The 55,383-nt window shown below is 43.5% G+C and carries 53 protein-coding genes and 3 pseudogenes; 41 read left to right on the top strand and 15 right to left on the bottom strand.

Annotated features, from left to right (window positions below; genetic code table 11):
* Positions 1-303: 303 nt before the first annotated feature.
* The 4 genes from AC0YN7_RS28405 (at position 304) to AC0YN7_RS28390 (ending at position 3,209) form a co-directional block, all read left to right on the top strand.
* Entirely contained in the window at positions 304-744 is a 441-nt protein-coding gene (locus AC0YN7_RS28405) for a GyrI-like domain-containing protein (protein ID WP_475813375.1), read from the top strand.
* 166 nt (positions 745-910) lie between these two features.
* Positions 911-1,411, top strand: coding sequence for a GNAT family N-acetyltransferase (locus tag AC0YN7_RS28400; protein ID WP_475813374.1), 501 nt, complete (start codon positions 911-913; stop codon positions 1,409-1,411).
* Positions 1,412-1,453: 42 nt separating this feature from the next.
* Positions 1,454-2,548: a DUF3626 domain-containing protein gene (locus AC0YN7_RS28395; protein WP_475813373.1), complete on the top strand. Its 1,095-nt coding sequence runs from the start codon at positions 1,454-1,456 to the stop codon at positions 2,546-2,548.
* 154 nt (positions 2,549-2,702) lie between these two features.
* The gene (locus AC0YN7_RS28390; RefSeq protein WP_475813372.1) at positions 2,703-3,209 is read left to right on the top strand and encodes a hypothetical protein; all 507 of its coding nucleotides are present in this window, start codon (positions 2,703-2,705) and stop codon (positions 3,207-3,209) included.
* 120 nt (positions 3,210-3,329) lie between these two features.
* Here the strand turns inward: AC0YN7_RS28390 and AC0YN7_RS28385 are convergent, their stop codons facing one another.
* From AC0YN7_RS28385 to AC0YN7_RS28370, 4 genes and pseudogenes are all read right to left on the bottom strand, one after another.
* On the bottom strand, positions 3,330-3,542 hold the full coding sequence (locus tag AC0YN7_RS28385; RefSeq protein ID WP_475812162.1) for a small, acid-soluble spore protein, alpha/beta type: 213 nt from the start codon (positions 3,540-3,542) through the stop codon (positions 3,330-3,332).
* A gap of 310 nt (positions 3,543-3,852) precedes the next feature.
* Positions 3,853-5,205 carry a D-serine ammonia-lyase gene (locus AC0YN7_RS28380; RefSeq protein WP_475813371.1) on the bottom strand — a complete coding sequence of 451 codons (1,353 nt, stop codon included), beginning with the start codon at positions 5,203-5,205 and terminating at the stop codon, positions 3,853-3,855.
* Between the two features lie 2 nt (positions 5,206-5,207).
* A pseudogene (locus AC0YN7_RS28375) lies at positions 5,208-5,534 on the bottom strand (Rid family detoxifying hydrolase).
* A gap of 338 nt (positions 5,535-5,872) precedes the next feature.
* A complete protein-coding gene (locus tag AC0YN7_RS28370; RefSeq protein WP_475813370.1) occupies positions 5,873-6,427 on the bottom strand; it encodes a helix-turn-helix domain-containing protein in 555 nt (184 codons plus the stop codon).
* A 204-nt stretch (positions 6,428-6,631) separates the two neighbouring features.
* Between AC0YN7_RS28370 and AC0YN7_RS28365 the strand changes: the two genes are divergently transcribed.
* The gene (locus AC0YN7_RS28365) at positions 6,632-6,859 is read left to right on the top strand and encodes a hypothetical protein (protein WP_475813369.1); all 228 of its coding nucleotides are present in this window, start codon (positions 6,632-6,634) and stop codon (positions 6,857-6,859) included.
* Between the two features lie 340 nt (positions 6,860-7,199).
* The gene (locus AC0YN7_RS28360) at positions 7,200-7,670 is read left to right on the top strand and encodes a hypothetical protein (RefSeq protein ID WP_475813368.1); all 471 of its coding nucleotides are present in this window, start codon (positions 7,200-7,202) and stop codon (positions 7,668-7,670) included.
* Between the two features lie 491 nt (positions 7,671-8,161).
* Here the strand turns inward: AC0YN7_RS28360 and AC0YN7_RS28355 are convergent, their stop codons facing one another.
* The gene (locus tag AC0YN7_RS28355) at positions 8,162-8,887 is read right to left on the bottom strand and encodes an alpha/beta fold hydrolase (RefSeq protein ID WP_475813367.1); all 726 of its coding nucleotides are present in this window, start codon (positions 8,885-8,887) and stop codon (positions 8,162-8,164) included.
* A 382-nt stretch (positions 8,888-9,269) separates the two neighbouring features.
* Here AC0YN7_RS28355 and AC0YN7_RS28350 point away from each other — a divergent pair, with 382 nt between their 5' ends.
* The 14 genes and pseudogenes from AC0YN7_RS28350 to AC0YN7_RS28285 all read left to right on the top strand — a co-directional run bounded on the left by AC0YN7_RS28350 (position 9,270) and on the right by AC0YN7_RS28285 (position 23,314).
* Positions 9,270-9,653 carry a helix-turn-helix transcriptional regulator gene (locus AC0YN7_RS28350; protein ID WP_475813366.1) on the top strand — a complete coding sequence of 128 codons (384 nt, stop codon included), beginning with the start codon at positions 9,270-9,272 and terminating at the stop codon, positions 9,651-9,653.
* Positions 9,654-9,667: 14 nt separating this feature from the next.
* Positions 9,668-9,952, top strand: coding sequence for a WCX domain-containing protein (locus AC0YN7_RS28345; RefSeq protein ID WP_475813365.1), 285 nt, complete (start codon positions 9,668-9,670; stop codon positions 9,950-9,952).
* A 462-nt stretch (positions 9,953-10,414) separates the two neighbouring features.
* The gene (locus tag AC0YN7_RS28340; RefSeq protein ID WP_047685110.1) at positions 10,415-10,762 is read left to right on the top strand and encodes a VOC family protein; all 348 of its coding nucleotides are present in this window, start codon (positions 10,415-10,417) and stop codon (positions 10,760-10,762) included.
* A 125-nt stretch (positions 10,763-10,887) separates the two neighbouring features.
* On the top strand, positions 10,888-11,058 hold the full coding sequence (locus AC0YN7_RS28335; RefSeq protein ID WP_475813364.1) for a VOC family protein: 171 nt from the start codon (positions 10,888-10,890) through the stop codon (positions 11,056-11,058).
* A gap of 235 nt (positions 11,059-11,293) precedes the next feature.
* Positions 11,294-11,428, top strand: a complete 135-nt coding sequence (locus tag AC0YN7_RS28330; protein WP_475813363.1) for a hypothetical protein — start codon at positions 11,294-11,296, stop codon at positions 11,426-11,428.
* Positions 11,429-11,629: 201 nt separating this feature from the next.
* Positions 11,630-12,550, top strand: coding sequence for an SIR2 family protein (locus AC0YN7_RS28325; RefSeq protein WP_475813362.1), 921 nt, complete (start codon positions 11,630-11,632; stop codon positions 12,548-12,550).
* A 167-nt stretch (positions 12,551-12,717) separates the two neighbouring features.
* Positions 12,718-13,017 (top strand): hypothetical protein, encoded by a 300-nt coding sequence (locus AC0YN7_RS28320; RefSeq protein WP_475813361.1) that lies wholly within the window; start codon positions 12,718-12,720, stop codon positions 13,015-13,017.
* A 450-nt stretch (positions 13,018-13,467) separates the two neighbouring features.
* Positions 13,468-13,920, top strand: a complete 453-nt coding sequence (locus AC0YN7_RS28315; RefSeq protein WP_475813360.1) for a VOC family protein — start codon at positions 13,468-13,470, stop codon at positions 13,918-13,920.
* 667 nt (positions 13,921-14,587) lie between these two features.
* Positions 14,588-14,718 (top strand): annotated as a pseudogene (locus AC0YN7_RS28310) (carbohydrate ABC transporter permease); the annotation flags it as partial.
* Positions 14,719-14,879: 161 nt separating this feature from the next.
* Positions 14,880-17,177 carry a helix-turn-helix domain-containing protein gene (locus AC0YN7_RS28305; protein WP_475813359.1) on the top strand — a complete coding sequence of 766 codons (2,298 nt, stop codon included), beginning with the start codon at positions 14,880-14,882 and terminating at the stop codon, positions 17,175-17,177.
* A 316-nt stretch (positions 17,178-17,493) separates the two neighbouring features.
* Positions 17,494-18,378 carry an ABC transporter permease gene (locus AC0YN7_RS28300; RefSeq protein ID WP_475813358.1) on the top strand — a complete coding sequence of 295 codons (885 nt, stop codon included), beginning with the start codon at positions 17,494-17,496 and terminating at the stop codon, positions 18,376-18,378.
* Between the two features lie 19 nt (positions 18,379-18,397).
* Positions 18,398-19,282, top strand: coding sequence for a carbohydrate ABC transporter permease (locus AC0YN7_RS28295; protein WP_475813357.1), 885 nt, complete (start codon positions 18,398-18,400; stop codon positions 19,280-19,282).
* A 20-nt stretch (positions 19,283-19,302) separates the two neighbouring features.
* Complete coding sequence (locus AC0YN7_RS28290) at positions 19,303-20,856, top strand: extracellular solute-binding protein (RefSeq protein WP_475813356.1); 1,554 nt, start codon at positions 19,303-19,305, stop codon at positions 20,854-20,856.
* Between the two features lie 184 nt (positions 20,857-21,040).
* The gene (locus AC0YN7_RS28285) at positions 21,041-23,314 is read left to right on the top strand and encodes a right-handed parallel beta-helix repeat-containing protein (RefSeq protein ID WP_475813355.1); all 2,274 of its coding nucleotides are present in this window, start codon (positions 21,041-21,043) and stop codon (positions 23,312-23,314) included.
* A 547-nt stretch (positions 23,315-23,861) separates the two neighbouring features.
* Here AC0YN7_RS28285 and AC0YN7_RS28280 read toward each other — a convergent pair.
* The 5 genes from AC0YN7_RS28280 to AC0YN7_RS28260 form a co-directional block, all read right to left on the bottom strand.
* Entirely contained in the window at positions 23,862-24,884 is a 1,023-nt protein-coding gene (locus AC0YN7_RS28280; protein ID WP_475813354.1) for a Gfo/Idh/MocA family protein, read from the bottom strand.
* A complete protein-coding gene (locus AC0YN7_RS28275; protein ID WP_475813353.1) occupies positions 24,881-25,681 on the bottom strand; it encodes a sugar phosphate isomerase/epimerase family protein in 801 nt (266 codons plus the stop codon). The genes AC0YN7_RS28280 and AC0YN7_RS28275 overlap by 4 nt, the downstream gene beginning before the upstream one ends.
* Positions 25,682-25,884: 203 nt before the next feature.
* Entirely contained in the window at positions 25,885-26,844 is a 960-nt protein-coding gene (locus tag AC0YN7_RS28270; RefSeq protein ID WP_475813352.1) for a hypothetical protein, read from the bottom strand.
* Positions 26,845-26,850: 6 nt separating this feature from the next.
* Positions 26,851-29,016: a DUF6259 domain-containing protein gene (locus tag AC0YN7_RS28265; protein WP_475813351.1), complete on the bottom strand. Its 2,166-nt coding sequence runs from the start codon at positions 29,014-29,016 to the stop codon at positions 26,851-26,853.
* Positions 29,017-29,249: 233 nt separating this feature from the next.
* Complete coding sequence (locus AC0YN7_RS28260) at positions 29,250-30,083, bottom strand: AraC family transcriptional regulator (protein WP_475813350.1); 834 nt, start codon at positions 30,081-30,083, stop codon at positions 29,250-29,252.
* Positions 30,084-30,323: 240 nt separating this feature from the next.
* On the opposite strand from AC0YN7_RS28260, the gene AC0YN7_RS28255 reads away from it, so the two are divergent.
* From AC0YN7_RS28255 to AC0YN7_RS28240, 4 genes are read left to right on the top strand one after another with little or no spacing between them, the layout of a single operon-like run.
* Entirely contained in the window at positions 30,324-30,602 is a 279-nt protein-coding gene (locus AC0YN7_RS28255; RefSeq protein WP_475813349.1) for a hypothetical protein, read from the top strand.
* Between the two features lie 19 nt (positions 30,603-30,621).
* Entirely contained in the window at positions 30,622-30,819 is a 198-nt protein-coding gene (locus AC0YN7_RS28250) for a hypothetical protein (protein ID WP_475813348.1), read from the top strand.
* On the top strand, positions 30,816-31,247 hold the full coding sequence (locus AC0YN7_RS28245; protein ID WP_475813347.1) for a right-handed parallel beta-helix repeat-containing protein: 432 nt from the start codon (positions 30,816-30,818) through the stop codon (positions 31,245-31,247). Before AC0YN7_RS28250 ends, AC0YN7_RS28245 begins: the two co-directional genes overlap by 4 nt.
* A complete protein-coding gene (locus AC0YN7_RS28240) occupies positions 31,225-31,434 on the top strand; it encodes a hypothetical protein (RefSeq protein ID WP_475813346.1) in 210 nt (69 codons plus the stop codon). The genes AC0YN7_RS28245 and AC0YN7_RS28240 overlap by 23 nt, the downstream gene beginning before the upstream one ends.
* Positions 31,435-31,468: 34 nt before the next feature.
* Here the strand turns inward: AC0YN7_RS28240 and AC0YN7_RS28235 are convergent, their stop codons facing one another.
* Complete coding sequence (locus tag AC0YN7_RS28235; RefSeq protein ID WP_475813345.1) at positions 31,469-31,657, bottom strand: helix-turn-helix transcriptional regulator; 189 nt, start codon at positions 31,655-31,657, stop codon at positions 31,469-31,471.
* 100 nt (positions 31,658-31,757) lie between these two features.
* Positions 31,758-34,010 carry a helix-turn-helix transcriptional regulator gene (locus AC0YN7_RS28230; protein WP_475813344.1) on the bottom strand — a complete coding sequence of 751 codons (2,253 nt, stop codon included), beginning with the start codon at positions 34,008-34,010 and terminating at the stop codon, positions 31,758-31,760.
* A 228-nt stretch (positions 34,011-34,238) separates the two neighbouring features.
* On the opposite strand from AC0YN7_RS28230, the gene AC0YN7_RS28225 reads away from it, so the two are divergent.
* From AC0YN7_RS28225 to AC0YN7_RS28175, 11 genes are all read left to right on the top strand, one after another.
* Positions 34,239-35,147, top strand: coding sequence for an ABC transporter permease (locus tag AC0YN7_RS28225; protein WP_475813343.1), 909 nt, complete (start codon positions 34,239-34,241; stop codon positions 35,145-35,147).
* A 12-nt stretch (positions 35,148-35,159) separates the two neighbouring features.
* Positions 35,160-36,026 carry a carbohydrate ABC transporter permease gene (locus tag AC0YN7_RS28220; protein WP_475813342.1) on the top strand — a complete coding sequence of 289 codons (867 nt, stop codon included), beginning with the start codon at positions 35,160-35,162 and terminating at the stop codon, positions 36,024-36,026.
* 57 nt (positions 36,027-36,083) lie between these two features.
* Positions 36,084-37,601: an extracellular solute-binding protein gene (locus tag AC0YN7_RS28215; RefSeq protein WP_475813341.1), complete on the top strand. Its 1,518-nt coding sequence runs from the start codon at positions 36,084-36,086 to the stop codon at positions 37,599-37,601.
* 42 nt (positions 37,602-37,643) lie between these two features.
* Positions 37,644-39,842 (top strand): DUF4838 domain-containing protein, encoded by a 2,199-nt coding sequence (locus AC0YN7_RS28210; protein ID WP_475813340.1) that lies wholly within the window; start codon positions 37,644-37,646, stop codon positions 39,840-39,842.
* Between the two features lie 55 nt (positions 39,843-39,897).
* Positions 39,898-43,878: a hypothetical protein gene (locus AC0YN7_RS28205; RefSeq protein ID WP_475813339.1), complete on the top strand. Its 3,981-nt coding sequence runs from the start codon at positions 39,898-39,900 to the stop codon at positions 43,876-43,878.
* A gap of 117 nt (positions 43,879-43,995) precedes the next feature.
* Positions 43,996-44,751, top strand: coding sequence for a glucosamine-6-phosphate deaminase (locus AC0YN7_RS28200; protein WP_475813338.1), 756 nt, complete (start codon positions 43,996-43,998; stop codon positions 44,749-44,751).
* A 1,080-nt stretch (positions 44,752-45,831) separates the two neighbouring features.
* Positions 45,832-46,260 carry a GNAT family N-acetyltransferase gene (locus AC0YN7_RS28195; RefSeq protein ID WP_475813337.1) on the top strand — a complete coding sequence of 143 codons (429 nt, stop codon included), beginning with the start codon at positions 45,832-45,834 and terminating at the stop codon, positions 46,258-46,260.
* 757 nt (positions 46,261-47,017) lie between these two features.
* On the top strand, positions 47,018-47,419 hold the full coding sequence (locus AC0YN7_RS28190; protein ID WP_475813336.1) for a DUF6547 family protein: 402 nt from the start codon (positions 47,018-47,020) through the stop codon (positions 47,417-47,419).
* A gap of 120 nt (positions 47,420-47,539) precedes the next feature.
* On the top strand, positions 47,540-47,920 hold the full coding sequence (locus AC0YN7_RS28185; RefSeq protein WP_475813335.1) for a hypothetical protein: 381 nt from the start codon (positions 47,540-47,542) through the stop codon (positions 47,918-47,920).
* A gap of 172 nt (positions 47,921-48,092) precedes the next feature.
* Complete coding sequence (locus AC0YN7_RS28180) at positions 48,093-48,431, top strand: VOC family protein (protein WP_475813334.1); 339 nt, start codon at positions 48,093-48,095, stop codon at positions 48,429-48,431.
* 170 nt (positions 48,432-48,601) lie between these two features.
* Complete coding sequence (locus tag AC0YN7_RS28175; protein WP_475813333.1) at positions 48,602-49,102, top strand: hypothetical protein; 501 nt, start codon at positions 48,602-48,604, stop codon at positions 49,100-49,102.
* Positions 49,103-49,358: 256 nt separating this feature from the next.
* Here AC0YN7_RS28175 and AC0YN7_RS28170 read toward each other — a convergent pair whose 3' ends face one another.
* Positions 49,359-49,832 (bottom strand): GNAT family N-acetyltransferase, encoded by a 474-nt coding sequence (locus AC0YN7_RS28170; protein ID WP_475813332.1) that lies wholly within the window; start codon positions 49,830-49,832, stop codon positions 49,359-49,361.
* A gap of 439 nt (positions 49,833-50,271) precedes the next feature.
* Here AC0YN7_RS28170 and AC0YN7_RS28165 point away from each other — a divergent pair, with 439 nt between their 5' ends.
* From AC0YN7_RS28165 to AC0YN7_RS28145, 5 genes are all read left to right on the top strand, one after another.
* On the top strand, positions 50,272-50,868 hold the full coding sequence (locus tag AC0YN7_RS28165) for a hypothetical protein (RefSeq protein ID WP_475813331.1): 597 nt from the start codon (positions 50,272-50,274) through the stop codon (positions 50,866-50,868).
* 199 nt (positions 50,869-51,067) lie between these two features.
* The gene (locus AC0YN7_RS28160) at positions 51,068-51,538 is read left to right on the top strand and encodes an N-acetyltransferase family protein (protein WP_475813330.1); all 471 of its coding nucleotides are present in this window, start codon (positions 51,068-51,070) and stop codon (positions 51,536-51,538) included.
* Between the two features lie 156 nt (positions 51,539-51,694).
* The gene (locus AC0YN7_RS28155) at positions 51,695-52,411 is read left to right on the top strand and encodes an SDR family NAD(P)-dependent oxidoreductase (RefSeq protein ID WP_475813329.1); all 717 of its coding nucleotides are present in this window, start codon (positions 51,695-51,697) and stop codon (positions 52,409-52,411) included.
* A gap of 171 nt (positions 52,412-52,582) precedes the next feature.
* Complete coding sequence (gene lepB / locus AC0YN7_RS28150) at positions 52,583-53,272, top strand: signal peptidase I (RefSeq protein ID WP_475813328.1); 690 nt, start codon at positions 52,583-52,585, stop codon at positions 53,270-53,272.
* Positions 53,273-53,428: 156 nt separating this feature from the next.
* Complete coding sequence (locus tag AC0YN7_RS28145; RefSeq protein WP_475813327.1) at positions 53,429-53,815, top strand: hypothetical protein; 387 nt, start codon at positions 53,429-53,431, stop codon at positions 53,813-53,815.
* 315 nt (positions 53,816-54,130) lie between these two features.
* Here the strand turns inward: AC0YN7_RS28145 and AC0YN7_RS28140 are convergent, their stop codons facing one another.
* The gene (locus AC0YN7_RS28140; protein WP_475813326.1) at positions 54,131-54,340 is read right to left on the bottom strand and encodes an H-type small acid-soluble spore protein; all 210 of its coding nucleotides are present in this window, start codon (positions 54,338-54,340) and stop codon (positions 54,131-54,133) included.
* 514 nt (positions 54,341-54,854) lie between these two features.
* Here AC0YN7_RS28140 and AC0YN7_RS28135 point away from each other — a divergent pair.
* On the top strand, positions 54,855-55,085 hold the full coding sequence (locus tag AC0YN7_RS28135) for a hypothetical protein (protein WP_475813325.1): 231 nt from the start codon (positions 54,855-54,857) through the stop codon (positions 55,083-55,085).
* A 112-nt stretch (positions 55,086-55,197) separates the two neighbouring features.
* Here AC0YN7_RS28135 and AC0YN7_RS28130 read toward each other — a convergent pair.
* Positions 55,198-55,383: pseudogene (locus tag AC0YN7_RS28130) on the bottom strand (hypothetical protein); the annotation flags it as partial.

Here is a 55,383-nt window from a genome sequence, read left to right as displayed (position 1 = left end):
TAAAAGAATAAAAAGAAAGGCGATATTCCGTTCCAATGTGAACGAAATATCGCCTTTTTGATTTAAAACAAATCTTTAACAAATTAAAAACGTAAGTTTTTCAGTGGCCTCGATGAATACAGAAGCCATCTTCTTACTGCTTAGCACCTTTTTATTAAGTGTCTACAAATAGGGTTACAGTTCAGCTGCGGCAGCTGCTCTCTTTCTTTATTAAGCTAACGGGCAGGATAGATAAATGCAAGAAGGGATTTTATTCCAGTCTAACGAATAGGAATTCATACCCATTTATAGAGGAGTGGAAAAATGCAACCTATTTTAGTTGATTTTCCTGAATGTAAGATTATTGGTATTGGAAATATTGGTAAACCGACCAATCCTGGGGATGTCTGGCCAGCTTTGTTCACCCGAATAAACGAAGTAACAGATCGAATAAATCATCATGAGACAATTGGATTAATCAAACGAAATGAAGACGGCTATTTAGCAGGTGTGAAAACCGATTCTTTAAGCGAAGTGCCAGAAGGAATGTTTATGTATAAAATTCCCGCTGGCCAATATGCAGGAGTAACTCATAGAGGACCCATAAGTAAGATAAACGAAACGTTTGAAAAACTTATTTACTGGCTCAGCACTAATAATTATGAGCAATTCGATGTTGTCTGTTTCGAAGTATATGATGAAAGATTTAAGGGTGGAGAAGACGGAAGTGAGCTCGATATGTTCATTCAGGTAAAACCAGCATAAATATTTGTCATTGCGCTAACGGGGTACGATAGCTGAATAAACACTAAGAAACGGCTGCCGTTTTCTCAACTAACGGGCAGGATAGCGTGATAAATCGTTGAATAATATTTCATGGGAGTTGTGGAGTGACCATGAAAGGCAAATTGATTAGGAAGAAGGTTTACTAATGGAGATAAGAAAACTTATGTCGGATGATGCACCATTTTATAGAGAAATAAGATTGGAAGCGCTGAAGGACCATCCTGAAGCATTCAGTTCAAGTTACGAAGAGGAAAAGAATAATACTTTAGAAAGTTACGAAAACAGGTTGAGTTTCGCCCATTTCAATATTTTTGGTGCATTTATAGATAGCAAATTAATTGGAGTAGTTACTCTTATTAATGAAACCAGTATGAAGACCAAGCATAAAGCTCATATTGTTGCGATGTATGTCAAACCTGAAAGCCGTAAACTCGGGGTGGGAAAAAGCTTGATGTTAGCGGCAATAAATAAGGCTCAATCCATTGAAGATATTGAACAAATATACCTAACAGTAACTTCGACCAATATTACAGCAAAATCACTATATCAAACTTTAGGATTTATTACATATGGTATCGATAAGAATGGACTCAAAGTTGAAAATACCTATTACAATGAAGAGCTTATGGTTTTATGGTTCAATTAACGAAAAAATTGAACAACGACTATCGCGATGGGAGGTGAAGATATGTCACTTCAAAGTCACCTTACGGAATCACAGAACAAGGCAATTCAGAATATCAGTCAATATACTGGTACTCGGAGGGAAGCAGCACAAGCATCTATCCGAGAAGTTCTGCAATTATCAAATATTCCTTTAAGAGTTTTTAATGATTATGTCGAGAAGTTGTATTCGCATGCCAGAGTAGCGTTACATTTCCATCCCGATCGTCCTCTTGGAGATATGACAAGCGTTGCTCAATCTTTGTTTGAGGATGGGCTCTATAAGAGTCAGTTTGAAACATGGATTTCTAATGGCAGCGTTTCTGCATTCGCAGGCGGCGATCGGGATGTATGGGAGTCCAAGTTATTTGGAGGCGCATATCATTTTGATGGCGTCGTTCAAAGTCAAAGACCAAAATATGGAGCGTTGGATTTAATGATGCACTCCGATGGTCCGTGTCCGAGGTTTGGATCGTGTTATTTCCTTTTGGCTCCACAAGTGTCCAATCGTTGCACATATTCTTATGGCGGTTCTCAGGATGATCCCATGGTAAGAGGCACTTATGAAGAATTTGATGATATCTTATCCGCTGTTCTTAAAGATGCATTCTTTCGAGAATATGCCCTTGGAGAGAAAGACATTTTTCCTCGAAAAGTGTTCGATCGACTTTTGTTAAACTTGAATTCCCCTATCATTAATCGCGTTAATCAAGCACCTAGTCGAAATCTTAATCATTTTATTGAAGCACAGGTTCATGGTGATATTACTCTACAAGAAGATGTGGACATACTCGTAGCTGACCCTTCGTTTCAAGGAACAGACGTGGGAAGAACTTTAGAAAAATTATGTGATAAATATTCAATCGCGCTTAATTGGCATAAGGGATCTGTTATCCAGGTTGAAGAAGTGCCATCAGATTTTAGAGGGCCCAGGATGCCTACGTTAGCCAGCAGAATAGCCAAGGGAAATCTTATTGATGCGAGTACGATTGGGATTGCGGTCAATGAATTAAAACGCAATTCGGAATCATGGAGCGATAGAGGTACTTATGAAGAAGTTCTTCAGGAGTTAAAATTCATGTGGCATGTATTAGTACGGTTTGGCAAACCGTTACGCTAACGGGACACGAGAGTTGAGGAGCTTACTTGTAGGTAGCTCCTTTTTGTTTTGTTGAACTAACAGGCAGGAATGTGGAATAAAGGACTCAATTAATCGGAGTTCTCATATGTATCTGTATTTTGGACATATTACTCTTGGGTGATGACACGTGCACATGAAAAAAACGGCAATTATGTTTTTTATGCTTGCTTGGTTGCTTTCCTTGATACAATCAGCAGAGGCATCTGAGGATAAGAAAGTTAAAGTCGAGAATGTTATTTCTATGCAAGTATTAGGTGGGCTAGCCAGTACAAAACCTTCGCCCCTGTATAAAAGCAATACAGTGATTGGAAAAGAAGTGATAACAAAAATTACAGCTTGGATTAACTCTTCGGTCCCTATAGGTGAACAGCCTGACTATGGCAGGCATGGATATCCAAGAGTATTAAAAATTCAACTGAATATGGAAGATCCTCTATACATCGAGGTTGGATATAAGTGTGTTACTTCAAAAAGCCCTCCGCCTGGATTATTCGTTCCTGAAGGGCAAAATGGCATTTTCAAAAGTTGTTTTGAAGTTAAAGACGAGATCGTTATAAGTAACACTGAATTATCTTTACGAGCAAAATCTCCCCAGCTTTATGAATGGTTGAAAATGTGGGAGAAGACTGAAAGTAAATAAGCATTGCTGTTAAGCTAACGGGACACTATAGCTCATTAAACAAGATGAACAGCAACTGAACTTCAAGTAGCCCTCCTAGTCTCATTATGAGATTGAGGAAGGCTATTTTTTAATTTTAAATTAGAATCTTCTTGTACCTGAGCCAAGAGATTGTTCTGCAATTTGAATTAACGCTCTTGTGATGTTTCCACCAATAGTACCTGCATCACGAGTAGTCATATTCCCATTGTAACCATCTGGAGACCATTGAATCCCAAACTGTTGTGCTACCTCATATTTCATTTGGTCAAGTGCTGCTTGTGCTTGTGGAACGACTAAACTTTTTCTGCTCATGTATGTTCACTCCTTAACTGGATGTGAAGTTATTTTGTGGATTGTTTTGCTTTTTATACATCAATTAAGAAATATGAGGTTTGAGAAACAAAAAGACTCCTTGGTATGATGTTTATGGGTCCCAGATGCTGGCCAGCGTTGGATCCAAAAACAAACCAAGGAGACTACAAGATTCATTCTACTCAAAATGTACGAAGTAATCGAATCACATCCTCAATCTTAATTGTCGGTATAGACATCGCCAAATTCAAACATGAGGCTCGTACCCAACACTATCGCGGAGTCGAATTCGGGAAGCCTATAAAGTAAATTAGCTGATTGCACCTTTACGGTAGAAATCATCCATTACATCTTTTGGAACCATGCCGCCGCCAGTAGCCCAAAGAATGTGAGTGGCATTTTCCATCTTCTGTTCAAGATGATTATATTTTAAATAATCTTGTCCCATGGAAGAAGCGTATAGTTGAACTGGTCCGATAAATCCTGCAACCGCCGATGGTTCTAAGAATATTCCTTCTGAATCAGCTAACTTTCTAAGGATTCGATAGAGACAGTCGTCTTGAATTGTAAAGACACCACTAATATCTTTCTCTAGTGCTTTGCCCACAAAGCCTGATGGTCTCCCTACGGCTAGCCCATCTGCTGCTGTAATATTATCAACGCCAAATTCCTGAGCTGATACCTCGCTATGCTTACGTGTCATTAAACCTAGCAACATTGCCGGTGAATGGGTTGGCTCTGCATAAAAGCAATGGACATTGTCTCCAAATACTGTCCGCAATCCGAAAGTAATTCCGCCAGGAGCGCCGCCTACACCGCAGGGTAGATATACGAAAAGCGGATGATCCTGATCGACAGGAATCTTCATGTCATTTAGTTGCTTTTGGAGCCGTTTAGCTGCTACGGCATAACCAAGGAATAACGTCGAAGAATTTTCATCATCTACGAAGTGGCTATTGGGATCTTCTTGGGATTGTTGTCTGCCAGCCTCTACTGCTTTCCCATAGTCGCTATTGTGCTCAACTACGATAGCACCTTTTTGCCGCAATAAATCTTTTTTCCATTGTTTAGCGTCAGTAGACATATGCACAATAACTTTGAAACCTAATTGGGCACTCATAATACCAATACTAAGACCTAGATTACCAGTTGATCCGACCACAATCGAATAATTCGAAAATAGAGTCCGAAAATTTTCATCTGCCAGAATTGAGTAGTCATCGGTTATTGACAGCATGCCATGTTTAAAGGCTATCTCTTCGGCCACTTTTAATATTTCGTAAATTCCTCCACGAGCCTTTACAGAACCAGAGATGGGCAGGTGACTGTCACATTTAAGATATAAATTTCCCGCTATTTTCTGATTGAACATTTCTGATAACTTCTGCTGCATTTTAGGGATGTTGACTAATTCAGATTCGATGATTCCGTTTTTTTCCTTGGTCTCCGGGAATACTTTTGCTAAATAGGGGGCGAAGCGAAGGAGTCGTTGTTCCGCATCTTCGATATCAGCTATCCCTAATTCCGTGTTAATAATTCGGTTGTTGCAACTCTCAAGCTGCGGGTTTACCCAGAAAACTTCCTGAGTATCAATGATTTTCTGCAGTTCTGGTAATTCATTTTTCCATTCTTCGACCGTTTTTCCAGCGATGTTGTTAGTCATTTTTACCTCCGTACTAAAATGGATAAATTAAAAATCCAATGTGTGGGTTTGCTAGACTTGAAATAAGAGCCGTAGATTTCATTCAGACAAGTAAAGTTGGCAAGATCGGTCATAAAAATAGTCGTTTTTACAATGTCCTCGAAAACGTATCCTGCTTCGTACAAAATTGAGGAGATGTTCTCCATCACTTATTTTGCCTGTAATGCAAAGTCATCATTCATTTTACCTGTCTGCGGATTAATTCCAAGTAGCCCAGATACATACAAACGTGAAGCGTTTACAATTTCTTGCGAATATGGTCCAATAGCAACGGGAGCCGTATCAGTCATAATTGTGAAGTAACATTCTCTTAGATATCCAATTGCAGTTTATTAATATATGTGCACCTCCATTTATGATGATATTCTAACGGAAACCCGAAAAGTTAAATCAGATTTAATAAATTAAATATAGATAAATGTTAGCACTTCACGTTTATTAATTCAAGCTTAATATTTATCGGTCTTTTGGTAAGGTAACTAATAATGATTTAATCTGGATAAAAAAACCGTTTCTGTATTTACTAGTGTGAAATACACTTGCAAATACAGAAACGGTCTTAACAAATCAGCCCATATTATTAGAGCATTTGCCCGCTTCATCTATTAATATGATTATAATTTGTTTTCTAAAATGTCGGAGGAGTAATAGCAAAAATAACGGTTGCTTCTTTATCCGATCTATTTTCCCACTTATGTTCTATCCCAGGTGGTATTTTTACACTGTCTCCATTAAATAAAGTCTCCACATCGTCCCCAATAAATAATACTACCTCACCCGCCAATACATAAGCGACTTCTTCACCAATGTGTCTCATAGTTTTTTCGGCAGACTGGGACTCAGGCGGTAATTTCATTAAAACCATCTCAATTGAGCCGCTTAAATCCGGAGACAATAATGAATATTCCCAATTGTTCGATGATGGAAATATGATTTTTTTTCTGGAATTTGCTCTGGTAATTAAATCTTTAGTTTGCACAAATTCAGTAAATAAACTAAATAAAGGAACTTCCAATGCGCCGGCAATCATACGTAGAGTATTCAGTGACGGACTGGAAAGTCCCCTTTCAATTTGACTTAACATTGATGAAGTTACATTCGTTATTTCTGATAACTGTTTAATCGTATAATTCTTATTTTTGCGAAATTTTGCGATTGTTTTACCTAATTCTAGATTATCCATTATTCATCATACCTCTTAAAAATACCTCAAATTTAATTAATATGCCGTTCGTGAGCTTAATAGCCTATAAATATAAAGATATCATAAATCTTAGCTGTTTTAAAGTTTGATTAGATTTTTTAGTTTCAGAGGCTTGATAGAAGTCGCAAGAACAACAAACATTAATATGATTATTGGACTGATGTTGAAAAGGAAAAATTCAAGTTGAATGATTACCTTAAGTATCTGGAAACAAAAAAAAGAGATGCTTTCCCAAAGAGCGAACTCTTTAAAATGATTACGGAACGCAATGATTTCGCATGGAGTTATGCTAGCGATACAGGAAAGCGTTTGTATGACGAAGTTTCAAAAAGTGGAAATAAGGTTTATAACGATATAACGGATGAAGAAAATAAGACTATCGATGAATTGACTAATAAGAAAAATAATTAGAGGATGCGACGTAATCCATCTAGATTTGAGACCAGTGACTTTTTCCACATTTTACAAGGATGTCAATAATACTAGTATCCCGAGAGTAATAGATTAGGTTCAATTTGCGGGTGTTTCTCTATAAACGTCCGCTCCAATCGATCGGTGACCCTGATATCATGAATTCATTTATTTACACATGACCGGACCAACATCAAGGGAGACATCCCGCTGGTTCCCAAGTGTACTAGAAGGTCCTAATGGAAAACTCAAGGTACTAACAACCTGGAAGATGGTTGATGGGAATCCATATTTATTAACGAAAAAGTTAATCCCAACAACAATTTAGTTATGGAGGTGTATGATGGGAAACGATAAGGAAATAGCAAAAGCAACAGCCTTGGATCGAATTGTTAATTATGAGATGTATATTTCCAGTATGAATAATGACCAATTAATTGCGATTGTAAACAGTTTAGAGGATTTTGAAGAAGTCGTTACTGCGTTAACGGAACTATCAATAAGGGATATGGAAAAAGCCACGCCATTCTGCGCTAAAATACTGGAAGAACACTTGGGGGATGAGTTTCTCCAAGCGGTTGTATTTAATTTGCTTTATGAAGGTGACCATGAACAAGCTATGGAGATCGTTAACAAAAATGTATTAAGTGCTCCTGCCGCATTATTAGGGGCAATAATGGACAACTTGTCCACGGATAGTTTACAACCATTTGGAAAGTCGCTTTCATCAGGGTTTCTACATTCAATTGTAGACAGATATTCAGAATTGAGTGATGCTGACAAGATACTTATTCTTGAGAAATATGAGTAGTTTCAGGAATCCTATGAAGACAAACTTTAGTAATGTTATGCATTCTACTAGGTTTGGGGTGCGGCTGAAGCATGGATTGAACGCACCATAAAAAAGAAATCGTTGAAAACCTTAGGATATTTATGGAAGAAGAAAAATAAGACAAATAGATGATTTTTAAAAAGAATACGCTTGCCAAAAGGGAATTCATCGTTTTTACCGGAGTCAGCGGCGAAGGATGTCAAGAATACGATTTGCACAAAACCTAAAGGACCGTCAGGGTGATCTTCCCTGACGGTTTATTAATTTATGGAATATGACTCCGTCCGCTCTAGCTTAAACAACCGGCCTACGATTACATAAAGGAACGGAACAGGAAACGAAAGTCTGTGGATGATCGTGCATGATTTATATATTCTCCATTAAAAGGTACGGATTTACCTCGGAAAATCGACGTGTCTTTTTGCCCCCAATTGATTAAAATCTCATAACCAGAACCGCAATCTTTAAAGTTACCTTAGTTCTTCCGTTATAAAATCTTCCAGTATCGATCTCAAACCTTCCGGATTGCTAATCATTGGTAAATGTCCGGTATCCAAACTTCGTATAGATTGCGGGGCAAGGTTTGAGATCATCTTATCTTGTAATGAAGGACTGAGCTCTTTATCCTTGGTTAGCTTCACAAATAGCTTTGGTACACCAGGAACGGGCACCTTGATTCGATCGGTATATACGCGAATAGCCTCGGGAATGAATCCTTTTACGATCTCCATAGCTTGGTCCGGTGAGAGATCGTTGCATAATCCTGAGCGGATGGAAGACTCCGGAGGTTTCGTACCTATGGTACGCAGGATAACAGACATTAGTATCCTCTGGGGAAACGGCAAAACGGATAAAAATGAACCGCCACGCATTGGAATTGCTGCCCCTACAGCGACAATCCCCGCCAATCGATCAGTCATTAAGGAAGCCAGTCTAAGAGCAAGAACGCCCCCAAGTGAATGTGCAACAATTACAATTTTGTGAGTCCCCCATTCATCCACTTGTTTTTTCATATGTGTCCCATAATCCTCCAAAGAAAGATCGCTTCTTGAATCAAAGGAACTTTCCCTCTGAGGAAACTCAGCAAGTAAACAAGGATGTTCGAAGCCCTCCACAACTTTACTCCAAACAAGGCCTTCCAGGCCTGCTCCATTGACGAAAACAAAGCCTATTTTTTCTGGTGATTGATTATCCACACTGATCAGCCCCCGTTGGTTGTAGGTTTAGATTACTTATAGGATAATGGTATCACTCAAACAAGACAATTCATGTCTTATTTACGCGGTAAAATGAAATAAAATATTTGAAATGAGGTGGGCCATTGCAAAAGTCACAGCGTCTCATCAAAATGATTATGAGGATCAACGCCAAACCATCTTTTACCGTTAGAGAACTGGCCGATGAATTCGGTCTGTCCACTCGAATACGAGGGATCTGCTAGAGTTAAGTGAACTCGGTGTTCCGGTATATTCCATTCAGGGAAGAGGAGGGGGCTTCAGGCTGCTCCAAGAGAGACTTCTGCCACCGATCAGCTTTACAGAGGGTGAAGCGCTCGCCATGTTTTTTGCATGTCACTCGATGGATAATTTTAGTTCCTTACCTTTTGGCGAGGGGGCAGACTCAGCACTTCATAAGTTTTATCATTATTTACCTGTTGATGTAAGAGAACAAATTGACCGGCTAAAGAACAGGATCATGTTCTGGAACCCTTATCGATTGATGTCAGCGGAGATTCTTCAAACTCTACTGAAAGCTATAATGATCGGTAGTGTAGTCAACATTGAGTACAGATCCAGCAGCGGAGTATCGGAGCGGAATATTCAGCCGATCGGTCTGTATGCCAGTTCTGGCTATTGGTATTGTCCCGCTTATTGCTTCACTAAGGAGGACATAAGGCAGTTCAGAGCTGATCGAATCCTTTCGCTGCACTCAACGAAACAATTTCTTGCCGGGCAGACGTAAGCCAGAAGACTTTATTGGATAAGCCTAATAAGAATGATCGGGAACAGACTACACTCGAACTTGATATGACGAATAAAGGAGTGTGGCTGCTGGAATCGAACCCTCGTTTTGGTCCATTCATACAGCAGAATGAAGACGGAAGCGGAGCCCTAACTATGAAAATAGCGGCAGAGGACATGAGATTCTACGTTGACTTGATCTGGCAATTCGGGGATGAAGTCAAAGTAGTGGCCCCTGCTGAGGCCACGGCATACATCCATCAAAAAATCGAGTCTATGCGATTGCTTTATCTTCGCTGAGCTTTACTGGCAGGAGCGAATCAGGCGGCACCGAAAGGAAAGGAACCTCAGAAGTATGGAGTAAGAGGGGCTCTAACTATTGCACTGAACCGTATCACAAGTATAGGAGCGGCTGTCTAGGACTTTATTTTCTCGTCCAAGGCTACCCTGATGAGACTACTGGCCGGTCATCAACGGCCTCACGGCGGCATGGTTCAAGTTATGTGCTCGGCACCTTACTGTAATTAGAGCTTGCTGAACGACATGAAAAGCAGTTAAAAACCGATCTTTATACTTTGAAAGGTTTTAATCAAGAACTGTTTTTAGAAATTACGAATTCGACTTGGAAAAAGTGGTAAAATAAGGGGGTGACATCGCTACGCTAACGGGCAGTATAGTTGAAAAAGGAACTTAAATTTAAATCTAGAATATTTAATGTAATCGGATAGCTAAAAATTTGATGACAGACAGGAGTTAGATACAATGATAAAAGGTTTCGGAGGAATATTTTGGAGAACTAAGAATCTTGAAGTTATAAAAAAATGGTACAGTGAGGTGTTGAAGATTGAAATAGAAAATTGGAATGGGACTGTGATAAAACCCCAATTAGGAAATGAGACTATCTTTTCTTTCTTTACCGAGAATGACAGTTATTTTCCAACAGAACAACAAGTGATGTTAAATTTCCAAGTACATAATCTAAACGAGACTATTAAGCATCTTGAACATATTGGTGTACCTCTTGCAAAGAAAAAAGAGATTAGTGAATTTGGAAAGTTTATTTGGATTGAAGATCCTGAAGGTCGACTGGTCGAGCTTTGGGAGAAATAACGAGTTGTAATTCGTTTGCTGTTGAGCTAACGGGCAGGCTAGTTCGATTGTATATCAGGAAAATAATGGGTGTATCTCGAATGAAATACAATCACGATTTATTTTTCTTGAAGGAGGGGTTTCAAATGAACACCACATCAAAGAGTAAAACACTTGTTCATACTGTAGTTCAGGTTAGACTGCCAGTTAGAAATATCGATGAATCCGTTGCATGGTATGAAAAGTATTTCGGCTTTACACATTGCTGGAAAACCGAAGAAGAATCAGACCTGAAGCCCCTTCAGGTAATATTATAAATTTAGCGAACTATCCCGATTTACATATTAATGGCTTTTGAGCTATCGGTCCGGGTTCACCGACAGCTGGAGTGATTGGACCAGTTTTCACGTAACTGATTCAGAGAGCTGTCTTACCTCATTAAAGAATGTTAATTTGGTATTCAGCTAACGGGTAACGCTAGTTTAATCAAGCAGTCTAAAACCTTCCATTAGAAGCAAACTAGAATTAATTGCTCTAATGGGAGGTTTTATTATGGTTTTAAGCGAGCTTTGGCGTCATTATGATGCGGATAAACGAATCCAGGGGTTTAGTCCGAATACATTGAAAGCCTATTTCTTGCAGCTCAAGATGCTGGTAACAGAACTCGGTGACTTGGATATTTCTTGAAGAATCAGGAGATCTACAAGGACTTCGAGTACACAGATCGTAAAGAACTCATTCTACTTGCCAAAATGAAATTGGCCGTTGGACCAACATACACGGTAGTTACAGGGAACAGATAGCGAGGATTTGCTCCCTTGTTTCATTAAGCTATTGGGCAGGATAGTCCCAATATGTGGTATTATTATGAGGTGAGGTGGTCTCAAAATGGAATTTATTTTTAGTCTAAATGAATTGGATGTGGGAGGTCATTTCGTTGAACGTGGTGCCTATCTTCATAAAGATGAAATCGGTCTTTATTTTGGAATTATCATTGATAAAGAACCCTCAGTATTTTTATCCGATTTAGTACCTGCATTGAGTAGCAGAAATATTCCCCTTAAGAAATCTAAAGATGAAAAAAAACTTTGGTATTTTCCGAATCACGAGGAAATTGCCAAAAGAATATTAAATTCGTATCACGAAAATTCAGAGAACAATCATCATTCCCAAGATGCATTCGAAATAATTACTAAAACTAATTCATCTTCAAACCCTCAGATTATCACCGTGAAAGAAGCTGCCCAATTAATGAGTGGCAATAAAGTTCTAATGTTTACGGGGGCGGGGATTTCTATTTCTACAGGGGTACCTGATATGGTTAGACTCGAAAAACTTATTGACGATATTTTTAATCCATCAAATGAGTTTATTACTGATATTATCGAGAATAAATTGGATAACCGACTTGTTAAAGCGAAAGATTTGCACGGGCTATTTGTACACTCTGAACCTACTGTTGCTCATTTGAGAATTGCTGAGTTATGCAATCTTTATAGATTCGGATTAGTCACAGGAAACATGGATGGACTACATGAGAAAACAGGTGTTGTTCCCAGTTATTACACGAATGAAAATGCTACGTTAGAAGATTTGGATGAATATGACTTGTTAGTGACAATTGGACTTGGAGACGAAGGAAATTTACGGCTAACAGATAAGTATCGGATGTCCAAACATCAAGGGAAAATAATTGCAATTAATGTTGAGTGTCCACAATATTTAAAGACGAATGATTATTTAATATTTGGTGATTGTAATGAGGTGCTAAAAGAGTTATGCATACATTTAAAAGAGGAAATCATTTAATGATTTGAGGAACTTAAATTCGTTCCGCAAACGGGGAACGATAGTCGAGCATGCTGCCGCGGTGCAGATGCTCCATTTTTCACTCAACTAACGGGCAGTATAGCGCAACTTTCCAATTTATTGGAACGTACAGGGTTAAGGTGGCTGGAGCATAAGGAGGAGATACGTTGAGGGTTATACTTGAATTGCTTCGTATTATTATTATAGTCGTACTCCTTGGGGGATTATTGGGATATTTAATCAGAAAAATATACTCAGAAATCGACATAAACATAGATGAACATGGCTGGATTGCAATGCTTGGTATTTACATTTTGATTTTCGTTTTATATAGAAATAAAATGCAATTCAGTGGATGGTATAAAGGAAATGGAAGAGAAAAACTTTCAAGAGGAGCAACCCAACTACTAGTTTCAGGCTCTATTTTGTTAATATTACTCCCTGCATTTCTTAGCTTATTGAACTAACGGGTACGATAGCTCAATAAAACAACAGAAAAATCCGCCGCGGTGGATCCTTTTTACATCGACACAAAATAGGGTAGTTGGTACACATGTACTGCAGCGAGTTCAGCTAACGGGCAGTTTAGTTAAATGATCAAAAATAATAAGCAGGAGATAATATCGTAACTCCGAATTGTTAAAGTATAAAAATATTAGGAGTTTAGAAAAGGGGTATCTACGTAATTTTATTACGTAAAACGATCTTATTACGGTAATTACGAATTGAATTTCGTAGAATAAAAGTTAATATGACATATCCGAAAACCAAATTTCACATTTTACTATACTGTGACTTATCTTTGTTATCATGAACTGTGACAAGATGTTAACCGTTTGGAAGGAATTAGTAATTCTTGATAGAATAAATATGAAGATGATCAGGTAATAAATTTGTACACATAAGGAGATAAAACTATGGCAAAAAACAAATTACTAAGAATGGACAATGTTGGCATCGTTGTAGAATCCCTTGATGACGCAATCTCTTTCTTCGAGGAGATTGGCTTAAAGCTCGAAGGGCGAGCTACTGTCGAAGGTGAATGGGCTGGTCGCGTAACCGGGCTGGGTTCACAGTGTGTAGAGATTGCTATGATGGTTACCCCAGATGGCCACAGCCGACTTGAACTTTCGCGATTTCTCACCCCACCTACTATATCAGATCACCGAACTGCTCCTGTAAATGCCCTCGGTTATCTACGCGTCATGTTCACCGTTGAAGACATTGACGAAATGGTATCCAGACTCACTAAGTATGGTGCTCAGCTCGTTGGCGAAGTGGTTCAGTACGAGGACTCGTATCGGCTCTGCTACATTCGTGGAAAAGAAGGACTTCTAATCGGTTTGGCGGAACAACTCGGTAATAAATAAGTGATGTTTAAAAGAAGACTTAACTGAAATATACATTACTAGAGTAAAAATAGAAACAGTAAAGCAGTGTGAAAGTATCTCGAAGAAGTCGGGTGCATCATATAAACACCGTATTCACGCTCCGGGTCTGGGCGACCCTCGGTCCCGGAAACAAGGAACGAGGAAGTAATTGCCGGGCCACATCCGCACCGACTAACCGCATCGCGGCCGGCAGCAAGCTGTCTTAACTCGGTGGGACTTCGTGATGCATGAACTTTAGCGGAAATCAATGCTAAACCAAATTAAAAGGACTCAACTAACGGGTACGATAGCGGAGGAGCTTCCTTTGTGGTAGCTTCTCTTTTCTATTGAACTAACGGACAGGATAATTCCAATTATGGTAATATGAGGTTGTGTCTTAGAGAGAGGTAACTGTTCCCGATTATTAGTCATGTCTCACATAAATTTCGTTTTAAAGGTGGTGGAATATGGTTAGTTTTTCTACAATGTTACCGATGTTTTGGCCAATAATCCTTTTAATTGTTTACGGACTTTTCATTTTGCTTGGATTATATACACTGTATTTAATTATAAAGCTATTAATCAGAGCGATAGCAGCTCTTGATATATATTTAGATGAAAAGAGAAATAGACGACTTTAGATCGATTAAACTATTGAGCTAACGGGGGACTTGCGATATTTGCCCAGTCGTTCGAGATTGGCGCCCAGTGGACAGAGGCTAGTGCTACGACACTGCTAGTTATAGCGCCTCTGATGATCGGTTCATGAATAGCTTTATCCAATCTGGAATTAAATAGTCTTTAGGCAGCTTAAGTTAACACATAAGGCAAATCTAGTAGTCTTCTATACTTTTCTGAACAGGAGGAATAGAAGACTTTTTTTGAAAGAGTAAGCATGCAAGCGCTTTTATTGTAGCTATAATAAAGGAAATCATGACGGTAATGAATAGGGGAGAAGCATGCGTATGATTAGAGATGCCATCCAATCGGTTCTCGCAAGAGGGATATATTACAGGAGGCTGCTGGGCTTCGGAATTATTGTTCTATGCATCCCCATTCTTCTTGCCGCTTCTTTGACATATGCGATCGTCTCCAACCATTTGGAGCGGCAGATAAACATGGCTAACCTCGAAATGATCGAACAGATTCAGGAGCGCGTCGACAGCGCTTTGGAATCCATATCGAAGTCATCGCGCGGGATTACGCTTGACCCAGGCATGCAGCAATACTTGTACAGGACCGATCGCCGCGATTTTGTTGAAATGGTCGATGTGTTGGACAAGTTGACCGCAGCGTCAAGGTCAATCGAGTTTACGAATACGGTCAATCTTTTTTTGCCGGAGGAGAAATTCGTGCTGTCCAGTGAGAAGGGTTATCAGAAATTTGACGCTTTGCGGGACAGCTATCCGTTCCTCAATGCGGTAGGAGCCATGTCTAAGCCGAAATGGATGATGCTGAAAAAAGGCTCGATCGACGTCATTACCTTTGTGCAGCCGCTACCTATTTTTACGGATACGCCGCGCGCTTATTTGACCGTCGAGGTGGATGAAAGTTCTTTTCATTCGATCTTGCGTGCAACGGAGAGGTTCAATATGGGAAGCCTGATGCTTTTGGACGAAACGGGTACAATCGTCTCCCATAAAGATAAGTCTCAGCTTGGATCGATCTTTGGCGGTAATCTGGAGGGTTGGAAGCAAAAGCTGAACGCGAAGGCTCGATCGGGCTTTTTCAAGCATGAGGAAGCGGGCTTATACACGGTTTACGCAAAATTGGATATGAACGAATGGATGACGGTTCTCAATGTCCCGCTTTCGGTCATGGCTTCGCCAAAAAAGCAGGTTGCGCAGACGACTGTGCTCGTTTGTCTAGGTTCGCTCATCTTGGGCATGCTGCTCATCTACTTGAATTCGAGGAAACTTTACGCTCCAATCCGCAATTTGTTGAGGCAGGAAGCCGGAGTGCCATCTGCGCGGGGAGGAACGAAATTAGATGAATGGGCGCTCATACAAAATCATTGGGGCAACTTGAAGAACCAGATCGGCAAATATCATGATGTATCGAGCAAGCAGACGCTTTCTTTGCGCGAATCGTTCATGATGCAAACGATTTACGGGTATTATGATAACGAGCAGCCAGAGCGGATCAGGGAAATGGCCTTGCAATATGACATTCAAGCCGACGCATGGTGGGACGTCATCTTGGTAGAACCTGAAAACTACGAGCAATACAGCAGGTTTAAGAAGGATGACAAGCACCTGATTTTGTTGGCTATATCCAGTATCTTTCAGGACTTGATGAAGCAGCACAATGTGAACGGCTATTTCGTCTTTGGCCAGGATGCGGTCCGACTGATCGTTATCGTGCAAGTACCGATTGAGACGAAAGCGACGCAGTGCCGGACGGTCTTCATCCAGTTAGCCGAATCGGTCCGGCTTTCGGTAAACACGTATTTGAAATTCGATTGCTCGATAGGTATTGGCGCGGTATGCGACCGCATAGACGGAATTCGCCATTGTTATTTAGAAGCGGAGGAAGCACTCGCAACGAGAATCAAGGAGGGTGGAAACCGGACAATTGCATTTGCGGATTTGTCAGCCTTTCGGCATGAACTCATCTATCCCTACGAGATTGAACATTCGATGATACAGGAACTACAAAAAGGCAACAGGGAAGGCTTCGGGCACTATTTTGAACAGTTCGTGCAGGTTGTTACGAAAAGCAACTATCCGGTTTCGTCGGTTTATGAATCATTTCACGCCTTATTCGTACAGCTTTTGCGAAAGACACAAGAGCTTTCGCCCGAGCAGGCGAGGATGCTGTCCGGGATGGACGCGATGAAGCATATTGTATCCTGCCGGATGATCGGAGATATGGTGCGATGGTTTGAAGAAAAGGTGTTTCCGGTTCTGCTGCCCTTATTTGAAGATGCAATGGACGACCGAGGAAAAATCTTGATCGAAGCAGCCAAAGCATACGTTCAGGAACGGCTGGATCTGGATCATTCGCTTACTTCGATGGCGGAATATACGGGTGTCAGCGCCGCATACTTCAGCAGGTTATTCAACAAGCATACGGGCCATAACTTTATTCAGCATATTGCCGAGCTTAAGATACAACGCTCCAAGGAGCTTCTGCTGCACACGGATACGATGATCTCCGAAATCGCCGAGCAGGTTGGCTACAACGAACGAACGTTTCGTCGGGTTTTCAAGAAAATGACTGGTTATTCGCCAGCCAATTTCCGGAATCAGCAATAAAACGATGATGGAGGTTTCCATAAGCATGTAAAATACCGCCCGATTGGGCGGTCATTTTTTATCTGGACGAAGATTCAGCAGTGTCGAAACTGTCCGGCGATGCCGGAAAAGCCTGATAGAACGCGCAGTTTGGGCAGTGTCCAATACCGACAACAATTGCACCTATTCAGCCGCTCTACTCCCGGATTAAGCTGTTTGTAGTCGTAGTCGGCTAATCAGAACGAAGGGAGAGAGGACGATTCAAAACTCAGGTTCACTAGAAGCCGTTCCTATTGCTACCAGGCGAGATCAAAGCAACCGTCTGATGTGGAAGAGGATGAAACGGTACAAATACATCTACTTGCTGGCGTTTCCAGCGGCGCTGTATTTTCTAGTATTTAAGTACGTTCCAATGTGGGGCATTTTGCTTGCTTTTCAGGAGTACAGTCCATTCCGTGGATTTTGGAACAGCGAATGGGTCGGCTTCGAGCATTTTGCCAATCTATTCGCGAGCAATCAATTTTGGAACTTGTTCCGGAATACGCTGCTCATCAATTTGTTTGGACTTGTGTTTTTTTTCCCGCTGCCGATTGCGTTGTCGCTCATGCTTAACGAAGTAGGTCGAGAGTCCGTAAAGCGGGTTATTCAGTCTATTATTTATTTACCTCATTTCCTGTCGTGGGTCATCGTCGTCAGCTTTACTTATTTTTTTCTGTCCGTCGATTTTGGGCTGGTTAACAAAGTGTTCGCCGCCTTGGGGTGGGACAAAATCAGCTTCATGTCTGACCCGAACTACTTTTGGGGACTGCTGACCGCTCAAAGTATTTGGAAGGAAGTCGGCTGGGGGACGATCATCTTCTTGGCCGCGATCGCCGGGGTCGATCCGCAGTTGTATGAGGCCGCTTACGTAGACGGAGCAGGCAGGCTGCGGCGGATCTGGCATATTACACTGCCTGCGATCCGCAGTACCGCCGTTATTTTGCTCATTCTCCGGCTTGGCCATATGCTGGATGTCGGCTTTGAGCAGGTGCTGCTGATGCAAAGCCCGCTAGTGCTTCCTGTCGCCGAGGTATTCGACACGTATGTATACAAGCGCGGGGTGCTTTCTGGAGAGCTGAGCTACAGCATAGCGGTCGGTTTGTTTAAATCGGTGGTCGGGCTGCTGCTTGTTGTCTCGGCGAATCAGCTTGCCAAACGTTCAGGTGAAGAGGGACTTTACTGATCGGGAAAGGAAGAAACCAATGATTAGGTCAAAAACTACCGCCGTTTCGAAAGCCGCCGATGCTTTCAACTACATCATTCTTATTGCGATTGCACTTACGATGCTGTTTCCATTCGTTTATATTTTGGCGGTGTCGTTCACGGATGAAAGTGTCTACGTAAGCGGGGAGCTCGTACTGTTACCCCCCAAATGGTCGCTGGATGCCTATCGGTACGTCTTGTCGACAGACAGCTTCTATCATTCCTTTAAATCGACGGCATTCATCACGATTGTCGGAACGGTTCTGAATCTGCTCTTTACGACAACATTTGCGTATGCGGTGACGAAAAAGGAGTTGCCTGGACGCCGCTTCCTACTTCTGATGGCACTGTTCACCATGCTGTTCAGCGTGGGAATTGTGCCGAACTATTTGCTGGTTAAGGAGCTTGGGCTGATCAATTCGCTCTGGGCACTTATTTTGCCGGGGCTGACCGGTGCGTGGAGCATATTCGTACTCAAGTCATTCTTTCAGAGCTTGCCGCCCAGTCTGGAGGATGCCGCGCAAATCGATGGCTGTAACGACATTCAAGTGTTCGTGCGGATTATTTTTCCACTATCACTGCCTGCGATTGCCGCTTTCTCGCTTTTTTTCGCAGTGGGAATATGGAATACGTATTTCACCGGCTTGCTGTATATCCGTGATGTGACGAAATGGCCGCTTCAGGTGCTGCTGCAGCAAATTGTGCTCGAACCAAACAGCAGTATGGTGGGGGACGCTACGCAATTCGATTCCGAAGCCAAGCTGCCTCCAGAGACGATCAAGATGGCCGCCTTAATGGTTGTCATGCTGCCGATTTTATTGGTGTATCCGTTCCTGCAAAAATATTTTGCCAAAGGTGTACTGCTCGGCTCGGTTAAGGGTTAAAAAAAGGGGAGGAAATAAAAATGGTACAAAAAAAACGTGTGTTGGCCTTATCACTTGCAGGTTCGTTATCTCTCTCGCTGTTAGCTGGCTGCGGAGGGAACGTTACACCATCGGATAGTAAAGGAAGCTCGCCATCTCCTGCTGCGACAGGCGTGGTTACGAAGCAGGAGGAACCAGTTGCAATCAGCTTCACGACCCCACTCTATAACGAACCGCCTAATTTCCAGAGCGACTACTACAAGGAGCTGGATAAACGTGCTAACGTTAAGCTAACGATCAAAGCGATACCGGTTAACGCTTACAAAGAACAGTTGAACTTGGCGCTGTCCTCGAACGAACTGACTGATGCCGTCGTCAATCTGGATATGTTCGACCCCGTTACGATCGGCGCGGTACGCCAGGGAGCATTCCATGATTTGACGCCGTACCTCGGAGATTTGAAAAAGTATCCGAATCTGGCGGGAATTCCGAAGCGAATTTGGGATAATTCCAAAATTGACGGCAAGGTATTTGCGATACCGCGTCCACGCGGATTGACCGATCAATCGCTTCATATTCGTAAGGACTGGCTCGACAAGTTGAGTTTAAAGGCGCCGTCGACCGTGGAGGAACTGCGCGACGTGCTGAAAGCGTTCGTCGAGAAGGACCCCGATGGCAATGGGAAAAACGATACGTACGGGCTGGCGGTGTTCGGCGCTGCGCTCAATTCTGCGAGCGCGCCGCTTGGTTCGGCGTTCGGGGCAAATAAGCCGACGTTCGAGGGAGACAAGCTGCTCATTCCATGGATGACCAAAGGTTACCGTGATATGCTCGAATATTTCCGGGGATTGTACGCGGATAAAATCATTACCCAAGAGTATTCCGTGCAGAAATTTGGCCAGGATACGGAGATGTTTCAGAGTGGCAAAGCCGGAGTTGTAGGCAGCTCGATCAACGGGGCCTGGGACATTTGGACAAATGCGAAAAAGACGGACCCGAAGGCAGAAATTTTGACGCTGCCGCCACTCAAAGGACCGGGAGGAGACGGGAGCTTCCTGCCGTCGGGTTACTTGGGAGGTATCATGATTTCCTCCAAGGTGCCGAAGGATAAAGTCGAGAAAATATTGAAATACTTGGATCAGTCTGCTTCCAAGGAGTTCGTCGATTTCGAGAAATACGGCATTGAAGGCAAGCACCATACGAAGGAAAACGGCGTTCCGAAAGTGAACGACGAGATGTTCAAGAAGGAAATCGGCGGCGCCAGCCTGATGGTCGGCCTTTATGATCCTTACAATAAGGCACTGACTGCAAAAGCGACACCGGAGTTTAACGAGGTTCAGAAGAAAGTATCCGATCAATACGCGGCCAAAGGCGTGTCGAATCCGTTAGAGGGGCTCATCTCTGATACGAATGCGAAGCGTTCAGCCGATTTGTTCAAGGACCGCAATACGATCCTCACGAAGGTTGTCGTTGGCCAAAGCACAATGGAGGAGTGGGACGCTTACGTGAACCGTTTGAAGGCGGATCCTGACGTTCAAAAAATATTGAAGGAGTATGCAGATCAGTACAAGCTGAAATACGGGGATAATAAATAGCGTTGCAGGTATCGGGGAATAGGCTCGCATCGCATAGACGAGGATGACGGGCCATCATGAAAATCAGGATATGATGGGGGATCGCGATCGCGGGATTCGCCCCATGCGGAGCGTGTCCCGCCCTGACTGCAGGATTATATTCGATCGGTAAAGCGATTTCATTACGTAGTAGGAGGAATGTACAATGGACGATAACCATGTAAAGATGACCGGGCGAAGCGAGGAAGAGACACAAACTGGACGGAACAGCGTGATCAGCAGAAGAGCAGTGCTGGCTTCGCTTGGGATAGCAGGGGCTGCGGTCATCGGGCTCAGCTCCGCTCATGCCAACGCCACTTCCGTATTGGAATCGGTATACGGAGCGCCGAAAGATCCGAAGTTGAAGGACTACGGTAATACTGCGGTTCTGAAAAGCATGGTTGATCTTCTCACCGCACCGATGAAAGTTGACACCTTGTACATCTTGCAGGGATACCACGCGAATACGGATTATGGCGGCGGCCTGTTCTATTGGAACCCGGGCAAGCCAAAGAGCGAACATAACGGCGGGACCGTAATAAGCCCGACTGTTCCGTGGGACGGATCTCGTGCAGGTCATCCCAACTTTCTTCTTGATGTCGGCGAGTTTCAGCCAGGCGGGCTTGGATGCTTCTGTCGTCCTGAACTCGAAAGCTATCCGGTGCAAATGTTCGGAGCGATAGCCGATTGGGATGGGGCAACTGGGTTCGATAACCGGATGGTAATAGAAACAACCATCAAGTCTGTTTATAAGACTGTTATCCCGAAGGGGGATTATGGCGTCGCTGCCGAGGGATCCATTTTCATCCAAGGTTACAATAGCAAGCGAATCGAGGGTGAAGGAACACTTCACAAGATGGGCCTCAAAGGAATTTTTTCGTTTAACACTTGCACGGACATTACGATCAGCGGGATCGGTATGGATGGACAGATCGTCCGCGATGAGGCTAGTGGCGGCAACATATGGGATAGAACGCGTCCTGCCGTCAATTATGCGTTTGCAGTATCCTTCGCCAGTTGCCACCATTGCGAGGTAAGCGGTACCCGCATCTATGATTTTGCTTGGGATGGGCTGGTCGCACAGGGGAAAGTCGCGGTGGGCGGCGAGACGGCCACGCTCTCGACCGAGATTGTTTTCCGGAACAATAACATCAGCTCGATTCGCGGGAGCCAAATTTGGCTCAAGGCCGTTCACGGGGCGGATATTAGCCGGAACAAGCTGTATAACCCGACCGACTTCGCTCAGAAAGCCAATGCGGTATTTATCGTGGAGTGGTGCGAGGAAGTCACCGTCGCGCACAACCGAATGAACTTCATCGGGGACAACGCGGTCGGTATAGGCCAAATGCAGAACAGGATTGAGTTTGCCCGCAACAAGCGCATTACCGTCGATCATAACCTGATCAAGACAACCCGTTACCACTCCATCTTGATCGCTCAGGGCGAAGATATCGACGTTACGCATAACATCATTCACGAGGCCGGAGCCAAGTCCGTTATGCCGGGCAACAACTCGGTCGTTCTCACCGCCGCCATTACAATTTTGGCCGGAGGTGCAGAGCCCAGCAATGCGAGAGTTTTGGTCCAAAGCAACACGATCCGGCATCCGTATGAGTATGGAATTTTTGCATTTGATCGATCCGGTACTTCTTTCGCCAAAGCTTCCGAAGACATTTCTATAGAAGGCAATAAGATAACCGGGGCCGGAAAGCTGCCAACGGCAACCCGGCTGGCAAGTGGCGGTATAATGACCCAATACCAGAAGCCGGTCAAAATCAGTGACAACGTCATCGACAACATCACGGGCGACGGAATCCGCGTCTTCGGCGATGCGGTTATAGCCGGAAATGTGCTATCTCAGTTGATCGGATTCGGGATTAACGTGCCGGCCGACACGATATGGGGCAATACGGATCTCAGTTCGGCACTAACCGGCAACACGGTCAGAGATGCGACACGAACAGGGATCAGCGTAACAGGACGCGATCAAATAACGCTAACCGGCAACACGACTATCCGATGCGGCAGAGACGTCAATCCGGGAACGGAGAACATAACGACAGCAACTCATTACGCCGGTATTTCTACATACAACATCAGGCTCGTACAAACCGGCGGCAACCATATGCGCGAATGCGGCTCCAGCGGCTTCGTGTCCCGACTGTGCGATTATGTGCATGACACCGGCTCTACAATGTCGGAGAACGGCCAAGTGTTTACCGTAAACAACTTGAAGAGCGGAGCATATCTGGAAGGCAGCGCAACGCGACTGGTCAAGGCGGCATTCCTGCTGCCGCAAGGCGATGGCGGTACGACGCAGTATTACCCGCTCCGCATCTTGTACGCCGACCCATCGGCAGTCGCGGTTGACGGCCGGTTCATCAACCATGCTGCCGCCAGTCTCGGAGTCAAAACAAAATCTTTGGTCAACATTCCATAATCAAGCAGAAGAAGTATGCCTGCGCCAAAGGCCGTGGAGGCCCCCGCCCTATCATCAGCCATATCCTTCAAATGAATAGTGGACATTCTCCACACGTTTCCATCTGGAATTCATAAGAATGATTATGACAGCTCAGGCGTCAGATTGAACGCTATTCTTTGGATGTGGATGTGCAGGCCGTACTCGTCGAATAATAACATCAGCTTGCTCATGCTGAAGCCGCTGGGTCGAACAAAGTCGTTCAGCCAGCGTTTGCAGCTGGCTTGGAAACTGCTCTGGCACAGGCTGGGGCAGGGAACGAAAGCTTTTGCCGCTAAATATAAGTTATAGCACGGATCTGAAGCATTGCTTCGGGTCTTTTTGACTTTAAGAGTTTAACGTGTTCAGCGAAAAGAGTATTGGAGTTAAGATTCAATTCCTTCGAGCAACGCAAGCTGCAGCCGGTTCGCCGATGTGATCGTCAGCTGCAATGAAGCAGAAGTCATAGAAGCAAAACGCACACTTGCAATGCCGGCTACAGCTTGCAAAGTGTACGTTTTTGTGTTGTTTATTCCAAGTTGATGAAATTGCCGGTTGCTTTCGATTCGAACGCGGCCAAAATGACCTGAAGAGACCGCAGCCCTTCCTCGCCCGAAATTTCCGGCGGCGTCTTGGTAAGGATGCTGTTGACGAAGGCATCAATGACGCCACTGTACGTTTGTTTCTCGTTCGTTGCGATCGCGCCTACCTTGTACCGTTCGATCGTCCCGTCTCGCAGTTCCACGATCACTTGGTCTTCCGGGTGAGTTCCGATCTTCATCACTCCGTTCTCGCACCAAAGCACCGTGCTGTTGTCCTGACCTTTGTAATACGTCCAGCTGGCGGCAAGCGTGCCAATGGTTCCGCTCTTCATCCGCAACAAGCAGATGGAGTTGTCGTCAACATCCGTGCCTGCTTTATGCAACGTTTCGACAAAAGCGGCAACTTCGCTTACTTCGTCGTCCAGCAGCCAGCGGATCAGGTCGGACTTATGGACGCCCAGGTCACCCATAGCGCCCATTACGGCTTCGGCCTTGCGGAAAAACCAGCTGTTTCGGCCGTCCAAGCTCCAGCCTTCCGGGCCGGGATGGCCGAATGAGGTGCGGAATGTCAGCACTTTGCCGAGTCGTCCGGACACCAAAATTTCTTTCGCTTTCACATGAGGTGGCATCAGCCGCTGGTTTTGGCCGACCATCAGATAAACGCCGTTGCGGTGGGCAGCCTCGATCATGGCTAAACCTTCTGCGGCGGTTGTCGCCATCGGCTTTTCAACCAGTACATGAGCGCCGGCGTTTGCAGCGGCAATTGCGGCAGGAGCGTGCAGATCGTTCGGTGTACAAACGCTGACCGCATCAACCTTTACATTTTTCAGCATGGTTTCATAATCGGCAAAAGCTTGTGCTTTGTACGTTTCAGCCAGCTTTTCCGACCGCTCGGTGACAGGGTCGCTAAAAGCAACCAGCTCTACATTCGGGTTTTGCGCATACTCCGGGACATGGCGCCGGATGGCGATCGCACCGCAGCCGATGACGGCGATTCTCAATTTGCTCAAGGTTGCACGTCTCCTTCAGGTTTTGATAATGAAACAGGATAATGCTGCTTCAACCAGCGCAGGCTGTTTGCGACACATTCGAGCGGCGGCTTCTGGCAGCTGTCCTGCTCGATGATGAGCCATTTGACCCCGGCCGCGCCCGAAGCGGTGATGACAGCCGGCAAGTTTACTTCGCCTTGTCCCAGTTCAAGCGTGTGCATCCGATTGTCCGCACTGCGATTGAAGTCTTTCAGATGCAGCAGCGGCAGCCTTCCCGCATAACGGCCAATGTAATCAAGCAGATCATGCTTCGCGTACTGCACCCAGCAGACGTCCATCTCAGCCTGCACCTCATCCACGCCGGTGGAAGCGTACAAGGCATCAAAAACAACCTGCCCGCCGATCCTGCTCTCGAACTCAAATGCGTGGTTATGATAGCCGAACTGCAGACCGTGCTTGCGCACCTCTGCGCCAACCTCCTGAAAGTATGCGAACAAGCGGGTCCAGTCTTCCTCAGTCTTCCTTTCGCTATTAGGCACAATTGGGCAAATCAGATATTGTCCGCCGATGGTTTTCAGATACTCGATTTCGCCAAACAAATTATTGCGGATATTGGATAGACTTACGTGACTGCCGATCGCTTTCAGGCCGAGTTCATCGAGCAGCGCGCGCAGCTCTACAGCCGGCGTGCCGAAGTATCCGGCGAATTCGACGCCTTCATAACCGAGCTCCGCTACTTTGCTTAGCGTTCCAGCCGGATCGGCGGCCATATGATCCCGTAGGGTGTACAACTGTAATCCAATGCCCATACGTTGCAATGCCGTCACCTCTTTCGTAAAGTAAATTGCTAATAGACTTCTTTGTAACCGGAATAACGCCGCAAATTGGGAACGCCTTGCTGGCATGGCCGGCGCCGTTAGGGCTGTTTCGGAATTTTGCTAACAAGATGTTCCCTGAGATGGCAACTATGGCGACCATGCGCTGCATAACAGGAATCGTCGCTTAAATGGCATTGATCGCTTCAGTTTACCGTGTTAAGGACATATTTGGCTTTTTGCAACCAGACATCACCCGGACTGACGCTGCATTCTCCGGAGAAGTCGAAGTACAATTTGTTGTAGAGCTCCGCATTCGAGACGTGATGATTTTCATTCGGCAGCCATACGTTCCGTTCTTGAATCTCCAGTTCGGCGGAAATCCCAGACGATGTTCCCCATGCCATCACTTTCCTGATACCGGGACGTTTCCGATTCGCTTCATGGGTAAATCCATCCCTGGATATATCGTAAGCTTCAGGATCGGAATCGCAGCATAGGCGATCGGTTATTTGGTCGGCCGAAGCCCCGAGTAATTTCCGTTTGATCGGCAGCATGGCGAAATAGGAGCGGCTCAGCGCCGTGTCGACAAGCCATTCGATCTCTTGGTCCAGGCAAATCCGGCTGGAATGGATGCGAAACAATTTGCAATGTTTGGCTACGGGGATGCTTCTTGTCGGATCTACAATCCATTGTCCTGCCGATAGATGCTTGATATCCCGGAATAATCGGGAATGAGAAATAAAAGTGATGGATCTGCATGTAAATGTACCGGGAATGCTCGGATCCTGCTCCACATCGTCGAAGAAAAAACGGGCGTTTAACATAATCTCGTCCCCGTGGGCATTTCCTCCCATGAAATCCGAGGCGTCCTTTTCCATGATTGCGCATTCCCATTCGCCTCCGTGCACGATCGGACCTGATCTGACGCTCGCAAACGAATACGCGCCGGTTCGTTCGACCTCGTACACCTCATGCATTCGCCATACATCCAAGTTATGATTCGGTTTGACGGCATCTGCATCGAATGGAACCTGAAATCGCTTCAACTGATAATGAAGATAACGGTTGCTTTTCGGATTCGTTCCTTTGATATAAAAATGTATTGCGTTTGTCTGCTTAATGACAACAAGCTCAATAGGATCGCTGTTCATTTCCGGCATCATTGCCCCTTACATCTCGTCGTAAAGAATATGAATGAAAGCCAGTTTTGCCGATGCTGCGGTGATCTGCATAATCGGCTCTCCCTCGTGCGTCAACGGAGTGACACTGAGTATTTTGCAATTTGAAGCCGGCTCGCCTTCGTGAGAATCTGTCGCTAACTCATACAGAACAGCACTCTTCACAGTCCGTTCCTTCGGTTTGAAATCGATCGTCCATGCCGATTCCGGATTCCGGCTGCATACGGTTATGATCGTTTCCCGATTTTCAAAACGGAAGGTCTTTGCCGTTACTCCAGACGTCGAATGAACGATTTCGGTATCATCAAGAAATGTTCCTTGGCCGTAAAGATCCAGCCACTGCTTTCGCAGCCGAACAACCTTCATCACGTAGTTCAGCATGTCGGGATCGCTATGGAACGTATTGTCATTTTCAAGGTCATACATCCACAAGTAGCATCCGATCAAAAACGCCCGGTCGATCATGTCCCGGGAAACCTGGGAGACGTGTACTGGACGCATGGCCTGCTTTTTAGAAGGGTAAATCATATCGATCAGCCTCTGATCGGGGAACGTATACCGGTACAATTCCGGAAAAGCTCCGCTATGGTGATAAAAAAATGTCGAGATCAGCTGCCCGCATATTTTGTTTCCGTGAATGTCGGTAACACCCTCGTACATCGAGCCGATGGCGAACCGTTCATTGACCTGGTCTAGAAACTGTCCATATCCGATATTCCATCCGTCGTGGCGGTGGTTATGATCCGCGCGAAAGCAAAACGGCGGCGGTGACATTCCCAACTGATCGAAGTACATCGAGTCCGCCCCTATTTTGTCCACCAAAAAGCGAACCGTTTCGAACAAATAGTGCCGCCAGCCTTCCGATCCATTGCATAAGACGGCAAAAGAAAGGTTGTCGTCGCCGTAACGTTCGATCTTCATAAGTCCGGTACGGTTGTGCACGGCATAATCATCTCTTAATGATGCAAGCTCCTCATACTTCATATTCAATAATTTCGAATTGATGTAAAACGCCACATGACCGCCGTTCCGGCGAATCGCCTGAACATGTTCAGCCAGCTCCTCGGCGGTGCCCAGTTCCGGGTCGGGCCGATAAATCGGGAAGCCATGGTCGAAACCATCGACATGCCAGCCGGACAGGAGCAGATGATTGAGTCCCATTTGCTTTGCTTGCTCATAGAGTCGGGGCAAGTCCCGAAACTTATGAACAATTGTTCCATCCTGATATTTGAAGTCATAATGGGCTACGAGTCCGGCACTCTTTGCAAACCATTCCGGAACGGCGATCTCGCGTTCGCTGCCGACTCCCTTCCGCCATCCCCGGTACCGATCCGCCCCCCAATGCCAATCTCCCGGATGAATTGCAACGGCATATCGTCCCGAATTCCATGTTTCTTCATTTTCCAGGAATGGATACCGAATGGCATAGAAGCCCATGCCCGGCTCGGCGGGGCCGAACGTTTCGCAATGCAAGCCTGCCACATGAAATTGCTCATCGTAGGAGGCAAGATAGAGGCCATGGCTGTCACTGTAATAATCCAGCCACATCATGGAAAGAGGCCCGGAATATCGATGCTCCCGAACAAACGAACCGTCCTTTTCCCTTTTTGAATTGACTCCGTTTAAATAGTAGTTGTACTTGTAATCCTGCCACTTCCAATGGATGATGGAAGGGGGGGAGGCGTATGTTTCCACCGCATTCGTAATTTTTTCACCGGCATTGAACGGATAGACAAGTGTATCGTCTTGCCACGTCTCTCCCCAGTACACGCCGAATAAGCATGGAAAACGAACCTCTTCCACGACGATATCCGGTTCCTGGTGCTCCAACCGGATCGTCCAAACCGTCTCCGGATCGCCCGGAACAATCCGGACGCCGATCTCCACGGCAATGTGAAGATCCCCGACGGGGGAGTGAAGGTATTCGTACCGCATCCGAATGTCAGTGATGCCTTCCTCAGACGAGGCTAAACTGATGTACGGTTTCAGCTTGTTATTGACCGCCGCTTCGCGAGAAGCCGGGGCTCCGACACAAAACGGCTCTTCGCTGCCTTTTCTCAGCATCAGAGCGAACGGCATACTGCGATTGCGAAACCAATTTTTCAACAGATTTTCGCCGGTAATGTTGTTCACGAGCTCCACAAGTTCGCCTGTCACGCTGTCAAAGGCAAGACCGACGTATTGGTTTTCCAGGCGAATTTTCCGCTTATTCATCTGATTCCTCCTGTCCATCTTTTGTGTGATTTAATCATGATTATCTTGCCATTCGAAGGGGCTCATTCGTCTCCTTTATCCACAAATAATCAGATTAATTGATTCTACAGGGGACATTTTAATATATAATCGTGCGGTCATCCATGAGTGGAAAAATTGTTATTTGAACAATTCAATCAATAATAAATTTGCCTGGAGCGAAGAATCATCTCCCTGAGCGGCATGAATGCAACGGGGTGTCCTTTCTGAACGGCTGATGGTGCAAGTCCGGTACATGTTTTAAAGACGCGGTGGAAATGGGATTGTTCGCAAAACCCGAGATGATCGGATATTTCCGCTATCGTCATCCCGCTGTTCTTGAGCAGCTCACTGGCTACGGATACTTTGACTTGACGAATGTATTCAACCGGGGTTTGTCCAAGCGTTTCTTTGAACAATTTGGTTACATGATTTGGCGAACGCTCAATGTGATCGGCGAGATCGGACAGGCGGAGCGGTTTGCAATGGTTGTGAATAATGTAGGACTGCAGCCGATTCATCAGATCCTGCTTGACCGCGGACACGCCTTGTTTCCGGGAATGTTCCTGAATGACCCACCCGAGCAGCTCAGTCAAGATTCCTTCGCAAATCAGCTCGTTGCCGGACGTTTGGTTGAACCATTGCATTAAAAGGACGGAAAACCGCTGCTTAAAGTAGATTTCGTTTTGGATTTTGCAGGTAAAGAAGCCGTTTGCCCTCAAAGGAGCAAGAGCGGCATCCGCATTTCCTGTGGAAGTGAAGTGGGTGGAATATTTCTGGTGCAGCTCTTTGTCTTCGTTTTGACAGGAACGGCTCGTTCCGGCCGGAATGAACATCACGTCGCCTTGCTTCAGCTCGACGACTTGATCCAAAAGATGGTAGACTACCTTTCCGCTTGTTACGAAAATCAGAATATGATGCGGCACTTTTTTGTCGTTGATGCTCCATTTTTCGATGCGATCGTCATAAATGACAGATTTGATAGAAAGCATGTAACGGCCTCCTTGAGATTTTTTTTGAAGGTTAATGATTGAATTATATAAAAAGCTTTGTTATTGTTCATGGTCCCTGTGGTAATATTCATATTAAGATTTTAGCATATGATCGGATCGATAGGGGGGATTGGATGAGTGAATTGTTTAAATGATGAATATGGTTAATAACTCAAAAATGAGGTTTTCAAGGATAAATAAGGGTGAAAAGGGTATTCCGCTCTTCCCGTTTTACTGATTGTGTTTGCTCTGCTGCTAGCAGCTTACACAGGCCAGGATAACGGAAGCCGCAAGGAAGCGGAACGGGCAAAAAATGATGTGAATAGGAAGGAGCCTGTAGAGCTATCGATCTGGCAGACCGTATCGAATGTGAGCGAAGAACAGTTTATGAAGGATTACGGCATCAAGATCAAAGAACATTTCCCGGAAGTGATTTTGCGATATATCGCTTATACGGGAAAGGGCACGACAATTAACGACCTGATCACCGCCGGTCAAGTACCGGATCACCGGTATTAAAGCCCGATCGAACGTTACGTTGAAAGGAGAAAACGCAGGCGCTTCGATATTAATCAATACGGCAACGAACGGAATGAATGCGATCGAGTACAAACCAGCGCAGGAAACGCCATATAACCCGGACAATGTAGACATGCTCGCCAACTTTTGGATTGAGGATCTGGGCGTTCACGGCAATCCGCAATCCGGGGCCGAGTGTATCTGCTTTTTACGATGAAACGCGGTCGAGGGAAATCCGGTTTGAACCGGTGCGTCATCCGAAGTCACGGCGGGGTCGGAGTCTATTGGCGCTATGGCGACTCCTTGTCCTTGACCGATTGCGATATTGGAAAGAATGGATCTCATGGCGTGCACTGTTTTGAATTCAGTAATGTGATGACCGTGACCGGCGGTGTAATTCACGAGAATGGCGGCAACGGTATTTATTGGAACCATGTCGCGTCGAACTGTACCGTTTTCGGCTGCTCAATCCATGACAACGCCAAAGCCGGAGTGCTGGCGCAAAACGCCGAACAGCCGTCCATTCTGTTCTGCGCGTTCAACCGCAACGGCAAAATTCACGAATTTGCCGGGCGTACAGCTCACCGGGGCCGACCGAAAAAAGGTGGTGGCGGCTACGGTCATGGGCTGTTTATTCGGGGATAACGCACCGAACGAGTACGATATTTCCTGCAGCTACTTAGAAGGAGCCAATATATATAATAACTATTTCTATGGTGTGAACAGCGGCCAACCGGCCTATATCCGGTTGGCGATATGGGCCAAGGGGGCGAGCATCCGAGGCAATTACTGGTACACGACCAAAGGCGGTTCATATATTCCGTTGGGGTAAGACCCATTTGCTTCTTAAACAATCGGCAAAAATATTATTCATCTGGGTAACCCACTAGATGGGCGACCTCCATAATGGAGGTAGGAGTATGAGCTAATAAGCTCAACGATTTATTTAAGCGCAACATCGTAAGGTACTTATGAGGGGCTAATCCCGTATGCTTCCGAAACACCTGATATAACCGACTTGGACTTAAACCCGATAATCGTGCGAGCTTGTCCATAGAAGAGAAAGCTCACGGAACTGTAGCAGCGAATCCATACTTTTTCACGTCCTTGCAAATTAAAAAGACTGGAACTATTACCCCTCCTCTTCTTGACGAATTAGTTTCTTTTCCGATACTCACCCGGCGGATACCCCGTAAACTTCTTGAAGTTCCGGATAAAAGAATTCACACTGAGGTACCCTACTCGCTGCGCCACCTCGTGAACCTTCAAATCGGATGTCTCCAGCAGCTCGGCTGCTTTTTTCATTCGATAGGTTTGCACATAATCGCTAAAATTCATTCCCATCCTTTCTTTGAAATAAGTGGATAAATAGGAAGCCGTTATTTTCAAATGATCAGAGATGATATCTAATGAGATATCGTCGCCATAATGATTATCAATGTAGGTCAGAACGAAGTCACATATCGGATCTATTTGATCCTTTTTATGGTCGTATAGGATACAGGCCGCTGCCACAAGCTGCTCCAGATATCGATCAAACGCCTCTAAGGTATAACAATCATGGGGCTTCTCATCCTGTATGGTTTCTAACAGACGATCCCGTTCAGCAGGCGAGAAGCTTTTCAACAATTGCTGGGAAAAACTTTGGGCAAATCGAACGAAATACTCAACGGATGCTTCCTTTTTATCCAGTAAAGCAAGCATCTTTCTGCCTATTCGCAATAACTCCTTCTCGTTTCCGGCCTCCATATGTGCTTGGAGCTCGTTTCTTTCCCAATCCTCAGGTATATCTCCTGTTATTTTAGTGGAAAAAGGGATAATCTGGGCATCCTCTCCTAATTTCCTCGACTCCAGTAATCGTAAAATGTGTCCATAGGTTTCTGTAAAAGCGGTCGGGTCTGTTTGATGCGGACTGACTGCGATCGTGATCAAGCAGTATAGCTGATCCATATCGAATATTTTCCTCAACCGTTGCAGATGTTCTTCGATCTGATTCGCCTCGTCACCCTTCAAGAAAATAAGGGTAAGGATTAAATTCTGCTCGATTTGGAAGGTTAACGAGTCGTTAAACGATTGCGAAATATGGGTATGGATCAGCTCTCTGATAAAGAAAGAAGCCTTCGGTATATGAATGTCGATTTGCTTTAGGTTATGGCTTCTAAAGGTTAAATGAAAACCGATCAGAACAAACGGTGTGTCAAAAGCCATATGCATCTTCAAATCTTGCGTGTTAGTGTGAATTTGTTTGAGATGATTGATGTACGCGTAATTTTTCAGAAGCGAGTTCTTCCGAGTCAAGTCCTGTTGGATATCGTGATGAGCTTGCGAAATATCCTTAATCTTTTCGCTAATGAAATCGAATTCTCTGATGCTGCTGTTTATAGGCATGGATACATGATGGTGTTGAATGGAATCCAGTATTTTGCGGATCGGATTGTTCAAGCGTTTCGTGAAAAAAATCGAGGCTCCGAGACTAAGTGCTATAGACAATAGGAGAAATCCAGCTAGCAGCCAGTTCAAACGCACGATTTTTGCTTTGATTTGTGAAGTGGGAATAACACTGAAATATGTATATCCGGTTTCCTTGCCCACCTGATAGTACAAGTAATTTTTGCCTTGCTGGATATATCCGGTCTTCTGACCGGAGGCCAGTAGAGAAGAGGGAATTGCTGAATAATCCGAATCAGAGGCATAAATAGTCGTGCCCGTTTCATCGGAAATAAACAGCTTTCCGTCTTTGGCCGGCTGATAAAAAGAAGCGAACATACTCCTGCTATTCAACAGAAGGATTAAGGAAAATTGGGGATTGAATTGATTTTTGACCAACACTGGGATGAATTGACCTCTATGGATCTTCTGTCCGAAAGATTTCATGAAAAATGCAGATTCGGGAAACAGCTTGAAGCTATAAGGCTTTGCTAGCTCCTGAAGCCAAAAATCCTTGGTATACACCTCGTTCCCATAATAATTGACGAACATTTCCTCGAAAGTCCTTGTCCCTTCCTTTTCAATCACGATCGAATGATCACCCAGTAAATAAATAAGGTTATCGATCATTAAATAGGAGTCCGCTAACATGGATTGAAGCTCGTTTCGAATGCGGTATAGCAGCATAGAGCTGATCGGCCCCCCGGTCGAACCGTTCAATAGCTTCGCATTTTCATTGACGTGCAGGCTCATTCCGAATTTTTTGATCGATAATATATGATTTTCATAATCATTAACGGTGGTATTCAGGTTAGCTTGACTTGTGTTCACGATTTCATTTTGTATGTTGTTGAGAAAAAAAGAGTTGGACATATAATTGAACGAAACCAGTATGACCACAATGATCATAAAGCTCGTCATTAACTTTATAAATAAGCTGCTGTTTTTGTGTTTAAGATATGTTTGCTTGAACAGCATCATGTTCATCCCCTTTTTTTCCATAATCATAGCATATTTCTGTGAGTTTTAGAGTCACGGCAAGCTAGCCATTTTATCGAATGTTATCCGATCTTTAAGTTTTTCGGCTTACGGATAGCCTTCTATAATGTTGAGCATTGTGATTACAGCCGGACCAAGTAAGATATGGTTACAAGGTTCGACAAACCGTTGTTAATGAAATTTGAAAGCTAAGGGGAGATCAGAAAGCCTATGCAGGATACCATGGCGCAAAAAATGATCAAGCACAAATATTTACTTCTAATGTTTCTGCCGTGCTTGTTGTATTACATTTTATTTAAATATGTTCCCATGTTCGGAATCGTCATTTCTTTCAAAAACTACAATCCTTTTGTAGGCGTTATGGGGAGTGAATGGGTCGGATTCAAATATTATTTCATGTTTTTTAACAACCCTGATCTTTTAAAGCTTTTAAGAAACACCTTCTTGCTGGGAATGTATAAATTGATTTTTGGATTCCCCGCACCGATTGTTCTCGCGCTTCTGCTTAATGAATTGAAGAATATGGTGTTCAAACGATTTGTGCAAACGATTAGCTATTTACCTCATTTTATCTCGAATGTCATAGTAGCCAGTATGGTTGTCATGTTCTTGTCTCCTTCAGGGGGCATTGTCAACAAGCTCATTGAAGCATTCGGTTTTGAAAAGATTAATTTTATGCTAATGCCGGATATGTTTCGTTCCGTGTATGTGCTTTCGGAAATCTGGCAGCATGTAGGATGGGAAACGATTCTATATTTGGCCGCACTAACTTCCATTGACCCGATGCTGTATGAAGCCTCTGAGATGGACGGCGCTTCGCGTCTGAGAAAGCTATGGCACATCACCTTACCGGGAATTGCACCTACTATTGTTATTCTACTTATTCTGAATGTTGGCAAAGTGATTGAGATTGGCTTTGAGAAGGTTTTCCTGCTCTACAATCCAGCCACCTACGAGACCGCGGATATTCTAAGCACCTATGTTTACCGGGTCGGACTCATGCAGGGTAACTTTAGTTACGCTTCGGCTATTGATATATTTACAGGGTTGGTCAGTTTAGTCTTTATTGTTTCAACAAACTATGCAAGCCGGAAGCTATCTGAAACAAGCTTATGGTGAAGGAGCTGTCTCATGAAATCAAGGATCTCTCTTTTTACGGTGATCAATGTTGTCGTTTTACTCGGTGTTGTTATTGTCACGCTGTATCCCTTCTTGTACATGATAGCCGTATCCTTAAGTAAGGATGTTTATGTGCTGAAGGGCGAGATTTCATTTTTTCCAAAAGGGATTAATCTGGATATGTACAAATTTGTTTTGAATGACCCCCGTATTTTAACAGGTTATGTGAATACGCTGATCTATACGATTGTGGGGACCGCCCTCTCCTTAATGATTACTTCACTGGGAGCCTATTCGCTGTCCAAGAGAGAGATGCCCTTCTTCAAAGCCTTCACTTTAATGATTGTGTTCACCATGTTTTTCAACGGAGGCATGATTCCAACCTTTCTTGTCGTCAAATCCTACGGGTTGATGGATACGCTATGGGGGATGGTATTGCCGGCGGTCGTAAGTACATGGAACCTGTTGATCATGAGAACGTTTTACAGCGGAGTTCCAGTAGAGCTGGAGGAATCCGGAAAGATCGATGGTTTAAATGAATTAGGCATTTTCTTTAGAATCGTCATGCCGCTGTCCAAGGCCATTTTTGCGACAATAGGACTTTTTTATGCCGTAGCCATGTGGAACAATTTCATGCTTCCGCTCTTATATTTACGTAATCCCGATCTGTTTCCGCTGCAGGTTATTTTACGGAATATCGTCCTGGCAGGCCAATTAAATTCTTCGGATGCTATGGGAATAGGAGGCGATCAGGTCATTGTGGAAGAATCCTTAAAGTATGCCACGATAATGGTAGCTACCTTGCCTATTCTCGCCGTGTATCCATTCCTGCAAAAGTATTTCGTTAAGGGGGTGATGATCGGGTCGATCAAAGGATAAAGGATTTCTTATTTGGTCTACATTTGGATGACGTAGTAAAAAAAAGGAGCGGTTGCAGTGAAAAAAGGATTATATATGTTCATGATGATCACGTTGAGTATGATATTAATTGCAGGCTGCAGTGAAAAGAAGCAAGAAGGCGGCCAGGCTGCGACAACCAATCCGGAGAAATCTGGAGCTTTGACGAAAAAGACGTTTACGATGTTAACCGATTCCAACCCCAGCTATCCTTACAATAAAGATTGGCTAGTCTGGAAGCTGATCGAGGAGAAAACAGGGGCCACATTTAATGTGCAAACACCTTCCGGTAAGATCGAGGATACGATTAACTTATCGATCGCCTCGGGAGATATGCCTGATCTGATGTTTATGTATAAAAGATCGGAGACTAATAAATTCGGACAACAGGGCGCTCTTGTCAACATTCTAGATTACAAGGCTGATATGCCGAATTTCACTAAATGGATGGAGAAATATCCGGAGATTGCGAAAGCGCAATTGGCGGCAGACGGGAAAATGTACATGTTTCCCAATGAAGGGTTCGGCGAAGCAAACCGAATGATTTGGATGTATCGACAGGATGTGTTCCAAAAGCATAACCTAACTGCTCCAACCAACTTCGATGAGCTGTATACCGTGCTCAAAAAATTGAAAGAATTGTATCCGAAGAGCTATCCATTCAGCTTCCGGCTTGGGAATAATCTGTTATTGCTTAAAGTGCTATCTGCTAACTTTCAAACCAACGAAAGCTTCTATCTCGACGGCGAAGCCGTCAAATACGGTCCGACCGAGGAAAGCTATCAAAAGATGCTTGGATATTTAAATAAGTTTTACAAGGAAGGTCTTATGCCTCCGGATTGGTTAACCGTTGATGCAAAGAAATGGCAGGATCTGATGTCTACGGAGCAATCGTTCGTTACGGTTGATTATATTGGCCGAATCGATTTCTTTAACGAGGCTTTGAGAAAAAGCAATCCTAACTTCAATCTGGCTTTCATGGTCCCCCCTATCGGTAATCAAGGAGGGAAAGCACAGAACGCTTATATGCACGTTGTCGATTCTGGGCTTACGGTTTCGATTAAATCCAAGCAAATCAAAGATATTATGCGAACGGTAGATTTCCTTTACAGCGAGGAAGGAAGATTGCTTTCCAGCTGGGGGACTGAAGGAAAAACCTATATAGTTGATAATGGAAAGAAAAAGATAAAGCCAGATTACAAGACAGCCGTAGATTTCCGTAAGGAAACGGGTCTAGCGACCAATGGTACTTATACATGGGTCGATTATGATGCCTATTTGTCCATGGCTTCCAAGGAGCTTCAAGATGCTTATGTCGAAGCCCGTAAGTATGATGCCCCCTACCGCAGCCTGCCTGATTTTAATCAAAAGGATTTGGAGACTATCACGACTACGGGTGCTGCAATCGACAAATATCGTGACGAGAATGTTATTAAATTCATCATCGGTGAACAGAGCTTGGACAACTGGAGCAACTATGTGAACAGCTTGAATAACCTCGGTCTCCCGAAGCTGCTGGAGCTGTATAAAACCGGATTTCTGAACAATTCCAAATAAAGCTCCGCAATCGAGGATAAAAACAGTTAAGGAGAATCCCCAATGATCCTCACCATATATGTGAACAAAGGGCCCTTTGACAGCACCCTGGAAGCAGCCTATTCGGAGCAGCAAGTGGATTGGTGGGATGATACCGACGAGCGAGCCGTGTATTGCACCGAATGTTTTGCTGCCGTAGAGCTTCAAAAACATCTACAGACGCTATTAGGTGATCATACCGTTGTTCGGATAGAGAACACTGAGCATGAATGGGCCCATGGAAAAGATAGAAACAATAGCATTTTCATCGGAACACTGCTCTCCAATCCTTATATAAGGGCTTTCGAAGCGGAAGGTTTGGTGCACGGTCACGAGCTGAACGATGAAAACGGCGAAGCCTTTCTGATCGAAACCCTGCAATCGGATGGAGAAAAGTATTGGGTATTATCTGGGGTAGGCAGCATCGGCAGCCTTTATGCTGTTTACGCATTTCTGGAGAAGCTCGGCTTCCAGTGGTACGCCCCTGGTGAAACAGGAGTCATCGCTCCAGAGCCTATCTCTCAACTTCCCGAGGTTCGATGTCAGGAAAGGCCAAGCTTCCGTACAAGGGGCTGCTATTCGGAATTCATCGACGACCGAAATACTGATTTAATCGATTGGATGGCACGTAATCGCATGAACTATGCCCATTTATTTACCTTAAAGAATCCACATGCGCTGAAGAAAAGGGGAATCCGTATTGCGGGAGGGGGCCACGATATCCTCTACAAGTATTTGGACCCGCTTGGCTCTTACCCTTACGAGCATCCCTTGTTTGGAGGAGAAGGTAAGCCGCAGGACCCCTATCCCCTAAGTCCGGAATACAAGGGGGATACCGACGGCGATGGGATACTTGCCTATGCGGAGTCCCATCCTGAGTGGTTTGCATTAGTAGATGGGGAAAGAAGATACTACCGCAGCCCTGAAGCATTAACAGAGCAATATTTTGCCGGAGACAATCATTGCATGACACATCCTGACGCATCGGATGAGCTCGCCAGAAACATCATTCATGCTCTTGTCGATGGCGATTTGAAGCATGTGGATGACTTAAACTTTTGGCTGCTGGATAACGGGAATTGGTGTTCCTGCGAGAGGTGCAGCAGCAGTGGCAATTATACGAGCCGGTTGATCCTACTCGTCCATCACTTGAGACAGAAACTCTGCCTTGCGATGGCAGAGGGCATTCTCAAGAGGAATGTCCGCATCCTGTTCCCGGCTTATCATGAGACGCTGGAGGCTCCTAATAGACCGCTTCCTGAAGCGTTTGACTACCGCAACTGCTTTGCTATATTTTTCCCTATCGAAAGATGTTATGTCCATACATTCAACAATAAGAGTTGCACAGAGACCAACCTACAGCTGCTTCATAATTATGAAAGCTGGACCGTGAATACTAACCGTCATTTTCAAGGGGAAATGTTTATAGGTGAATATTACGGTGTAAGGACGTTTGCCGCTATGCCGATTCTCTTAAGCCGCATCATAGCGATTGATATTCCTTATTACTACAAGACGGGTACCCGGCATTTCTATTATATGCATATGACGAGCGGAAGGTGGGGAATGCTCGCCCTCAACAATTACCTGCATTCGGCGCTCCTCTGGAATGTTGAAGCTGATACACGAGCCATCGTGGATACATATTTTGAACAATACTACGGGGAAGTTGCAGGCCTGATGAAATCCTTCTATGAGAAATTAGAAGCTGCTCTAAGCAATATCAAGTATTTAAAGCATTATCAGGGGATCAATGGAGAGAAACATGCCCTTTGGTTAAAGATCAAAGATCGCGAGGAAGACTTGTTTCCGTTCGAACACATGAAATATGAGGCCGCGGGAGAAACGGGTAACTCAGGAATTAGTCTAGTTGCTACCGTTGAGCAACTCCATGCTTGCAGAGCGATCCTGGATGCGGCCCTATTAGAGACGGAGAAGCCCATTATAGCTCAAAGGCTGCTAGAGGACGATATGCGATTCGACTATGGCCATACGATGATTATGTTCTATTACCGAATGATTCGTACGGTGACACTGCTGCAGGCGGATAATACGCCGCTTGCCAGAGCTGAGTTTGCTCATTGCCAGTTGTTTGCTGAGAAATTGAGAGCATCGAAGCTTCCGTTAGACAATTATGATTACAGTAAATATTACGATAGTGGTCTTGACGCAACATGGATCAAGGAGCATTACGAGCAGTTGCTTAACGAATTAATAGACTAGAGGATAGGTTTGGGGAGGATATACTGCATGACTGAGGGGTGAAAGGGGACAGAGCATGTTAGGAAGAGCATTGGCTTATGCTTGTATGATTGTTGCTTTGTTTGCACTGCTCTCTGTAGTAGGGTATGCCAATGGAGAACCGCCTATCATTACGACGGAGCAAACTTCTATAACCGTGCAGGAGTCCGTTTATTCAATTGTTGGAAGTGTCAGCGAGCAAGCTGTGGTCACGGTGAACGGAAATATAACGCAAGTAGGAGTGGATTTGACTTTTATTCAGTCCGTGCATCTCCAACAGGGAATCAATACGATTGTTATTGAAGCCGAGAATGGAGATGGATTACAGGCAGTGCCTGTTGTTATCACGGTCAATTATATACCTGTAATGGCCTATGAATATGGCAACGCATTGTTTGGAGAAGGCGGCTGGATAACGGGGCTTGTCTTTCATCCACAGGAGGAATTGAAGTATATCCGTACCGATGTCGGTGGTACGTACCGTATGGATGAGACCCAGCAGCAGTGGATTCCGCTCAACGATGATCTTCCTTACTCGTTATGGACCTGGTATAGCGTAGATGGCATTACCGTGGATCCAAACGATCCGGATGTGGTCTACGCAGCAGTAGGTTTAGCATCCAATGCACAAAACTCATATCGGAAGGGAACGGTCCTCAAATCCGAGAATAAGGGTGTCTCGTGGACCCAACTTCCACTCGAGCTTTATTTTTCTGGAAACGGGGACTTGCGCTGGGTGGGAGAGCGAATCGCCGTAGACCCGTTCGATTCGGATCGTATATGGGTTAGCTCTCGCCAAGAAGGACTGTGGAATTCTGAGGATGGTGGCCAGAGCTGGAGCTTATCAGCATTTCCCGGCATTCTGAGGGAGAATTATGGTGTGACGGCGCTTCTATTCGACCGTCATCATCGGGGCGTCGTCTACGCTGCCGCTTACGGAGATGGCATTTACCGCTCGAACGATTCGGGAGCCAGCTGGGTGAAACTTGCTGGTTCGGACAATCCCGATAAACCGGCACGAATGGTACTGTCCGCCACCGGAGCCTTGTATGTAACAACGGAAAAGCACGATAAAGGAGTTCTCAAATACGAAAGTGGAACCTGGACCAACCTAACGCCCGATTCTAATATGACAGACTTCTCGGGTGAGCCTGCAGGCTACAACGGTATTAGCATTAACCGCTTTAATGAACAATCCATGGTTGTGAGTCCTCATAACATGGGAGGGGTTTTGTTCCTTACAGAGAATGGGGGCATCACCTGGAACAGGATAGACAGCTCGAACTCGGTGCTTCAGTCAGATATTCCGTGGATGAAGCCCGCTTATTGGGCAGCTTCCATCGGCGCATTAGAGTTCGACCCCTATCATAACAATCAGGTATGGTTTACAGACTGGCATGGCATATGGAAAACAGAAGATATTACAGCAGTGACTATACATTGGGAGCAAATACAACAAGGCCATGAAGAGATGACCACTCGTTCAGTGAAGTCGATTCCGCAGCAAACACGACTTGCCATCGGAGGAGCCGATATGGGGGGAGGGATCAGCTATCACTATGATGAGTATCCCGAACGAATCGATAACCTGGGTATGTCGGAAATCTACGACTGGGATTTCCTTGAAAGCGACCCCTCACAGCTGGTTATGGTCGGTGGCTCTAAGGTATCAGGCCTAGGTGCTGTGTCTCATGATTCAGGAGATACATGGACCAAGTTTCCTGCATACCCTGTTATTGGCGGGCTCCCGACTAAAGTAGCCATGTCCGCAACGGACCCTTCTCTGTTTCTAGTCACGACCAGCGACTATTCGGTGTTCCGTACGGCTGACGGCGGTAGTACATGGACTGAAATACTTGACATTCCCGTCACGGCCAAAGGCCCATGGACGTGGTCAAACGTATTGAAGTCCGACCGGGTGAATGGAAACAAGTTCTATTTCATCGACTATAAGACCGGGGATTTTTATAGAAGCACAAACGGCGGATTGAATTTCACCAAGACCGTAACGCTGCCATTACCTGAGGATAGACGTTGGATCTATATGCAGCCTTCTTTTCATTCCGAAGGTGAACTGTGGATCAGCTTGGACGACAAGGGCTTGTACAGGTCCATTGACAGCGGCAGCACATTTATACGTGTTGATCGGGTGGAACAAGCATTCAATATAGCCTTAGGCAAGCCCGCAGCCGGCAGCTGGGACCCTGCCGTTTATATGTACGGAACAATCGGCGGGATTGAAGGCATGTTTCGTTCCTTGGATAACGGACAGTCTTGGCAGGATATCGATACGGGGGATACCGGGTTCGGCAACAGGCCACAGACGATGGATGCCAGTAAACAAGTGTTTGGGCTCGTATTTGTCGGGACCACAGGTAGGGGAGTCCGCTACGGTAAAGTAGAGAATAGCGACATTATTCCTCCTAAGATTCATCTAAATCAAGAGAATCTCATCGTGAATCACGCTCAGTTTGAGGTTAGTGGAAGCGCCAATGAGAATGCGACCATTATGATTCAAGGAAATCCTGTTCCCGTCGATAACGATATGGGATTTACCGGACAAGTCATTTTACAGCCTGGCGATAATGTGATCACCGTTCAAGCAACGGATAACTATGGAAATTCGTTTATCAAGAGGCTTCATGTTATTTACGATTCAGTGGCTCCTGCTTTAACCTTAGATCAGACGCATGCAACGGTTAGACAAGCTGAATTCATAATCTCCGGTACCCTGAACGAACGAGGCTCGGTGTCGATAGATGGGCATTCCTACTCTACTTCGGACGATTTAGCTTTCATTTCAACGGTAACTTTGCAAAGCGGCATGAACAGCGTCCTCGTTACGCCAGTGGATGAGGCGGGCAATCAAGGCACGCCCGTTTCACTAAACATCGAATACGTTCCGATTCCTGGCTTTGACTTGGTACTAACGGAAATTGGCGTGGAAGAGGCCAGCTACCAAGAAGGAGATAACGTACACCTATACGCGATAGTGAAAAATCAAGGTAATGAAGCAACCCCTCTGCAATATGTCATGGTTCATTTTGTCAAAAACCATGATTATGCAATAGAACGTTCGGGAGGTAACGGCACCAAGTGGTATCCGAGCGGCGGCAATCAATCCAGCGCCTCATCGGGTATCGCCACTTCCAACCTGCAGTTGTCCATTGCGCCAGGTGAAAGTATACGATTCACGACGGGCACCTATAAGGTCCCTGTTGGGCAATCGAACTTTAAGCTGCTGGCGATTGCGGATGCAACAAGCAAATTTCTTACCACAGAAGAAGACCGCACGAACAACACGCTTGCCAGCATGGTCAGCAGCTCGCTAGTTACTGAATTTTCTGTCGGGACACAAGTGGGAGCTTCGGTTATAGATGCGGTGTATCGAAGGATCGACTTCCAACTGAATGTGAACAGTCAGAATAAGTTCTTGAAGCCAACCATTGGCCTGATGCCAGGCAGCACGATCGAACCCCAATCTGGAGCCTATATGAATTTTGGCAGTCCGGTGTCTTACATCATCACGACAGCGAATGGAGTCAAGCACACGTGGACCGCAGCTAATACATTAAGCACTAGTCAACCTTCCGAGTATTTTGATCTGGTAGTTACTGAAGTTGGCGTTGATGATTCGGATTACGAGCCGGGAGATCAAGTACGCTTTTATGCGATCATCGAAAATAAAGGTAACATCCCGTCTCCCCTTCAATACGTCAACGTACATTTTGTGGTAGGTGCCTCCACTGCATTGGAAAAGGGCGACAAGAAATGGTATCCCGATGGAGGCAATTTGTCGAGTACAGCTTTGAAGTCGGGAGATAAAAATGAATACGTATCGATCTTGCCCGGTGCGCAGAACGCAATAATGGTATACGCTAGCGGAACCTATACGATTCTCGAAAGGCGGCAAAGCTTTAATCTTCTATCAATCGTAGATGCTTCGGGCAAATTTTTTGATACAGAGCCGAATCGCAGGAATAACTATAAAGCCTCAGTGGTTTCAAATTCAAATTGAGGAAGTCATGGAATTATACTAGAGCCTATTCAAAAAGCCCTAACCGCAAACAAAAAATAAAAATGCACCGGAGCAATAAATTGTAAAATGGACATCAATCAACTGGAGGAATTACGGATGAAAGTTTCTGTATGGAAAGATTCCCAAGAATTAGGCGATCAAGCGGCATTATATTCAGCAAAGGTAATTAGAGAAAAAATCGAACAAAATGGAAAAGCTAGAATTATCTTATCTACAGGTGCTTCTCAATTCGACACCCTGAAAGCTTTAGTTGAACTTCCATTGGATTGGAGCAAGGTAGAAATGTTCCATCTGGACGAATATGTTAATCTTCCCGTCAGCCATCCAGCAAGCTTTCGTAAATATTTACAGGAAAGATTAGTTGATCAGGTTCCGGCTATGATGAACGTTCATTTTGTTAGCGGTGAAGGTGATGTGCTTAAACAGATCGAGCAATTAACGACGGAAATTAGAAAAGCGCCAATCGATTTGGCTCTCATCGGTATTGGGGAAAATGCCCATATCGCATTTAATGATCCACCGGCTGATTTTGACACGAAAGAAGCCTATATAGTTGTTGATCTCGATGAAAGCTGCAAAAAGCAGCAGGTTGGTGAAGGCTGGTTCGCATCCATCGCAGAAGTGCCTACTCAAGCGATTTCAATGACGGTTCACCAGATCATGCGAAGCGAGGTTATCGTGTCGAGTGTTCCGCATCGTGTTAAAGCGAAAGCGATTAAGGACATGATAAATAATGATGTAACGAACCTAATTCCGGCGACCATGCTGAAAACACATGCGAATATGGCTCTTTTCCTTGATGAACAATCCGCCTCTGAAGTAGATAAAGGGCTTCTCGAAACGAATAAATAGTTGCTAAGGGGGCAATCTTGCGGCAGGAATTCTTGTTTCCAAAGCTACTCCGGCTCCTAAGCTAGCCGTACAATTTATTCAAGAGGCGCTTAGGAGATCGAGGAGAGTTTCCCAAAATATGTCCATACGCATATGTCTTTTGGAGGAAGTCGTTACTAGTAAATGAATATTTTTATAGGCGTAATACAAGAGGGGAAGAAGTTGAATCACCTAGACATTTTGAATATACTTTTCAGATAGCTACTAAGCTCATCTTCGAAGAACTCCAATACTTATTTAATGAGTAACAACATCACAAAGCGGCTAATTCGGCTAAATCTGCTTCTTCAAAAGAATTATTGTGGATATTGAACAAGGTTACTGCTCAATTCTGTATGAATTTTTTTAATGCATGGCTTAGAATTGCAGAAGAGGGAACTCGGCGAGAAGCAGCACCGTCGTGGGAACAAATCAGACAAATTAAAGAATCAAGTTTCCGGAAGTTTGCATTTAAAATAACTTCTAAAAAAATAATTCACTTTTAATTGAATATTTCCAACAAGAGCAAGTGGGGGAAACCATACATAGTTTCCAATGCCCAAATTTCTCAGTTAGCAGAAAGAGAAAAATAAATCGTATGAAATGATTTACTCCGATGAAAATTGCAATGAATGTTTTTGATAAACCAAGCGAAGAAAATAAGCAACTCAAACTAATGATTGATCGTTATGTATCAAAGTTGCGATTTTGATTTTTTAGAAACCAAACCCCGTCGATTATTTTTTGACGGGGTTTTAAACTTTTTCGGCCAACGATATATGTTCTTGTCATCCGACTCACATCCGTGTCTGATGACAAGAATATGAGCCGATTAATTAACGCGTAAATCGCGGTTTTTTTGTTTTATCGGTACATATTCTTGGCAATGTGCAATGTCAAGAATATGTACCGAATGCCGAAATAGGCCAAGAATGTATACCGATTACCGATAAGCTATTTATCATGTGTTCTGCAGACTATTGAGCTAACGGGCAGGATAGTTCAATGATTTCGCTAAATACTCAAGTGATGTTGTTACGACAAATACTTTAGGAGAGTTAAATGAAAAATAATCTTACAATTCTAAAAAGGTTACCAACGATATCAGAATATACAAAGCTGTGTTGTGCGGTTGGCTGGAAAGATTATATGAATTTTGAAGTTGCAGAAGAATCTTTAAACCAATCACTATTTGGTGTTGTCGTCCAATTTCAAGATGAAATAGTTGGAATGGGAAGGGTAATTGGGGACGGGAGAATCTATTTTTACATTCAAGATATAGCAGTCTTACCTGAGCATCAAAACAAAGGAATAGGCAAATTAATAATGGAAACAATCAAAGAATACTTAAAGGAAAATGCTCCTGAAAAATCATTTATTGGTCTGTTTGCGTCACAAGGTAAAGAATCTTTTTATAATAATTACGGTTTTAAAAAGCATGAAGGAATGACAGGAATGTTCGGAGTAATTCAAGATAACGATGTTAAGTAAAGTTTATTTGGTTACGCTAACGAGAAACTATAGTGCAATGACAACAGGCTGCCGATAGTATCGGCAGCCTGTTCAGCTAACGGGCAGTAGAGCGTGGAATAGAAGGGGGACTATAATAGTTAGAACTATTTAATTTGAAGGGAGTAGGGTTATAATCCTTGTAACTTGATGTAACCGAGTTATATTTATCATTCAAGTGAAATAAGGGTGGTGTTATAATTTTAACGAAATTTGATATTGGTAGGAAAATTATTTCTAGTATAATCACAGCAGTAATTCTTTCGTTAATTCTTGTGGAATTTCATGGTTATGCCCCATTTTCCATCTATTTTATGTACTCATTCATCGGTTGCTTAATAATTGGCGTACCGTGTTCATTAATTACAGACATGATTATCTTAAAAATGAAGGTAATAAAAACAATGCTGGGCATGCTCATGGGGTTAGCCTCACATCTAATATTTGCAGTGATTATTTTGTATTTGTTTTCTCTTATCGAATCAAAAGGCTTCCTTTTTCTTTTTAAGTACGCCAGTGTTTTTGTGTACTCATTTTTTATTGCCGCAACAGGTTTATGGTTGATTGATACGATTTTTAAAAAAATTCAGTTTCCAAGATAAAAAGAGAGATACAACGAGCGTACGATCTAATACAGCTGTTACGCTAACGGGACACGATAGCTCAAAAAAATGGAACCTCAACGGCAGTCGGATATTCGGCTGCCGTTTGTTCAACTAACGGGCAGTATAGTTGAACAATGAAATGGACGAATTCAGGAGGAATTCACCAATACAAGATGGATGAGAAACCGATAGAAATATATAAAACGTTTATTGATGGTGTTGTAGGTTTAAGACCAGGTGTTTATCCCAGCAGGATATTAGGTGATGGCTGGCCGAAAATACCCGATAATGAGAAAGTGAATAAGGTACTAAGTGAGCTATCAACCGAACAAAAACAAGTATTTGCTTATATCTCTCAAGCCTCCAGAGATGATGGAATCCACGATGTATTAGTCTATTTAACAGATCAAATAAATATCGAAGGTGTTGAGATATTAAAAGATGGAATTAAAATGGCAGTGGAACCATTTGATTCTGGTATGCACTATGATTGGGTGTGTAGAAAAGAAGGAGATCAATGGCCTGATTCTGAATAGTCTTAAGAAGTTTTCAATAGGCTGAGCACTTACTGAACTAACGGGCAGGATAACGTGGTGGCAACGAAGAATTATTGAAGTGAAAATACCAAAGTTAAGCCTGAAGATTGGATGAAACATATGGAAGAAAAACGGATATATAAACCACTTGATGTTCTTTCAACTGAAGAGGTGATAGATCGCCTGAATAGAAATCAGTTAGACGAGCTTATGACCCTTCCCCTTTCAGTAAGTGAGCACCACCCCAATTGGAAGTTTGCTCAAGACATTTGTGTTCAACTCTCAAGTCATGAAGCCCCTGAAGTTAGAGCAAATGCTGTATTGGGATTTGCATATATCGCGAGAACAAAAGGAAAGTTAGAGAAACACATCGTTAAACCTATCGTACTTAGAGAACTTCGTGAAAATCACGGGCACAACTGGAGAATCCTCGATTCAATTGATGATATCAATCTATTCATGAAGTGGAAGATAGGTAAAAGTGGGACTAAGGGTAACTAGTTCGTAGTTCAATTAATGGGGAACGATAGTTCCATTCCTGAAGGGCTGCCACATGGTAGCCCTTCGCTACGCTAACGGGCAGTTATCAGAAAAAATATTGTTCTCATACAGGAAAATATAGGTAACCCGTCGAAGAAATAACATCAAATATTTTGGTTAAGGGGATGATTTCTTGACACTCATTAAAAATCGCATTGTTGACCTTTATATTTCGTGTGAAGATGAAAAGCGTGCCAAGGATTGGTACTTAAACGTATTAGGGCTATCTGATTTAGTGATGGAAAATGGCAGTAGACTTTTGTTGATAGAATGGGGAGAAAAACATAAGCCAATAGTTGATGGGGCTGTGTTTAGCTTCCAAGCTCCTGATATTCATAAAGCTCACTCAGAATTAAAGCTAAGAGGTGCTAAAGTTGATGAAGAGGTAGCACAATTCGGTGCTCAATCCTTTGGGTTTCACGTAATTGATTCTGAAGGAAATGTAATTTTGATTATTGACCAAGCCAGTTAAGGTTAACGCATAATTAAGCTAACGGGAAACGTTAGTTGAACTAACAAGGAGCAGTTCGCCACAGAGCTGCTCCTTGTTTTCGTTAAGCTAACGGGCAGGTTAGTACACAATAATTTCCATATTTCGTCTATATTTTCGACTGCACAAACTGGGGTGAGGTGACAGTTTGAATGAAAAATATCTTAGCTGTTGTTTTATTTATTTGTATTATATTCAGTATTAGTGTACTACGACCTAATACGTTATTTGCATGTAGTTGCAGTTACCCAAGCATTGAACAAAAATTTGAGGGAGCTAGCGTCATATTCACTGGTACGTTGGTTAGTAAAGATAAAGAAGGCGGGAATATTTTTAATGTGGATAAGGTTTGGAAGGGTAATCTCGCGGATGGTTATGTATATAGTGGTTTCAATGGTATGTGTGGGACTGAATTTGAAATAGGAAATAAATATTTAGTTTATACATTCAATTCAAAAGGCAAAGAAACAACCAGTCTTTGTAGTGGCAATAAATTGATTACTGACGCGAGTAAAGATATACATGCCCTAGAACGATTAACTGAACCCGAATGGAAAAACAAATATTTTCTAATAATTGCTTTTGTTTTCGTAATAGCAATCTTAATAATAATATGGAAAGTTAAATTGAGGTTTAAGAAAAGCGTTCATTAAGCTAACGGGAAACGATAGTTGAACAACTAAAGGGCTGCCATGTGGTAGCCCTTCATTACGCTAACGGGCAGTTTAATGGAGCGCCGTGTTGAAATAAACAGTTGTTATTTATGATAGGGGTCACCGCTCTAAACGCAAGCACAATATCCGATTTGACCATAAAATTTACATATGTATATAAACTAAAAGCCACTCCGAACAATGGAGTGGCTTCATTAATAGAACTTGTCATTTATTCATCTATCGTATCCATGAGTTAAGTCATATGTTTTTCATAAAATACTAAAGTAATTTTATCGTTTATTTCTTTTGTTTCTCCCGTTCTTCTATATCCTAACTTTTCATACAAATAGCAATTTCCTTGCTCTTGTAATATGGTATCTAGTTCCCACATTCTTGCATCATTATATATCTGCTCGATTATTGCAAAGACTTTTTGGGCAATTCCTTTTCCTTGGTGTTCTGGCAATATAAATATAGGACTGACACGATAAGTTTTATTATCCTTTTTTATGATTCGGATACCCCCAATAGCAATATCAGAACTTTTAATTATGTAATAATCTGTAAACGATTGATTGATTCGACTAATTATTCGTTCTAATGATTCATTAGCAGGGCTTGTTTCATAATCCTTATATTTTTCCAATAAGGGCATAAATGCTTTGATTTGCATTTCGTGAATAGCTTCTGCATCTTTTAAATCTGATATAAATAATGAAATCACCATTAAGTTTACACCTCCATATAGAATCCTTTTGTTTAACGAACCCATACTCTATGAAATAATAACTATAATACCACCTATTGGAAACTATATCATGCAGTTTGCTCTTTGAAAGTTGAAACTTGAGTGTGGAAATATAGTGTCTTCTACTCGTATTTTACTTTTGATATACTTCAAAATTGATTCATGATTATTTGAAACACGGACTCAGTAATCCAAGTTGACAATTTGTAAGATATTCCACGGTGAACCGTATCATAGGTAAAAGTGTGGGCATTCCGCTAACGGGACACTTTAGTTGAATAATACACATTGATGAGCAGGAGCTACGGTAGCCTGCTTTTTTCATTGAACTAACGGGCAGGATAACGCAACCATTCTTTCATTAAAAACGTCTAAAAGCTGGTTAGGAATTTGCCACCATTCCAATGAGGTGATAAAAATGTGGAAAAGAATAACAATGACCTTACTAAGTTTTTTGTTCGTGTTCGGTACGTGGTTTGTGGTCACGCCTTTAACTGTACATGCATGCTCTTGTGCTAAACCCCCAAGCATAGAAGATCAGATGAATCGAAAAACCGCAATTTTTACGGGCAAATTATTGAGTTTGACAAAACCTGTTAAGGGGAAGATTTGGTCTTCCGCAGATCCTGTAAAAGCTCAATTCGAAGTGAGAAAGGTTTGGAAAGGAGAATTGGATTCTCAAATGACCGTTTACACAGCATTGAGTTCGGCAAGTTGTGGATATGAAGGATTCGAAGTGAATGAAGAATTTATCGTTTTTGCCTATGGTAAACCAGATCGACTTGAAACAGGTCTTTGTGAGGGTACTAAGAATCTTGAATCCGCACAAGAAGAACTTAAAGCATTGGGAGCAGGATATGAACCATCTAAGATAATAAGTCCTCAAGAGGATCAATTAGAAATATCTTCTATTAATAATGAGACAAATAACCGATTCATAATCGTTTTAGTTCTTGGAGTTTCTCTAACATTATTTATCTTGCTGATCATATCCTTCAGAAGGAGACGCCGATGAACGCAACTGTTTCGGGTGCTCTTTACTTACTACAGGTACATATTAATGTTTGTGCGTTAAGCTAACGGGTAACGAGAGTTCAATTGTATTAGGGCTGGCGCATGACAGCTTCATCTCTACTTAACTAGCGGCCAGGAAACTGACATAATTTCAATGAGTAATTTATGTTGAAGATTTATTTTTGATTGGAGGGATTTTATTGGATATAGAAATAATATCCCTTGATGAATCACATATTCTTAAAGCTAAAGGCTTGGTAGCTGGCTACTTAAATTCTTCTTCCAATGGAGTGGACGAATCAGATCCATCACAAGAGCAGCTAGAACAATGTAAACAAATCATTAATAGGTTTATTAAAGACGGCTCATCTTATTTTTATTTAGCTAAACAGGATCATGAATATATTGGGTTCATCATCCTTTCCTGGGGCTTTTCAATTAGCAAAGGCTACCCCATATTGCGTATAGAGGCCTTATATTCATCATCGAAGCACAGAAAGAAGGGCGTAGGCAGGAAGCTAATGGAGCATGCCATTGACTTAGCTAGTTCTAACAAAGCCACGCGATTACAACTCGAAACAGATGATGATAATGCCCCTGCTCGAACTTTGTACAAGCAGCTTGGATTTAAATTAATACAAGGTAAAGGTGTATATATGTTATTTCTATAGCGGATATGGTTTTGAACTCGGTACACGATAGCCCAATAAATCACCAAGACTGGGCTGCAGAATTGGATTGTAAAATACATAAGAATTCTGCTAACCGTTGATGAATTCTATTTGTGCTTTGGAATCCTTCACAAACTAGGTGGAAAGAGGAGCAATATGAAAGCATTTATTGTAACAGGTTCGTCTCGTGGGCTGGGTTTCGAGATCTGTAAACAGCTTATTAAGCGTAATCATCTTATCTTTTCAATATCTAGGAAAAATAATGATTTGCTTTTAAAACTTGCCAGCCAATACGAATGTAAATTGCATTTTGTGAAATATGATCTGCAATACTCAGAGGGAATCCCAGGCTTAATTCAAGAAATACTTAAAGTTATGTCTAATACTGAGTTAGAGTCCATTACTTTAATTAATAACGCAGCTCAAGTAACGCCATTAGGTCCTATTAGTTGCTGCACCCCAGAAGAAACAGTGCGAAGTGTACAAACAAACTTATTAGCTCCCATCTTAATGACCCAATCATTACTTAAGCAGACGGAGCAGTGGAATGTTCATAGAACTATAGTTAATATCTCATCAGGCTCAGGCAAGCATGCAGCAGCTGGTATGAGCGTATACTGTGCTTCGAAATCTGCATTAAATATGTTCACATCCTGCATACAACTTGAGAGCCATAGAGCATTAACGACCTACACAGTGGACCCAGGTATGATTGACACCGATATGCAAGATGTGGCACGGAACGAAGAAAGCCTACCAATGGCTGCTTTTTTTAAGGAAGTTAAGGAAACAGGTGCTTTAAAATCTGCAGAAAATGTTGCGAAAAAAATTGTGAGAAGGGTCTTAGCTACTTCAGATAAAGCATTACGCTAACGGGTAACGATAGTTGAACAACTTAAGGGCTGCCAGGTGGTAGCCCTTCATTACGCTTACGGGTAGATCGACTAAATACATTTCTGTTAATTTCGGATGTTCAGGAATTTGTTGGAATCCATTGGATAATTATCCATTTTAATGAGTATTATCAAATTAGGGGGGATTCCAATGAAGAAGTCACTAGTGATTGTATTCTTTTTTCTGTTCGTTCTTGGCTGCGAAGAGCAAAGCATTACTGACCTAATCACTCAAGAGTCGCCAAAGACAGTTGAAATGAAACAGGACCTAATCGCTGTTGAAAACCATAACGATGGAATGGCACGTCGCAACTTAGAATACATCTCTAAAGACAAAGGGAAGATAGCTGTCGACCCGAATTATTACAATCAGAATGATATTAATCGCGGCGATGTAATTTACTATAAAACCCCTACAATTGATAAGAACAAATATCCACAGCTAAATCCGCCCGAGTATAATATTGCAAGGGTTATAGCTCTTTCAGGCGAAGAAATTGAAATAAAAAATGGTCAAGTATATGTTAACGATAAAAGGTTAGATACCTTTTATGGTAAGGCCCTCAGTTGGGGACTCGAAGAAGAAGAGTATTTTAAAACAGTCAATAAGCCAGGTTCAGCTCAATGTGATGAATCATGCCAGAAAACCATGAATGAATACTTTAACATGGAAATGGATAAGGTTAAAGTGCCTGAAGGACATCTCTTTGTTATGGGAGATACGTGGTGGAGAAGTATTGACAGTCAAATCTATGGTTCTTTGCCTGTCACCACTATCAAGGGAAGGGTATTGGGATATGCTAGTAACGGACAATTTTCAGAATCTACGATTAACAAATAGTAAGCGATTGAACTAACGGGGAACTATAGCTTAACAATTACCATAACGAGGCTGCTAGCATGTAACGGTAGGCCTCGTTGAACGGGCAGGATAGTTCCAATATGCGGTATAATTTTTGCGATCTATAAAAGTGGGGTTAGAGGAGAATTCGTAGCGGTGAACAAAGACGATATTGTAATTAATCAAATTACAGAGTTAGATAAATTGGAATCAACAAAATCATTACAATCGACAATCAGTAAACTTGAGAATGCCTTGTCCCAGATGACTCAAAATGGTGCAAATACTACCCTAGTAAAGAAACGACTCAAAGCTGTTTACATCGGCTTAGCCACGCTAGAACACGTTTGGAATCAAAGATCCCATCATTACACCCAGGAAGATTTAGCAGAAGCTCGCAATGTGATTACTGGTTTATTTCCATCAATTGAAAACAGTTATACTAAGTCAAAGGCAGGTAGTCCCCAAAGAACGCTTTTAGAAAGAAGAATTAAAGCGTTGGAACTTGCTGTTCAAGCGATTGACGATCTTCCCACTAAATAACTCATAATGTAAACGAAGCGTTTGGGAGTAATCTTTGTTCACCTTACTGAACAAAAACTAACTGAAGCCCTTTTAAAATATGATTCCGAGTTGTAATGCCACCAAACTAATGAGAACGATACAATCAAAGCAGACTGTCTGCATTATCTGGCAGGCTGTTCAGCTAAACCAGCTAATATAGAATGGTAAACTGATTTTATTCATGCCAAATAACCCTCCAATCTGGAATTGGAAGGTTTTTAATGGCGACGGATAAAAGCGGTGAGGAAGCAACGAAGTTGTTTCGCGAAGCTTTGCGGCAGTTTCGGCGGCGTCTCACATAAACGGCAAATCAAACTCGTTGTTGAATTCTTCCGTCAGCACGTCGACCGGCACCGTCTGCTCCTCGTCTGGCCTGTCGAGCGCATGAATTCTCGCCGTCCCGGCTCCCACGTTTACATGTTCAATGAACACAGGCACGCCGAAGTACGACACGAATTTTACATCCGGAGAATCGGCGATCATCTTCGCTCTGTACGCTTCCATGATATCATCACCTCTCGTACAGTATTTGCAAGGGGCATGCTGCTTATCCGCGCGAACCTGTAATTGTCGGTTAATTAGAATATAGTTTGAATCAAGTCCGCGTAAATCGCGGGCTATTTCTTTTAACGGATCAAGTTCTTGTCAAAAGTTGATGTCAAGAACATTATCCGATTCCCGACTAGTGACAAGAACATTGTCCGAATTCCGGGGAGGGCAGGGCGTCTGCCGCGAGCCAGTGTCTGAAGGGATTGTATCAGGCCGTAATGAAACGGGGCTAGCCGAAACGAAGCCGGTCGCAAAACGAGGTTAAACAAATTCGAAGCGATCTCGCCGCTAAAGGAAACTCCGAAGTGTACCGAGAACTGAATATATAAAGACCAAGAGGCCGCCGCGGAACATCTATTGGCGGCCTTGTTCCGCTAACGGGCAGGTTAGCGTGGCGATTGATGGGTTATATGAGTTTCATAAACGTGGTATAATATTCCATATAAACCGAATTGAGAGGGGACTTGGAATGAGCACAAACAACATCCATGAAACCCAGCCCGAAAAGGAACATTTGTACAGTAACGATAATTATGTCGATGAGAACCTTCGCTCTATTCAAAGTATTGAGGGTGGAGGACCAATGAAAAAAATAGATTTAAATTCAATGCCGCGTCCTCTAAAGATCTTCGGCTACTTTGTATTTTCAATTTTAGTGTTAATGTGTGCGGTAGCAGTCTTGATTAGTTTTATTCGTTAAATTTAACAACATCACCACGCTGCAATGATTCAACTAACGGGGAACGTTAGTTCAACAAAACAGCAGCAGTCTAGGGTTTCATTTTCTCATCCGTAGCTGCTGCTGTTCTATTTTAGCCATACATATACCAAATTCTCACGGCAGCTCTGAATGTCAATTGACCCGGCTCAATGGGGCTTGTGGCATCTTCCAACGGCATAGCTGCCGCCTTGAAGAACACAGGCTCCGCTCCAGGCTGCGCTACTTCCTCGACCTTGCATGGAACCGCGGACAAGGAAACACCGAGTGCCTGGGCGAT

The organism is Paenibacillus sp. J31R122 (genome assembly GCF_056269185.1).
This window is presented reverse-complemented; position numbering and strand designations above follow the sequence as displayed.

Excerpts from the sequence above, each read along its gene's own strand:
- AC0YN7_RS28405 (WP_475813375.1), top strand. The coding sequence starts at position 304 with ATGCAACCTATTTTAGTTGATTTTCCTGAATGTAAGATTATTGGTATT.
- AC0YN7_RS28400 (WP_475813374.1), top strand. The coding sequence starts at position 911 with ATGGAGATAAGAAAACTTATGTCGGATGATGCACCATTTTATAGAGAA.
- AC0YN7_RS28395 (WP_475813373.1), top strand. The coding sequence starts at position 1,454 with ATGTCACTTCAAAGTCACCTTACGGAATCACAGAACAAGGCAATTCAG.
- AC0YN7_RS28390 (WP_475813372.1), top strand. The coding sequence starts at position 2,703 with ATGAAAAAAACGGCAATTATGTTTTTTATGCTTGCTTGGTTGCTTTCC.
- AC0YN7_RS28385 (WP_475812162.1), bottom strand. The coding sequence starts at position 3,542 with ATGAGCAGAAAAAGTTTAGTCGTTCCACAAGCACAAGCAGCACTTGAC.
- AC0YN7_RS28380 (WP_475813371.1), bottom strand. The coding sequence starts at position 5,205 with ATGACTAACAACATCGCTGGAAAAACGGTCGAAGAATGGAAAAATGAA.
- AC0YN7_RS28370 (WP_475813370.1), bottom strand. The coding sequence starts at position 6,427 with ATGGATAATCTAGAATTAGGTAAAACAATCGCAAAATTTCGCAAAAAT.
- AC0YN7_RS28360 (WP_475813368.1), top strand. The coding sequence starts at position 7,200 with ATGATGGGAAACGATAAGGAAATAGCAAAAGCAACAGCCTTGGATCGA.
- AC0YN7_RS28350 (WP_475813366.1), top strand. The coding sequence starts at position 9,270 with ATGGATAATTTTAGTTCCTTACCTTTTGGCGAGGGGGCAGACTCAGCA.
- AC0YN7_RS28340 (WP_047685110.1), top strand. The coding sequence starts at position 10,415 with ATGATAAAAGGTTTCGGAGGAATATTTTGGAGAACTAAGAATCTTGAA.
- AC0YN7_RS28335 (WP_475813364.1), top strand. The coding sequence starts at position 10,888 with ATGAACACCACATCAAAGAGTAAAACACTTGTTCATACTGTAGTTCAG.
- AC0YN7_RS28330 (WP_475813363.1), top strand. The coding sequence starts at position 11,294 with ATGGTTTTAAGCGAGCTTTGGCGTCATTATGATGCGGATAAACGAATC.
- AC0YN7_RS28325 (WP_475813362.1), top strand. The coding sequence starts at position 11,630 with ATGGAATTTATTTTTAGTCTAAATGAATTGGATGTGGGAGGTCATTTC.
- AC0YN7_RS28315 (WP_475813360.1), top strand. The coding sequence starts at position 13,468 with ATGGCAAAAAACAAATTACTAAGAATGGACAATGTTGGCATCGTTGTA.
- AC0YN7_RS28305 (WP_475813359.1), top strand. The coding sequence starts at position 14,880 with ATGCGTATGATTAGAGATGCCATCCAATCGGTTCTCGCAAGAGGGATA.
- AC0YN7_RS28300 (WP_475813358.1), top strand. The coding sequence starts at position 17,494 with ATGAAACGGTACAAATACATCTACTTGCTGGCGTTTCCAGCGGCGCTG.
- AC0YN7_RS28295 (WP_475813357.1), top strand. The coding sequence starts at position 18,398 with ATGATTAGGTCAAAAACTACCGCCGTTTCGAAAGCCGCCGATGCTTTC.
- AC0YN7_RS28290 (WP_475813356.1), top strand. The coding sequence starts at position 19,303 with ATGGTACAAAAAAAACGTGTGTTGGCCTTATCACTTGCAGGTTCGTTA.
- AC0YN7_RS28285 (WP_475813355.1), top strand. The coding sequence starts at position 21,041 with ATGGACGATAACCATGTAAAGATGACCGGGCGAAGCGAGGAAGAGACA.
- AC0YN7_RS28270 (WP_475813352.1), bottom strand. The coding sequence starts at position 26,844 with ATGATGCCGGAAATGAACAGCGATCCTATTGAGCTTGTTGTCATTAAG.
- AC0YN7_RS28260 (WP_475813350.1), bottom strand. The coding sequence starts at position 30,083 with ATGCTTTCTATCAAATCTGTCATTTATGACGATCGCATCGAAAAATGG.
- AC0YN7_RS28245 (WP_475813347.1), top strand. The coding sequence starts at position 30,816 with ATGAAACGCGGTCGAGGGAAATCCGGTTTGAACCGGTGCGTCATCCGA.
- AC0YN7_RS28240 (WP_475813346.1), top strand. The coding sequence starts at position 31,225 with ATGGGCTGTTTATTCGGGGATAACGCACCGAACGAGTACGATATTTCC.
- AC0YN7_RS28235 (WP_475813345.1), bottom strand. The coding sequence starts at position 31,657 with ATGGACAAGCTCGCACGATTATCGGGTTTAAGTCCAAGTCGGTTATAT.
- AC0YN7_RS28230 (WP_475813344.1), bottom strand. The coding sequence starts at position 34,010 with ATGATGCTGTTCAAGCAAACATATCTTAAACACAAAAACAGCAGCTTA.
- AC0YN7_RS28225 (WP_475813343.1), top strand. The coding sequence starts at position 34,239 with ATGCAGGATACCATGGCGCAAAAAATGATCAAGCACAAATATTTACTT.
- AC0YN7_RS28220 (WP_475813342.1), top strand. The coding sequence starts at position 35,160 with ATGAAATCAAGGATCTCTCTTTTTACGGTGATCAATGTTGTCGTTTTA.
- AC0YN7_RS28210 (WP_475813340.1), top strand. The coding sequence starts at position 37,644 with ATGATCCTCACCATATATGTGAACAAAGGGCCCTTTGACAGCACCCTG.
- AC0YN7_RS28205 (WP_475813339.1), top strand. The coding sequence starts at position 39,898 with ATGTTAGGAAGAGCATTGGCTTATGCTTGTATGATTGTTGCTTTGTTT.
- AC0YN7_RS28200 (WP_475813338.1), top strand. The coding sequence starts at position 43,996 with ATGAAAGTTTCTGTATGGAAAGATTCCCAAGAATTAGGCGATCAAGCG.
- AC0YN7_RS28195 (WP_475813337.1), top strand. The coding sequence starts at position 45,832 with ATGAAAAATAATCTTACAATTCTAAAAAGGTTACCAACGATATCAGAA.
- AC0YN7_RS28190 (WP_475813336.1), top strand. The coding sequence starts at position 47,018 with ATGAAATGGACGAATTCAGGAGGAATTCACCAATACAAGATGGATGAG.
- AC0YN7_RS28185 (WP_475813335.1), top strand. The coding sequence starts at position 47,540 with ATGGAAGAAAAACGGATATATAAACCACTTGATGTTCTTTCAACTGAA.
- AC0YN7_RS28175 (WP_475813333.1), top strand. The coding sequence starts at position 48,602 with ATGAAAAATATCTTAGCTGTTGTTTTATTTATTTGTATTATATTCAGT.
- AC0YN7_RS28170 (WP_475813332.1), bottom strand. The coding sequence starts at position 49,832 with ATGGTGATTTCATTATTTATATCAGATTTAAAAGATGCAGAAGCTATT.
- AC0YN7_RS28165 (WP_475813331.1), top strand. The coding sequence starts at position 50,272 with ATGTGGAAAAGAATAACAATGACCTTACTAAGTTTTTTGTTCGTGTTC.
- AC0YN7_RS28155 (WP_475813329.1), top strand. The coding sequence starts at position 51,695 with ATGAAAGCATTTATTGTAACAGGTTCGTCTCGTGGGCTGGGTTTCGAG.
- lepB (WP_475813328.1), top strand. The coding sequence starts at position 52,583 with ATGAAGAAGTCACTAGTGATTGTATTCTTTTTTCTGTTCGTTCTTGGC.
- AC0YN7_RS28140 (WP_475813326.1), bottom strand. The coding sequence starts at position 54,340 with ATGGAAGCGTACAGAGCGAAGATGATCGCCGATTCTCCGGATGTAAAA.
- AC0YN7_RS28135 (WP_475813325.1), top strand. The coding sequence starts at position 54,855 with ATGAGCACAAACAACATCCATGAAACCCAGCCCGAAAAGGAACATTTG.